Source organism: Enterococcus lactis (assembly GCF_015751045.1).
GTDB classification, from domain to species: Bacteria; Bacillota; Bacilli; order Lactobacillales; family Enterococcaceae; genus Enterococcus_B; species Enterococcus_B lactis.
In genome coordinates this window covers 1-57,671 of record NZ_BNJW01000010.1, presented here as the reverse complement: position 1 = coordinate 57,671, position 57,671 = coordinate 1, and the positions used below count along the sequence as shown (strand labels likewise).

Here is a 57,671-nt window from a genome sequence, read left to right as displayed (position 1 = left end):
CATATCCTTCTTCTTTTAAGGCAAGACAAGCTTGTGTTCCTGCGTAGTCAAATTCTGCGGCTTGACCAATGATGATCGGACCAGATCCAATCACCATAATTTTCTTGATATCTGTACGTTTCGGCATCTGTTTACTGCTCCTTTCCTGCATCCATCATTTCCATAAATTCATCAAATAAATGTAGTGCATCATGCGGACCAGGGGCAGCATCTGGATGAAACTGCACACTGAAAGCGGGATAATCTCTGTGTTTGACTCCTTCTACTGTTCCGTCATTCACTTCTACATGGGTTACGATGAGTTTTTCTGGATCAATCGTGGCTTCATCGACTGCATAGCCATGATTTTGAGAAGTAAAATCAATTCTTCCGGTCGCTACTTCTCGGACTGGATGATTTAATCCTCGATGTCCGAATTTCATTTTATAGGTATCTGCACCGTTAGCTAAAGCAAATAACTGGTGGCCAAGGCAAATACCAAAAATCGGTACTTTTCCTTGGATTTTTTTGATCATTTCGATTGCTTCTGGCACATCTTTTGGATCACCAGGTCCATTCGTCAGCATGACTCCGTCTGGTGATAGCGCTAAAATCGTCTCGGCATCTGTGTTATAGGGAAGTACTGTGAGGTTACAGTTTCTTTTACTCAATTCTCGTAAAATACTATGTTTCAAGCCGAAGTCAATGACGATGACTTTCCGTCCTGTTCCTGGACTTGGATAGGGTTTGTTAGTGGAGACTTGCTGCACTTGATTGGTTGCTAGAACGGTTGCTTTCAGCTGATCAAATGCATGTTCGAAGGAATCTCCAGCATCAACGATACTTGCTTTCATCGTTCCGACTTCACGGATTTTACGAGTAAGGGCGCGCGTATCGATACCTGATATTCCAGGAATCCCTTTTTGTTTCAAAAATGAATCTAGCGTCATTTGGTTTCGCCAGTTTGAAGCTACACGCGCGTGCTCTTTTACTACTACTCCTTTGCATGTTGGAGAAATCGATTCATAATCATCTCTATTTACCCCATAATTGCCCACCATAGGATAGGTAAATGTAATGATTTGACCGTTGAAACTTTGATCGGTGATGGTTTCTTGATAACCAGTCATACTTGTTGTAAAAACGATTTCTCCGAAGACATTTACATCCGCGCCGAAAGCTTTTCCTTCGAAAACTGTTCCATCTTCTAATATAAGCAAACGTTCCATACTTTTATTCTCCCTTCTGCCACACAAGTTTTCCGTTGACAAAAGTCATTTGTGTTTCGCCTTTTACTTTCCAGCCGATAAAAGGTGTATTTTCCCCTTTTGATAAAAAGTCTTCTTTATCGATCGTGCAAGTTTTTGTAATATCAAAAATTGCTACATCAGCGGGTGCGCCGACTGTCAGCGTTCCTGCATTCAAACCAAAAATCTCAGCCGGTTTAACTGCCAACCAATTGATTACTTGTTCCAATGTGAATTGTCCAGTTTCTACAAAATGAGTGTAGATCAGTTGGAATGCTGTTTCGCTTCCTACGATGCCAAATGGTGATTTCATGAAGCTTTGGCTTTTTTCTTCTAATCCATGTGGGGCATGATCTGTAGCGATACAATCGATTGTGCCGTCAAGCAAACCTTCGATCAAGGCCTCCCTGTCCTCCCGTCCTCTTAGCGGTGGATTCATTTTCCAAAAGCCGAAATCTTCGGGAATATCTTCGTCGATTAAAATAAGATGATGGGGCGAAACTTCCGCTGTTACGTGGATTCCTGCTTTTTTTGCGTCTCTGATTATTCGGACACTCTCTTTAGTAGATACGTGGCACACATGGTAATGAACACCAGTTGCTTCAGCTAGCAACAAATCTCTGGCGATTTGAGAAGACTCGGTTACACTTAAGATCCCGGGAAGACCAAGTTCTTCTGCCTTCTTGCCAGCGTGCATAACACCGCCAAATAATAAAGATTCGTCTTCTGTATGGGCTACTAGTGCTTTATTGTTTTTCGCAGCTTCTTTCATAGCCAGATACATCGTTCCAGCCGTTTGGACACCTACACCGTCATTTGTGAAAGCAAAAGCACCTTCTTCAATCAGTGCTTCTTGATCAACTAATTTCTCACTTCGCAGATTTTCTGTGATTGGCGCATACTGTAATACCTTCACAACTGCATCTTTTCTAATGATGTCATATACTTGTTTCAGCTTTTCTGCCGTATCAGGTACAGGATTTAAATTCGGCATCGCGCATACAGTAGTAAAACCACCACGTGCAGCTGAGCGAGTTCCAGCTTCGATCGTCTCCTTGTATGTAAATCCTGGCTCTCTCAAATGGACATGGACGTCCACTAAACCAGGTGTGATCAATTGTCCCTTTGCATCAAACACTTCATCAAATTCGGCTTCTGAGAATCCTGTACCGATTGCTTTGATTCGCCCATCTTCTATCCAAATTTCTGCTGGTGTCGTCATATTTTTTCGTGTATTGATCTGACCGTTTTTAATGAGTGTTTTCATTTTTTCATCCTCCTATAATTACGCTTTTCCATTTAGCACTGCTTCTAAGATTGCCATTCTGACAAAGACACCATTGCTCATTTGTTGAACGATTCGTGACTGTAATCCTTCCACTAATGAATCAGCTAATTCCACATCGCGGTTAACTGGTGCTGGGTGCATAATGATTGCATGTTTTTGCAGCTTCTTCGCACGTTCAACTGTCAAACCATATTCCTGATGGTAGCCTTCTTTTGAGAAGCTTTCTTTTCCATCATGGCGTTCGTGTTGCACTCGAAGCATCATCATGACATCAACTTGATTTAGCAGTTCGTCCAATGGCATATAATGTCCGTATACTTCGAACTCCTCATCGTACCATTCTCTAGGACCTGAGAAGAATACTTGTGCACCTAAGCGTTTTAACATCTGCATATTGGATTTCGCTACCCGAGAGTGAGTGATGTCCCCTACAATGGCAACTTTCAGTCCTTCAAAGTGTCCAAATTCTTCATAAATCGTCATCAAATCAAGCAAGCATTGGGTTGGATGCTGTCCGCTTCCGTCTCCCCCATTAATAATCGAGCACTGGATGGTTTTGCTTTGTATCAGTTCGTCATAATAGTTCTCATCACCATGACGGATGACCGCTACGTCTACACCTAATGCAGACATCGTCAGTACTGTATCGTATAACGTTTCTCCTTTTTGGACAGAGCTTGTACTTGCTTCAAATTCAATCACTTCGAGCCCTAGTTTTTTCTCCGCTACGTCAAAACTTTTATGTGTGCGGGTACTATTTTCGAAAAAGAGGTTTGTAGCAAAGTACTGGCGCTTTTGCGGAGTCCAATTAGCCCCTTGCTTGAATTCTTGCCCTCTGCGAATCAAGCCCATAACTTCTTGGTCAGTAAGTGCCTCAACGGTCAATAAATGCTTTAAACTGATACGTTCTGATTTGATGATCATAATGTTTCCTCCTTAGTTTTCTTCGCTTCGTGAAGTTTCTGGTAAGATAAGATTTAAAATGATGCCAAGTACAGTTGCTAACGCCATTGCCGACAATGTAAATGTGCCTACTTCAAAGACAAGTCCGCCAATTCCTACTACTAGGATAACTGAAGCAATCAACAGATTTTTCTTTTTGTCAAAATCGATTTTGTTCTCGATCAAAATCTTCATTCCGCTTGCTGCAATGACGCCAAACAAGATAAAACTGATTCCTGAGATGACTGGTCCAGGGATACTTAAAATCAAAGCGCTTAATTTTCCTACGAATCCCAAAACGACTGCAAAAACTGCAGCTCCCCCAATCACAAACACGCTGTGGACGCGTGTGATAGCCAGAACACCAATGTTTTCGCCGTAACTTGTTACAGGAGGTCCACCAACGAAGGCTGCTACGATTTGTGCTAAGCCATCACCTGTCAACGTCTTATGAAGACCCGGTTCTTCAAAGAAATTACGTTTAGTTAGTTTATTCAATACCATAAGATGGCCGATATGCTCTGTCATCGTCACAAAAGCGATGGGTGCCATTGTTGTGATTGCTCCAAGATATAGCTTTGGTTCATATTGTACAAATGGAATCTCAAAGTTAGGAACAGCAAACCAGGCAGCGTCTACGATTGGCTTAGTATCCACGATTCCAAACAGCAAGGCTACGATGTACCCGCTAATAATACCTAGTAAAATCGGAATCAATCCGAGAAAACCTCTTAGCCACATGTTGAAGAAGATGGTCAATCCTAATGTGATCAGTGCTACGGCAATATACTTGAAATCATATGTGCCTTGATTATACATAGCATTTGTTGCTGCATTTGCCGCAAGTCCCAACCCGATAACCATGATGACTGGGCCGACGACGATCGGAGGCAAGATTTTATCCAGCCATGCTGAACCGATCTTTTTGATGATCAGCGCAACAATCAAGTAGACTAATCCAGTTGTGACTGCTCCTTGTGCAATCGCTGGATAACCATCTGTTTTCATCAAAAGCTGCATCGCCGCAATGAAAGCGAAGCTGCTTCCTAAGTACGCCGGTATCTTTCCTTTAGTAGTAAATAAGTACACCAATGTCCCTAGTCCTGAACTGACTAGCGCGATACCTGGATCGATCCCTACTAAGATAGGTACTAACACGGTTGCTCCGAACATCGTGAACAAGTGTTGTAAACTTAATCCAACCCAATGTCCTGGGGTTGGGCGATCGTGGATATCTAACACCACGTCATCATTATGAAATCCTTTTTTCTCCGACATGTTTCTCTCTCCTCTAATCTTCCTCTTTCAAAATCATGATGCGATCTTGTCCATCAAGCTCTTGCATCTCTACTAAAATCTCTTCCGCCCGAGATGTTGGAATGTTCTTTCCAACATAATCTGCACGGATTGGCAATTCTCGATGCCCACGATCTACTAGGACTGCTAATGAAATTTTTCTTGGTCTGCCAAAATCCATTACTGCGTCCATTGCCGCTCGAATCGTTCGTCCTGTATACAAAACATCATCAATCAAAATAACTTCTTTTCCTTCTAAGGAAACTGGGATGTCAGAAGAATGAAGTTCCGGTTCTTCTGGATTTTCTTTTTTGTCATCTCGGTATAAAGTGATATCTAGTTCTCCCACAGGAATATCGATATCTTCTAGTTGCTTCAAACGTTCAGCGATTCTTGATGCAATGTAGATCCCTCGTGTTTTGATACCTACCAATACGATATCTTGGATACTATGGTTTCTCTCGATAATCTCATAAGTAATTCGAGTCAATGCTCGCTTCATCGTTACCTGATCTACTACTTCTTTTGCTTGCATTTTCATTCCCCCTACTTTTTTGCATAAAAAAACTCCTGCCCTAAGAGGACAGGAGGAATGTTTAGACTGAGCGTATACTGATACACTGATAGCTATACTATGTCAATGAGCAATTTACTTTATGGCGCACCATACGTATCCTTGCTCCCACCCTTCTTAGCCTCACGGGACTAAACTTAAAGGAATTCTATTAAGTTTTATGCTTTCGTTGTTAATTACTATACCGTTATCCAAATTAAAATGCAATGTTTTTTCTTAATTTTTCTAAAGTTTTTTCAAAAACTTCTGGAAGAGGTGCTTCAAAGACCATCTTTTCGTTTGTAGTCGGGTGTGTAAAACCTAGCATTTGCGCATGGAGAAACTGGCCATTGCCTTTCAAAGTTTTCTTCGGTCCATATACTGGATCTCCAGCTAACGGATAGCCGATATACTTCATATGCACGCGGATCTGATGTGTTCTTCCAGTTTCCAGTTTTAATTCAACCAGAGTAAAACCTTCAAAACGTTCCAACACAGTAAAATGCGTGACAGCTGGCTTCCCGTCTTCTCTTATCGCCTGCATTTTTCGGTTTTCTTTCGAACGGCCGATTGGCGCATTGATCGTGCCTTTTTCGTGAGGAATCTCTCCATGGACTAAAGCAACATATTTACGTAAAGAAGTCTTATCTTTTAGTTGCTTAGCTAATGATTCGTGTGCCTGGTCATTTTTAGCAACCATCAGCAGACCTGAAGTATCTTTGTCGATTCGGTGGACGATACCTGGTCGGATAACCCCGTTGATCGTAGAAAGATCCTTGATATGATACATCAGCGCATTGACCATTGTGCCATGCGTATGACCTGCTGAAGGATGAACGACCATTCCTTGGGGTTTATTGATTACCGCAACATCTTCATCTTCGTAAACGATGGTCAACGGGATGTTCTCTGGGACAACATCTAATGTTTCTGGTTCAGGAATCAAGACAGTGATCTCGTCTCCTTGTTTTACTTTGTAATTTGCTTTGACTGGTTGTCCATTGACAGAAACCGCACGTTCTTTCAGCCACAATTGAATTTGCGAACGGCTGTAATCACTGAATAGATTAGTCAATACTTTATCGATCCTACCAGATTCATGGCGAATCGTTGTTTTAAGTTCGGTCATTTTTTCCTTTGATCCTTTTCATCTAAAATAATATAAATTAATATACAGATCACTCCACATACAAGTGTCACATCTGCTACATTGAAAATTGGAAAGTTCATAAAGTCTGTTTGAAACATATCTACTACATAGCCAAGTCGGAGACGATCAATAAAGTTGCCAATCGCACCAGCTAGAATCAGGCTCAATCCAATCATGAACCAGCGATTGCCTTTTTCCCGATTTTTAATCATCAATGTGAGAATCACAACGACTGCAATGAGTGTCACTATAGTAAAGAACCACATCTTCCCTTCTAGCATACTCCATGCGGCTCCAGTGTTTCGAATATGATTCAGTGACAAAATACCTGGTATAAGACTTTTCGTCTCTCCAAGCGCTAAATTATCAGTGATCCACCATTTGACCAGCTGATCCACTCCCACTAGCAGAGCGCTGAATATCCAATAAATAATTAACAAAAAATCAATCCTTTTCTATTTGTTTATAAATATCGCGAGGTCGTATGATCCCAAGCAGATTACCATCGGGATTCCCATCTTTAGTGATAAGTACGGCTTCCAAAGTTCCTTGCTCGCGAAACATCGCTTCAACCTCGTAAATATGTGTTTTTGCTGGAACAAAATGATAATTTGTGTACTTCCCATTCTGGATAATCAAATCCAATGCTCGTTTATTTGTTAAATCAACAGGACCTTTTTGGCTTTCTTTTGCTAGCCAAAATCCGATATTCCGTAAAGTAATCAATGCTACAAATTTTCCTTTATTATATAACGGAAACTGTGAATACCTTTTTTCTGCTACTATCTTTAACAGTTCAAGTAGCGGAAGATCTTGCTCAAAACCTGTTACACGTTTTGCAAATCGAGGTAGTACGGTTTCTGGGCGTATCAGTTCTTGTTCGATCAACTGGATTCGCTTGACTGTCCAATCATTTGGTTCTGCAATGACAAAATCGACGGCGATTCGGTCATGGACGATTGCATTCCTTAACTGAGCAAGCTGTAAAAGATCATCTTCATATTTTCTGATCATCAATTGTTTTCTTTGAGCTAGGCGTCTGACAAGTTCGGTAAATCCCATGTTTCGTGCATTTCCCATCTCGTCTCTCATCCATTTTTCGATTCGATTGAAACTGATTAAAAAAAGATCAGAGTTTGCCATAATTTTCCTCCTTGATCAAATATGCCCGGTTTTTTATATAGAAAAAGAACGCAAATAACACGATAACTGCAAAAAAACTGAAAAATAGATTTTGTAGGAAAACGGCCCCCAATCCAGTTGCCAGAAATAAGAACGGGTAGATTTGAAGAATCAAACCATTCATTGTGATCACATAAACAGGCTTTGCTTCTTTCACTGTATAAACGGGGCTTTTTAGCCAATAAAAGGTGACCTGCATCGTAAAGGGCACTTCCAGATCAAGCGTTATCTTTTGTTCATGATTGAGAACACTGCGTTTTTCATTATTGATTCTTAATTGAATCGAGCTGCCCATACCGTAAAAACCGGTTTTTCTTATAAATGTCGTTTTCATCGTACCCTCCTATTATGCTTTAGTATAGCTCAAAATACAATAAAGAAAAAGAATGATCCTAGTGCAAACACAATTAATCTCTTGACACCTTCAAAAAAAGAAGCTGTAGTCAAAATACAGCTCCTCTTATGTTTAATGAAAGTCATTTAGTATACGGTAGATTATAATCAAGCTTAAAACAATCCCAATACTTCTCCGTCGTTTGTCACGTCCATATTTAATGCAGCAGGTTTTTTAGGCAAACCAGGCATCGTCATAACATCCCCAGTTAAGGCTACTAAAAATCCTGCCCCTAATTTTGGGATGATCTCTCGGATCGTGATGGTGAAATCTTCAGGTGCGCCTAGCAATGAAGGATCATCAGAGAATGAATATTGGGTTTTCGCCATACAAATCGGCAAATTATTCCATCCATTTTTCGTAAATTCTTCTATTTGTTTTTGCGCCTTTTTACTAAAAACAACACCATTTCCTCCGTAGATTTTCTTGACGATTGTTTCAGTCTTTTCTTGTATCGTTTCTTCTAGGCGATACAATGGCTTGTAATCAGCCTCTTTTCTATCAATCAATCGTACCACAGCTTCTGCTAAATCAACGCCACCTTCTGCTCCATTTGCCCATACACTTGCTCTTTTAGCAAGGATTCCCTGATCTTCGCACAAGTGCTCCAGCAGTGTAAGCTCACTATCTGTATCTGTTACGAATTCATTGATTGCAACGATCACAGGGAGTTGGTATTGTTCCATGTTACGTATATGACGTTTTAAATTTGCAAAACCTATTTTCAAAGCGTCAAGATTCTCATTTTTAAGTTCATCTTTTTTCATTCCACCATGCATTTTCAATGCGCGGATTGTTGCGACGATCACCACTGCATCCGGCGCTTTTTTCAAGTTAGGTACTTTGATATCTAAAAATTTCTCTCCGCCAAGATCTGCACCAAATCCTGCCTCTGTGACAACGTAATCTGCTAATCTCAATGCTGTCTTGGTAGCTAAAATACTATTGCAGCCATGGGCGATATTGGCAAACGGTCCCCCGTGGACAAAAGCTGGTGTTCCGTAAATTGTTTGTACAAGATTCGGCTTGATTGCATCTTTCAGCAGTAATGCCAGAGCGCCTTCTGCTTTCAAGTCTCCAGCAGTCACAGGCTGACGGTCAAATGTATAGCCGACAACGATCCTTGCAAGACGAGCCTTTAAATCTTCAAGGTCTGCCGCAAGACACAAGATAGCCATGATTTCGCTAGCAACTGTGATATCAAACCCATCTTCTCTTGGGACACCTTGGATTGGCCCACCCAAGCCAACGATTACTTTACGCAGTTCACGATCATTGAGATCGACTACCCGTTTCCAAATCACTCGGCGGGCATCGATGTTCAATTCATTTCCTTGATGAATATGATTATCTAAAAGAGCAGATAATGCATTATTAGCTGTTGTGATAGCATGCATGTCACCAGTAAAATGCAAGTTGATATCTTCCATAGGCAATACCTGTGCATATCCTCCGCCTGCAGCACCACCTTTGATTCCCATCACAGGACCAAGTGAGGGTTCTCGCAATGCAATAACAGATTTTTTATTGATTTTATTAAGCGCGTCTCCTAATCCTACAGTGATCGTTGACTTTCCTTCGCCAGCTGGTGTTGGATTGATGGAAGTAACTAAGATCAAATACCCCTCAGCGTTATCCTTTGATCGATTGATTCCAGAAAAATTGATTTTCGCCTTATATTTCCCATACAGTTCCAAATCGTCTTCCTTAAGATCTAATTTACTAGCTACTTCAATAATCGGTTCTAGCTCTGTTTCTTGTGAAATTTGCAGATCACTCTTCATTTGATTACCCCTTTTCACGAACTTTATTCAACAAAACATCTTCTTTGTTAAGATATGCCAATTATACCTTTTTTTATTCAGAAAAAAAACATTAAATTACAGGTTTTTAATTTATTTGACGTACTTATAAATACTCTTTATAATGAAGGCTATGATCAGACTTTAGAAAGGTCGTGAGTGCTTTGACCACAGGAATTGTAAAATGGTTTGACAACAAAAAAGGATACGGCTTTATCAGTTATGATGACACAGAAGAAATTTTTGTACATTTTACTGCGATTGAAGAAGAGGGATTCAAAACTTTGGAAGAAAATCAAGTGGTCGAATTTGAGATCATCGAGGGGAATCGAGGAACACAAGCTGCCCATGTCAAGAAAGGCAGTGTTCAGACTTCCGAATCCAGTATACATTGATTTAGATAATCAAATAGAGTGAGACGCTTAACGGGTTGATCCGTACGTCTCACTCTTTTCTTTTCCTACAAAGACTCATTTCTTCAGGGCCTATTTTTTAAAATTAACTTTTTCTATTTTTCGTATATGGGATATTATTTCTTTTCTGTTGAGAAGATGGTTCTACTTTAGGCCCGTTTTTTTCAAGATGATCAAAAAGAACCACTTGATCTTTTTTTCGCATCATAAAAACAGATGGGGCTTTCTCATTTTGCAATGTCATTTGTACTCCTGTATTAGTCGGTGTCAAAGACCGAATCTGACCGACAGTTATTTCCCGATCTTTCCAAAAAGCAGCATAGCGTATGATGACCGAGTTGGATTTTAAAATAAAAGAACGCCGCCATCCTAGAAATAGAAAAACAAGAAAAACACCTAAAACAACATTGCTTTTCCAATAAGGACCCGTGTTTTCTAAAGAAAGAATCAGACTAAAAAACAGAATGATCAAGGTCAATGACCAATAGATGATCGTATGTGCCAGTTCAGGCTGCCATCGAATATTTTTTTTCATTCTCTAACCTCTCACCGATTCAGTAATGATATAATCTTACCATAACATTAATTTGAACAAAAAGGAGAATCTCTTTTTATGTTAAAAGTATACATTGATGCCTCTACAAAAGGCAACCCTGGACCTAGCGGGGGAGGGATCTTGATTGTCTATCAAGGTAAACAAGAACAGCTATCTATTCCCCTTTCCGTAGGGACAAACCATCAAGCAGAGTTCGAAGTCTTTTTAAAAACTTTAGAATTTCTAAAGAATAAAGATTTACAGAATGAAACGATTTTCTGTTTTTCAGACAGCAAAACACTGGTTTCTACAGTCGATAAAAACACAACGAAAAACGAGCTTTTCCTTCCCTATCTCCAAAAAATCAAAGAACTTCTGCCCGACTTTTCCTTGTTGATCCTACAATGGTTGCCCGAAAACAAAAACAAAGGGGCAGATAACCTCGCACGACAAGCCCTACAAAAACAATTAAAAGAAAGATAGACTCTTTGAAGAAAAAACTTTAAAGAGTCTTTTTAGTATCTTATCTTTAATACAAAAGATAATTGTGATCAAACGTGATTTCCAAATGATAATCTCCGATTTTCTCTTCTATTTGAATACGTAAAATTCTTTCGAGTTCTGTATCATCACATTGGAATTTTTCAGGAACAACTACATCAAACTGCAGCGTTTTCCCTTGATGGATGACTCTAAAATCATGTATATCGAGCCCTCTACCTGTTTCAAGAAGGATTTGCTTTAATTGATGCAAGATATTATAGTATTTTTCGTTATCAACAGGCATTGGGTCCAAGTGACAGACGAGTTCCACATCCAAAGACTTTTTAAAGTCTTTTTCTATCAAGTCAATAATCTTATGTGCTTCATTCAAGTTCATTGATTCATTTACTTCGATGTGGACTGATGCAAAGCGTTTATTGGGCCCATAGTTATGCACCAACAAATCATGATAGCCAAGTATATCGTTGCAAGCATTCAAGTGCTCTTCCATTTCTTCAATCTCTGCTGACGTTGGGCGACTACCTAATAGCTCATATACAAAATTCCGAAGCATCGTCAATCCACTATAAAGGATATATAATGCTAAAGCAAAACCGATATATCCATCGATACGCCATCCAGTTACCCATTCGATTGCTGCTGAAAGCAATACAGCCAGTGTAGTAAAGACATCATTATAACTATCTGTTGCTGTAGCTCTCAATGTTTCAGAATCAATGGATCGTGCAATAACCTGGTACATTTTTCCTTGTGCAAATTTCAAAAAGATGGAAATGATTAGGGCAAAAAAGACGATGGGTGCTAAAGAGACATTTTCTGGATGGATGATTTTTTCAACGGATGACTCTAAAAATTGAAATCCTACATAAGTAATGATGATTGAAACAAATAACCCACTGATATATTCGAAACGTTCATGTCCATAAGGATGTTCCTGATCCGCTGGCTTTGCAGCAATTTTAAATCCAATCAAAGTCAATATGGATGAAGCAGTGTCTGATAGACTATTCACTGCATCAGCCATAATGGAGACACTCCCTGAAAAAAGTCCAATCATTAGCTTAGAGACAAACAAGATCAGATTCGTAACCAATCCTAATATGCCAGCTAATACTCCTTTTTTTGTCCGCTGTTGCGGTATTTGTTTCTTTTTTTCTTCTTGTTTCTTAACCAAGTTTTTTACCCCTTCTAGTTTGCTTGTTGCTCAGGTAAAAAGATGGAGAGGACAATTCCTCTCTTCCTTTTTCTATCTATCATGCGTCCTATTATTCATTCAAAGATGGCCATTATTCTGGTTTTAATGGTGTTGCTGCAAATAACGCTTTTGCTAGTAATGGTGTTATGATTCCCGCTCCTATTGCTTCGGGTATCCCATTGATTGCTGCAACTCCTGCTAAGGTTTTAAATAAAAGAGCAGAATCTACACCATAGGCATCTGCCGTTGCACCTGTATAAAATAATCCCATGAATCCTAACACTAAGACTGTATTGACCAACGAACCTAATACTCCTGCAAAGATCGAGCTGATTGTTATTGATTTATTTTTTTGATAAATCCAGTGGAAAACCAAACCAGCTACTAAGCCAACAAGTACTCTGGGAACTACCGAAATAATCGGGTTCGTGAATACCAATGTATCAAATGGCGTTGTCGGCATGGCGTAGGCACGGACAATTGTAGCAATTCCCCAAAACAGGCCAATTACCATACCATCTTTTGGACCCAATACTACTGCGGCAATAATTACTGTAATATGAATAATCGTTAAACTGATGAACCCTAATGGAATAAAGCCAAGCCAAGGTACCATAGCTTGTACGATGATGATTGCTAATAAGATAGCACGTAAGACTAGTCGAAAGGTTTTATTTCTGCTATTCATTGTTTTCACCCCTTTTTATTTATACTAATCGTAAAAATTTCTGTCACTTTCGTCAACTAAAGACCATCCGAAATCGACCAATTGATTAGACGCGCTCTTCTATCCCATCGAAAAAAGTATGAGGGCAAGACTATTTGTCTTCGCCCCCATGATCGTGTTTCGTTCAATGATTGAACAGTTGTTTTTTTCTATCAAACATAAACGGTCTATTGTTGCGCAAGCCATTCTTTCGCAGCTTTAAGTGCATCTGGAATACCAGCAGGGTTTTTCCCACCAGCTTGTGCCATATCTGGACGTCCACCACCGCCACCGCCTACTTTTGGTGCGATTGCTTTAATCAAGTCGCCAGCTTTTAGTCCAGCTTCATTTGATTCTTTCGTCATTGCCGCTAGCAGACTGACTTTTCCTTCTTGTTCGTTTGCTAAAACAAGAATGTCTGAAATATTTTTTTGTTTCCATTGGTCAGCTAATTGACGCAGCTGATTCATGTCTTTCACTTTTACTTGTGCTGCAATGATTGTTTTTCCACTGATCGTTTCTGGATCCTTGAATACATCACCGGCTTGTTGATTCGCTAACTTGCTAGCTAATTGTTCATTTTCCTTTTGTAGCTCTCTTACTTGCTGTTGCAATTGTTCCGCTTTTGAAACAACTTCCTTCAATTGAGGTGATTTAACAATTGCTGCTACTTGTTTTAGTTGTTTTTCTTCTTCTTCAAGTAGTTCGTACGCTTCTTTGCTTGTTACAGCCTCGATTCGTCGCACGCCTGCACCAATTCCTGATTCAGAAACGATTTTGAAGATTCCGATGTTTTCTGTGTTTGCTACATGTGTGCCTCCGCACAGTTCGATTGACCAACCGCCAATATTTACTACGCGAACGTCATGTCCGTATTTTTCACCAAACAAAGCCATTGCACCCATATTTTTGGCTGTATCGATATCTGTTTCAATTGTTTCAACTGGGATAGCTTCCCAGATTTTTTCGTTGACGATTCTTTCCATTTCAGCTAATTCATCTGAAGTGATTTGACCAAAGTGGGTAAAGTCGAATCGTAAATGTCCAGGAGCAACTAAAGAACCAGCTTGATTTGCATGCTCGCCAAGTACTTCTTTCAATGCTTTGTGCAGTAGATGGGTTGCTGTATGGTTTTTGATGATACGATTGCGCATTGATTGATCGATCAATAGATGATAGGTTTGTCCTTCGCTCATTGGTGCTTTTACTTCTACTGTGTGCATAAATTGACCATTAGGCGCTTTTTGAACATCTGTAACAACTGCAACGATTTCTCCTGCTTCATCCATGATCCAACCTTGGTCTGCTACTTGGCCACCCATTTCTGCATAAAAAGGTGTTTGGTCAAAGATCATTTGAGCTTCACCTTCTGCGATTTCGTTCAGAAGAGATTCGCCTTTTACGATGACCAATAATTGACTATCTGATTCTTGCTCCGTGTATCCGATGAATTTACTTTCTACTTTGATATCTGTCAATAAAGCAGATTGTACACCCATTGATTTTTCTGTACTACGGGCAGAGCGAGCACGTTCACGTTGTGCGTCCATTTCTTTTTCAAAACCAGCATGATCAACTTTCAGTCCTTCATCTTCTGCCACTTCTTCCGTTAATTCTACTGGGAAGCCATATGTGTCGTATAGTTTGAAGATGTCTTTTCCTGCTAGAGTCGTACCGTTTTCGTTTTTCACTTCTTGGATCACTTGATTCAAGATTTCCAAACCTTCATTGATTGTTTCATTGAAACGTTCTTCTTCTGTACGGATAACTTTTTCAATAAATTCTTTTTGTTGAAGTACTTCAGGATAATAACTTACCATGATCTCTCCAACGACAGGGACTAAACGATATAAGAATGCTTGTTCAATACCTAATTTTTTCCCATGCATGACCGCACGACGAAGCAAACGGCGTAAGACATACCCTCTTCCTTCATTCGATGGTAATGCACCATCGCCAATAGCAAATGAAAGGGCGCGAATATGATCTGCGATTACTTTGTAAGAAATATCTGTTACTGGGTTTTCACCATATTTTACTTGTTTGCTTAGCTTTTCTACAGCGTGGATAATAGGCATAAACAAATCTGTCTCAAAGTTCGTTGGCGCATCTTGAACGATTGAGACCATACGTTCCAATCCCATGCCCGTATCAATGTTTTTATGAGGAAGTGGTTCAAATGTATTATCAGGTTTATGGTTGAATTCTGAAAATACCAAGTTCCAGATTTCTAAATAACGTTCATTTTCTCCTCCTGGATAGTTTTCAGGATCATCTTCTGCTAAATCGTTATAAGCTTCTCCTCGATCATAGAAAATTTCCGTATCTGGTCCACATGGGCCTGCTCCGATATCCCAGAAGTTGTCTTCTACATCGATAATGTGATCTAGCGGCAGACCGACTTCTTCATGCCAGATGCGTTTTGCTTCTGTATCTTTTGGATAAACTGTTACATAAAGTTTTTCTGGATCGAATGCCATCCATTTTGGATCAGTCAAAAATTCCCATGCCCAGTGGATGGCTTCATTTTTGAAATAGTCACCAATAGAAAAATTACCCAGCATCTCAAACATCGTATGGTGACGTGCTGTTTTACCGACATTTTCGATATCATTTGTTCGAATAGACTTTTGGGCATTTGTGATTCTTGGGTTTTCTGGTACAACTGAACCATCAAAATATTTTTTCAATGTTGCAACACCAGAGTTGATCCATAATAAGGTTGGATCGTTCACGGGGATCAAAGACGCACTAGGTTCAATTGTATGTCCTTTAGACTGGAAGAAATCAAGAAACATTTGTCGAACTTGTGCACTACTTAATTGTTTCATGTCATTACCTGCTTTCTATAAATTAAATACAAAAAAACACCATTACAGCCAAGGACGAAAACTCGCGGTACCACCTTGATTGCAATGATGTGTAATCATTACCTCTTAAACTCGATAACGCTGAGCTGCGTCGGTATTTCTACCAAAATAGAAAAAGGGAGCAATTTGATTAGTGACTATTCTTTTTTCAGCCAAGAAAGAATTTTCTGTGAGTCTTAAAAAAACAAATCATGTCCTTTTCGTACTTTAATAAGTATACGCATTCTGTCAATCACTGTCAATATCTCAATTGCCTATTTTTATTTCCTTTTGGTCATATCCCATATTTTTTGGTACGATAAGGATAAAGAAATCAATACATCTCAGTTATTCATGATGAGGAGGAATATAATGAAAAAAATAGTTGGCGCAGATGAATGGATCCGCGCAGCTAGCTGCTTTTTGAGATATCAAGTTTTTGTATTAGAACAAGGGATTCCTGCAGAACTAGAATTCGACGGAAAAGATATCCCGCAACAAAACTATTATCTATTTCTTGAACAAAAAAGACCAGTAGCCACATTGCGTTATGAAAAGAAAACACCTACTTGCTTCAAGCCAGAACGCTTTTGCGTAGCAAAAGAATACCGAGGAAAAGGGTTAGGCGGTCAGTTGCTTGAAGCTGCAGAAAAACAGGCGATGTCAGAAGGTTGTCAGACTAGTTATGTAGTAGCTGAAATGACGGCTGTAGATTTTTATGAAAAACAAGGGTATCATACTTGCACAGAACCTTTTATTGAAGATGAAGTACTTTGTATCGGAATGGAAAAAAGTCTAGCTTAAAAACAAGAGATTGTGACACGCCTTTTGTCACAACCTCTTGTTTTTTATTTATGCGAATTTTTCTTATTTTTACGAGCAGTACGACTTTGCTGTCTGCGTTCGATTTTACGTGCTTTTTTATTTTTTTCTGCAATTGCCCAATCGATTTTTTTCTTATAACCAGGCTTGATCTTTTTCTTTTTCTTCTTCACAAGTCCAATCAGTGTTGGGTCTAATACATCCTTTGATTTTTCTCGTTTGGTACGTCTATTACGATCATATGTTTTAACGATTTCACCATTTTTGATTTCTTTCGGTTCAAATGAGACGCCTAATTTCTCGATTGCATCAATGGCTTGTTCATCGTTTGGTGAATACAACGTAATGGCCGTTCCTTTTAATCCATTACGTCCAGTACGTCCGACACGATGGATAAAGAAGTCCAGATCTTCCGGGATTTCTGCATTGATAACATGAGAAACGCCTTCTATATCGATTCCTCTAGCAGCTAAATCAGTCGCTACAACATATTGATACTCCAGATTCTGTACTTGTCGCATCACTCGTTTTCTCTCTCTTGGTGTGATGTCCCCGTGAATCTTTGCTACTTTCAATCCTTGGTTTTTCAAATAATCAGCAATTTCATCCACATGCTGTTTTGTATTGGCAAATACGATTGCTAAATAAGGATGACCAATCGTCAGCAGTTGATAAATCATTTGATTCTCATCTTTACCTTTTGTTGAGATCAGCCAATTTTCGATATCTTCAGAAATAACTGCTTTCGGCTTGATTTCTTCAATGATTGGATTCTCCATATATTTTCGCAAGAATGGACGCAGTTTTTCTGGAATAGTGGCAGAAAAGACTAAGAACTGCAATTTTTCTGGTAACCGACTTGCAATTTGGTCTACTTCATTTAAAAAACCCATATCCAATGTCATATCCGCTTCATCAACAACAAATGCAAATGCTGTGTGAATCTTCAACGCTTGTTCATTCATCATGTCTAATATTCTACCTGGCGTGCCTACTACGACCTGTGGCTGCTGATGGTGCAGACGGTTTAACTGACGCTGTTTGTCTGTCCCCCCGACAAAATTCGAAACACGGATCTCCGGTGTAGAAAATTTAGCGATTTGTGTAGCTGCTTCATAAATTTGTGCAGCCAGTTCTCTACTTGGAGCTGTAATAACAACTTGTACTTCCTCTTTATCTGCATTGATTTTTTCAAACAACGGCAACAAAAACGTATGTGTTTTTCCTGTACCAGTTTGAGATTGCCCAATGATATTTTTTCCTTTTGCAATTAAAGGAATCAAACGTTCCTGGACCTCTGTGGGCTGTTTGAAGCCCTTTGCGGCTAACGCTTCATTGATAAATGGCTTGAAGCGGAATATATCAAAATTATTCATTCGTGCACCTCTTCTCTTTAAATTATCACGACTTTGGCATTATAACATAGACAAAGTATTTTTGCTCAGCTAATTTCGAGAATCATCATCCTTTGTTTGAGCAATCGTGCTAACGGTATATGTGTGACTAGCTTTTTCATAAAACAGAATCCGTTTTTTTCTCAAAAATGATAGCAAGATATTTAAAATAAAAATACCTTGCAGTAACAAGACACCGAGAGAAATGAATACTGCACTCATCTGCAACACCGTATTCGTTGTCGAATTCATGATTTGCTGAAGCAACTGTCCCAACCAGCTTAAACCATAAAAAAGAAAATATAGATACCCGTAGCGGATAATCAATGCTTTCAAAGAAATTCGCTCGCGGTCTTGCTCCACCAAGCGGATGCGTACAATTTTTTTCCCAAGTGTCCATCCATTGGTTATAAACGGTACAATCATAAAGTATAGCCCTACTTCCAATAAAAGCCACCAGATATGAGAAGTAACTGTCCCTGAATCGAACGCAAGTTTAAAGAAAATCGCTGCGATAAAATTGACAATAGATAAAAATGTCCAGTCGATCAAATAAGCGACCAAACGTCGTGTCAACGAGACAGTTTTTCCTTTTTCATAAGAAAGTTCATCCATCCGTCTTCTCGTAGGAAGCATAAATGTAAATAACGGCGTAACGACAAAACCAATGATTCCACCCAATGTATTTGTCACTAAATCATTCACATCAAATAAGCGGTATGGTCTTGGGTAGATAAAATAAAGGCCACTTAGCTGCGTCAGCTCAAAAAATAGTGATAGACAGAAACTAGCAATCATCGTTTTCATAAAAGAAAGCCGGAAATAATATCTTAAATAAATGCCAAATGGTATGAGTAATAAAACATTAAAAGCTGGTTCCAAAAACACACTCTGCTTCATCGCCGGCAGATAGGTACTAGGTTCAGATAATACCAATACCGTGTTGTCTCTGAAATGTTGCCATGAAGCAAATAAATGCAGCTCCATCTTTGGCCCTGTCATTTGGGCAACCGTCTCCTTTGCCGGAAGTGGTAAGATCACCAGAAAGTATGCACACAATAAATAGAAAATAAAGGAATACAAAATAACTGCCCTTGTTACTAGAAATGTTCCATACTTTCGATATTCATAAATAAAAAAAACAGATGAAATCGCTAAGGCTAAAAATGGAAAAACAATCAGCGCAAAACGAATCGGTTCGATATAACTTGCCATGTGACTCCTCCTTGATTCTTTGTATCTCCCTTATCTTAGCAGTCCTTTGCTGTTTCAAGCAAGTAACGAGGCTATTATTTCTCATTTCTTTCAAAGTAAAGTAAGATAAACTCAAAGGGGGTGTCGAGATGCTGAATATGTACTTTGTTTTTGGCGTACCTATTTTTTTACTGTTCCTTTATGCAACAATTGCTTATGTAAGAAAAAGAACTACGATTCATTATTTAGGATTTATTCTCCTGATTATTTCAGGTTTCATGCTTGTCTTCAACCTTCAGACTTGGCAGCAAGCGCTTTTTGAAATGGATAAAATGACTCCACATGCTTTGTCTAAAATGATTGGCTACCCTGTCTATCTGATTTGGCTTCCCATTTTCATTTCTGGTTGCTTAGTTTTATTAAATATTTATCGCGGTGTACGCCGAATATTTCTCTTACGCAAAACAAAATAACAGGCAGAAATCGGTTGAACCCGATTTCTGCCTGTTTTCTCAATTCAAATGCATACCGATCCCTGGTCCTAACGGTAGTTGGAATACATAATAGAGAATAAATAAAATGATCCATGTGATAGTTAGACTTACAGCATGTGGCAGCATTATGGAAATAATCGTTCCGACACCGGTTTTCTTTTGATATTTCGTGGCAAATGTGACGATCAAAGCAAAATACGGCATCAGTGGCGTAATAATATTGACAGGAGAATCAGCTACTCGATAAGCAGCCAAAACAGCTTCTGGAGCTACTCCCAACTGATAGAGTAATGGAACAAATATTGGGGTTAAAATAGCAAATTTTGGTATCGCTCCCACTAAAATAAAATCAAGAATAAGTGCTAGTGCTAAGAAACTAAGTAACAAGGCTAAGCTGCTCAAATTCATATCTTCAATAATCGTGGCTGAATTGACTGCCCAAACAGTACCTAAATTAGTAAAATTGAAATATGAAATGAATTGGCTAATGATTAACAATAAGAAAATCATCCCACCTAAGTTGCTGAATACTTTAATAATCGGATTTACTACATCCAAACTCGATTTGACTTTTCCAACTGCCTTTCCAAAACATATCCCTGGAATCAAAAATGAAATCAAGATCAAAGCGATTAAACTATCCATAAAAGGTGTAGAACCAATCAATTCATCAGTTTCAGGATGGCGAAGTGGGGCACCACTTGGTATCGTAATCAACAGGATAAATGCCAGTACCACTGTAAATCCCCAAAAAGCCCAATGTAAGCCTTTCGTTTCATCGGTAATCTCATCGTTAGCAATCATTCCTTTTTCTTGGAATGTTCCTAAGCGAGGTTCAATGAGTTTTTCGTTAATGATAGTGGAAACAATCACTACTAAGATGGTTGATGCAATCGAAAAATAAAAATTTGCCATTAAATCAACAGAATAGGATGGATTAATGATATGTACTGCATCATTTAATATTTCGGTAAGCATACCATCCACTGGCGTAATAACTAAGTTGACTCCAAATCCTCCTGAAACACCTGCAAAGGCAGCAGATAAACCTGCTAAAGGATGTCGCCCGACTTTATAAAATACTGCTGCACCTAATGGAATCAATACTAGATACCCAGCATCAGAGGCAATACTCGACATTACGCCAAGAAGTACTAGTACCGCTGTCAGACTAGATTTTGGTACTACCTTTACCAGCTTTCGAATCATCGCACCGATTAAGCCAACCTCTTCTGCAAATCCTACGCCTGCCATCGCCACTAAAGTGACTCCAAGAGCCTGAAAGCTCATCAGATTTGAGACGATCGAAGTCAACATAAAACGGATCCCTTCACCACTCAACAAACTTTTTACATGTGTAGTAGTAAGCTCTAGTGCTCCTGTTTCAGCATTAATAGCATCAAACGTAACGTATTGACCCATTAGATAAAAAATATGAGACAGTACTCCTACAATAACGATCAAAATTAAGAATATAATAGCTGGATGGGGCACCTTGTTCCCTAGTTTTTCTACTGTATCTAACACTTTATCTAATCTAGAATGTTTTTCTTTTGGCATCTATTCTCCTCCTTTTTCAAACCAGATGAAAGAAAAACAAGCTTTTTCTATGGAATCTTTTTTCATTCATCTGGTTCATTTTTATTTTTAGAATCTTCTTTACTTCAAGGAAATTGCCGTCTTATTCTCTGCAATCTTTCAAACTTTCATGAATATTCTTTTTTACTGAAGGATACAAGCGTTACGAGTGTGAAAATAGTTACGACTGATTGGGAACGTTTTTTCTATGAATACGTTTATTTAACCAAACGATAGATTGCTTCAGCGTAAATAGCTGTTGCTTTCAAAATATCTTCTACGTACATATATTCATTTGGCTGATGCATTACATTTTCTCTACCAGGAAATAAACTACCGTACGCACATCCTTTTTCAAAGATTCGTCCATACGTACCTCCACCAATTGTTTGTTCGTAACCTTTTTCCCCAGTATGTTTTTCGTAAACAGACAATAATGTTTGGATGAATGGATCATCTCCTGAAACATAATGCGGAGTCTTGATGTCTCCAACTATCGAAATTGATACTGATTCATTTTGAAGGACAGTTAGCAAGGATTCTTGAATTTTTTCTTTTGTGATCCCTTTTGGATGACGAATATTAAGAATGATCTTTTTCTCTCCTTCTTGCTGATAAATGAATACATTAGCACTTGAAGTCACTTTTCCCATCACGTCATCTTCATAATCGACCATTAACCGATGCCCATTAAAGTCTTCATGCAGATAATTGGCAATGACAGAAAGATAAGCAGATCCTGAGCTGTCTAATGGATATTGATGCAAAAAGTCGGCGAGATAAGTTCCCGCATTGATACCAAATTTTGGTTCTTGGGCATGTGCAGCTTTTCCATACAGAACGAAGGATGCTTCTCCTTCCTTATATTCAAAAGTCCCTTTCAATTTTTTGTCATCTAGATATTTTGTATATCCAGCTTCTAAAGAAGATAACTTTTCCAAATCAGGAATTTCCAAGACGGCTATTGCCTCGCTTGGTACCATATTTGCACGCAAACCAGAAGAGAATCTTTTCAGTTGCATTTTGTCTGCCTTTTCTTCCTTCAAAGTAAAACTCAACTCGAAAGATAAGATCCCTTTTTCACCATTAATGATTGGGAAATTGGCATCTGGCGAAAATCCAAATGCTGGCATTTCTTCTTTTTCCATATAACGATGGATACCTATCCACTCACTCTCTTCATCTGTTCCGAAAATGAATCGAATTTTTTTCGATGTTGATAATTGCAGTTCTTTGATAATTTTCATCCCATAATAGGCAGCAATACAAGGACCTTTGTCATCACTTGAACCTCTTGCGAACAATTTCCCTTCTTTGATGATTGGTTCGAACGGATCAGTTGCCCACCCTTCTCCTGGCGGTACGACATCTACATGTCCTAAGATACCAAGTGCTTCTGCTGTTTCTTCCCCATATTCTATATGTCCGGCTAGATTATCAATGTTTTTAACTCTGAAGCCATCTCTTTCCCCAAATGACAGTACTTTTTTCAATGCTAAAGCAGGACCAGCGCCTAGCGGATATTCATCTGTCTGATGTTCGATATCCCTTACACTATTGATGCGTAGCAATTCACTTAAATCCTCTAGCAACATCTCTTTTCTCTTTTGTGCTTCTTGCAACCAGTTTATTTCCATAAGATCCTCCTTGGTAGAAATGACTTAATTTCTTAACGGGTATTTATGGTCAAAAGTTTGTTTCCAATGAATTTCAAATCATTTTTTGCTATCTACGTTTCAAATAAAGGTAAAACGGGATACCAGCAAGTGTCAATGCAATCCCCATCGAAGCTAAAAAAGTTTGAGTGATAAGTGTGCTTGATACAATAAAGGTTCCTCCAATGATTGCTACTAATGGGATAAACGGATACATCGGAACTTTATATGGTCGAATCAGATCAGGTTCTTTTTTACGAAGAAGAATGACACCAACAAAGACCATCGTATAAAAAATCCAAATGACAAAGATCAGCATATCCGTTAGTGTATCAAAACCACCGACCATCATCATGCCAATAGCGATGACTAGCTCTAAGATACCTGCGGCTACAGGAACTTTAGTTTTATCATGAAGTTTAGCAAAAAGCTTGCTAAAAGGCAGGTTGTTTTCTTTTGCCATAACATAAGGAAGACGCATTCCAGTAAGGGTATAGCCATTGATAGTTCCATAAACAGAAATCAAGATACCAACTGTGACCAGTCTTCCACCAAAGCCGCCAAAAATCATTTTTGCAACATCACTTGCCGCATTGCTGTTTCCTACGACTCCGTCGATAGATGCGGTTCTTAAGAACACCGCATTTACTAATAAATAAACGATCATGATTCCGATGATTCCTAAAGAAACGGCTTTTGGCAAATCTTTCGCCGGCTTTTTCAATTCTCCCGAAATATTTCCTACGTGTATCCAACCGTCGTATGCGAACATCGTTGCTAGTAAGCCAGCTCCCAAAGCAGAGAAAAATGAAAGGTTTTCTCCTGCTTGGATCGGAAACAGTTGGAAGTCTACTCCTTCTTGTCGGAATAAACCGAAAATAACGATCACAAACAAAGGAATGAGTTTGCAGACAAGCGTAATCGACTGAAAAGCTCCTCCAGCTTTAGAACCTAAAAAATTGATCAACATGATCGATACAGCAGCTGTAACAGCTACAGGAACAATCATCGACTGGGAAAGATCAAATAAATTGACGAACTGTGTACCGAAAATGATCGACAAGGCTGCTACATTTGCTGGAAAATAAATCACGACTTGAGCCCAGCCAAGTAAAAATGCTGCTGTATTTCCATAAATCCGTTCAATATATTTGATCATCCCGCCTGTTTCAGGAATAGCCGCTGCCAATTCAGCTCCTGTCAGTCCTGCACAAACAGAAATCACACCACCTAGAAACCAGGAAAACATATGCAAACTGACGGTACCTGTTACTTCTGCTACGCTCGCGGCTTTGAAAAACACCCCTGCACCGATCACTGTGCCCATAACAGTCGATAAAGCAGTGAAAAAAACCATCGTACGCTTCAATTCATTTTCCGTTTTTACTTCCTTTACTGGCGTGGCTTGATATTCTTCCATTACTTACCTCCTTCCATACCATAGCCAAAAAGTATAGAAACCTTTTTGGCTATAGTTCTTGTTTTATACCGTCTCTGCTAATTTTTCTCTCAGTTTTTCCAACATATCCTTTGTCATTGCATCTAAATCGTATTTTGGTAAAAAGTCCCATTCCTCTTGCGCACAAGAAACATCTAGTGAGTTTGGCCAAGATTCTGCTATCGATTGACGCACAGGATCGACATCGTAATCCATTTTAAAATCTGGTATGATTTTTTGAATAGATGCTTTGATTTCTTCAGCCTCAAAAGACATTGCCGATATATTAAAGGCATTTCGATGAACTAGTCGATTAGGGTCTGCGTTCATGAGCTTTATAATGGCATCGATCGCATCTGGCATATACATCATATCCATTGATGTACCTTGATCAATGAAACTAGTGTACTTTCCTTCTTTGATTGCTGAATAATAAATATCGACTGCGTAATCTGTCGTACCGCCTCCCGGCAAGGTCGCATAAGAAATCAATCCAGGGAAACGGACACCACGAGTATCTACGCCATATTTCACATAATAATAATCACATAGTAGTTCTCCAGCTACCTTCGTTACCCCATACATGGTTGTAGGGCGCTGAAGAGTATCTTGTGGGGTATGATCTTTTGGAGTATTTGGACCAAACGCGCCGATTGAACTTGGCGTAAAAAATTTCAGCTGGAATTCTCTAGCGACTTCCAATGCATTGACCAGCCCAGTCATGTTCAAATCCCAGGCTAACTGTGGTTTTGCTTCCGCAACAGCTGACAAAAGAGCAGCCAAATGGATCAATGTGTCCACTTGATATTGTTCTGCTATGCTGCGCATTTTTTCGTAATCCATTACATCTAGGATCTCAAAGATATCGTTCTTCCCAATGACTTCAGGCATGCGTATATCTGTCGCAATGACATTTTCACTGCCTAGTTCTTGACGTAGCCGTGTGATCAACTCTGAACCAATTTGTCCTAAACATCCTGTCACCAATACTTTTTTCATGATGATCCTCCCTGATCTTTTTTTACTACTATCTTCAGATGATTAACAATATATGCGTGAACATGTTCTCTAATTTTAAATATGCGAAAAAACTAAATTAGTTAAATAATTTCCATTTCTTTTCCTATTTTTTGATAAACCGCCACTGCTTCATCAAGCATTTCCTTTGTATGTTCCGCAGTCGGCATATTTCTGATTCTGCCTGTCCCCAGAGGAACAGTTGGATAAACGATTGGTTTAGCATAAATCCCATGTTCGATCAGTTTCTTAGAGAAAGTCTGAGTCACTTTTTCATCTCCTAAAATAACTGGAGTGATAGGTGTTTCAGACACACCGATGTTATAGCCGACTTTTTTCAATTCTTCTTTAAAATAATTAGCATTTTCCCAAACTTTTTCGACAAGTTCCGGATGTTCTTGCATCAAAGAGATCGAAGCCAACGCAGATGCAGCTGCTCCAGGAGTTAGCGAGGTAGAAAATAGAAATGGCCGGCTTCTGGCTTTCAACCAGTCAATCAGTGTTTTTGAACCAGCTACATAACCCCCAACAACACCTACAGCTTTCGATAACGTACCCATTTGCATATCAATTTTGTCGCTTAATCCAAAATGTTTGACGGTTCCTGCACCTTTTCCAGTTACACCTGAGCCGTGCGCATCATCTACATAGGTGATCAGTCCATATTTTTCGGCGATCGGGATGATTTCCGGCAATCGCGCAATGTCTCCATCCATGGAGAAAACCCCATCTGTGATATACATGATTTTTTTATATTTCTTACTTTCTACGGCTTCCTTCGCTTTATTCTCAAGGTCTTCCATATCTTGATGTTTGACTCGGATGATTGTTGCTCCGGATAAACGGCAGCCATCAATGATAGATGCATGGTTTAATTCATCCGATAAGATAGCATCTTCTTTTGTCATTACTGCAGAGATAGCGCCCATATTACAGTTGAATCCAGATTGAAAGGCGATTGCAGCTTCTGTCCCTTTGAATTCTGCGATTTTTTCTTCTAATTGTTGATGGATCTTCAGCGAGCCATTGATTGTTCGGACTGCACCTGCTCCTACGCCATAAGTTTCAGTTGCTTCAATACATGCTTTTTTCAATTCTTTGCGATTGGCAAACCCGAGGTAATTGTTGGATGCCAGATTGATCATCTTTTTTCCGTCTACAATGATACAAGCACCATTTTCACTTTCTAGTATATCGATCGTGTTGTACAATCCCTTTTCTTTCAGTTGCTCCAATTCTTTCTCCAAATACATCGTTAACTCTTTGGAAGACATGGCCTCCACCTCCATATTCATCTGTCTTGCAGAACATACCAAACATATATCGTGTCATTCATCTACGAAGCAAGTATGCCACACGATTGGTAACGCTTACATTAATTATGAGAGTTATTTAACCATATTTTTTATTTACTGCATCATTTTACTTTCCAAGAACTTGTATAGTATGAAAAGTTAACTTTTAAATAATAGTGGTATTTTGATTTACCTAGAAAGAAAACACAACAAAACCATTGATGGAAGCTAGCTAGATAAAATCTAGTATATTCTGAATTTTTAAACTATTTCTCGCATAGACCAATAAAAATAAAAAAATAAGCAAAAAGCTTTCATCTTTATTTATCAGCAATTTTTAATCTTATTATCTGATCATTTTTTCACAAAATATTTATATTGAATTTGAAAAAAAGACTGTGATAAATGTCTTATCACAATCCCTTCTTCCGAATAAACGGTGTTCTCCTGCCAACTCCTCGGACACAATCTCCATCATTTTTTGTTATTTTTGATCCAATTATCTGGTGTGAAAGATGGATCGTCAATAGACCACTCTAGAAAAAATTCTTCTAAAAATTCACGCATAAAGCCTTCTCTACGTTTGGCTTCTTTGTATCCGTAATCAGTGTTCATTTTATCAGGCAGCAAAAACAGTTTTTCATAAAAATGATTGATCACTGTCGTGCCTTTTCGGTAATTTTTTTTGTCCTTGAATGTTTGTGGATACAGTTCAGAATCAAAAATCGGGTGTCCATGTCCTCCACCGAAATAAGCAGTTCGCAAAATGCCGATTGCTCCTAACGCTTCGATACGATCAGCATCTTGAACGATCTTTCCTTCCAAAGATAGTTCGACTGCTTCAGAGAGATTTTTAGAAAAGGACATATTTTCGATAATGGCAAAAATCATTGAAATCTGTTCCTCTGTGATTGGCAAAGAGCGAAGAAATACACGAAGTTGTTGCTTTGCTTCGTTCTCATCTTTAACGACTTTATCATCAATCGTATCATGTAGGTAAGCTGCTGCAAGCGTCACAAAACGGTCTGCCTGCGGTTCCGTATCCAAAATTCTTTCTGCTAGCTTGACGACTCTTTTGGTATGGTCGCTTCCATGTCCCGTTTGATCATGTGCTAATTGTTCTATGCTATAATCAGCGATTACTTGTAATTTATCCATCCAGTCCACTTCTTTCTTAAGTAAATAGCTGAAAACATCTAATTGATTAGATGAATTCCAGCTATCTTTATAAATAGGTTTTATCTTACCTGATATACATTGAAATATAGCTCTCTCATGTAATCGATCAGATATTGTGGATTAAGTGGTTCATGCGTTGCATCCATAATCAATTGATTTGGCTTTCTAGATGCACCAAATTGATGGATATGCTCTGACATCCAATTTTTGATTGGAGAGTAATCATCTGACGCTAGAACATTTTCCACATCTATTTCTTGCTGCAAAGAATGAAGTAATTGTGCCGCATACATGTACCCCAATGCATAAGAGGGAAAATAACCAAAGCTTGCACCTGACCAATGAACGTCTTGTAAGATCCCTTCCACATCATTTGTTGGTCGTATTCCCAGATACTCTTCATATTTTTGATTCCATATTTCAGGTAATTCAGCAACATCTACCCCTTCATTGAAAATCATTTTTTCGATTTCATAACGAATGATGATATGGAGAGGGTAAGTCAAACTGTCTGCCTCGATACGAACCAAACTTGATTGTGTATGTTTCAATGAACGATAAAACTTGTCAAAAGGAATATCATCGAATGTTCCTTCTGCACATTCCTGGAAGAAAGGATATTGCTTTTTCCAGAAGCTGCGACTACTTCCCACAATGATCTCATTAAACAACGATTGTGATTCATGAATACCCATTGATGTACCTTGGTAAATTGGTGTATAAGCATATTTATCATCGATGTCTTGTTCATACATTCCATGACCAGCCTCGTGGATCACTCCAAAAACAGCCATTTTGAAATCTGTTTCGTTCCAGCGTGTCGTGATCCGTGCATCATTTGGATTGATTCCAGTCATAAATGGGTGGACAGTGTCATCTAGACGACCACGACTAAAATCATAACCAAGTTGTTCGATCACTTTTACTACAAATCTCTTCTGTTGTTCCTTTGTCATTCTCCGATTTAAGAAGTCTGTTTCAGGTTCCGTCCCTTTTTCTTGGAGCGTACGGCGGATCGTAAGAATTCCTTCTTTGAGTTGATCAAACACCTTATCGAGGATTTCAACAGTCATCCCAGGTTCATATTGGTTCAGCAAAACATCATAATCTGTCTTTTCTTCTTTTTTCCAATAAGGTATCAATTGTTTTGTCAATTCGATATTTTGGTTCAATGCTTCTTGAAAATCAGAAAACTGTTGTGTTTCTCTAGCTTTTTGCCATTGACCATGAGCGGAAGAAACAGCAGCTGTATATTTTCTCATGAGATCTTCCGGTACGCGATGTTCTAAATCATACTCTTCTTTTACTTTGTCAAAAACGGACGTTCCGACTTCCGATAATTCTTCCGGATGTTCAGAAAAATAGCGAATGGCTTCTTTAATTTTTGGACCGATCTTTTTTGAAAAATAAATACTGTAAAGATAGCTATCTACTTCACTCCGGTATGCACTAGCTTTTTCTGGCATACCTGTTTGTGTATCCCAATCGAGGATTCCTAAAGCTTGTTGTAGAAGATTGATTTCTTTTACTTCTTGTAAAAACTCTTTTTCTTTCATTCCCTATTCCTCCAAACATCCAATTAAATGAATCAATTAGTCAGATTATTCGTCTTTCTCTTTTTTTCTAGGCGGACGAGTTCCCCAATACTGGAACAGATCCGTACGCAAAGCACCATTATACAATTTTCTTTTTTTGGTTGCTTTTTGTCCGTAAAATTCCTCAAACGCTAAGTCGCTAGTCAAGATATATTTACTCCATGTTTTTAATGGACGGAATACATCGCCCATTTCTTTATATAATTGTCGAACGGTTTCTTCTTCCCCTAGTCGTTCTCCGTATGGCGGATTAGCAACGATGACCCCATATTCTTTATCTGTCTTGAAGTCCTTCACTGCTTGTTGTTTAAAGACAATCGAAGAGCCTAGTCCGATTTCTTCAGCATTGGCTTTGGCAATTTCAATCATTCGTCCATTGATATCTGAACCAGTAATATCTAATTCAATATCATAATCTGCTTTTTCTTCTGCTGCTGATCGAACCTCTTCCATGATTTCCTGACTGAACCAGTCCCAAGATTCGCAAGCAAACTCGCGATTGAATCCTGGTGCGATATTATGGCCTATTAAGGCTGCTTCAATACAAAGCGTACCTGAACCACATACAGGATCATAAAATGGACGATCTTTCCGCCAATTTGTCAGCATCACAAGTGCTGCTGCCATGTTTTCTTTCAATGGTGCACCGCCTTTTTCTAAGCGATAACCACGTTTGAATAAACTTGGTCCTGTCGTATCCAAAGTTACCATCACATGGTCTTTCAGCAAAGCTACTTCCAATTGGAAATGTGCGCCTGTTTCCGTCAATGGAACAGAAGCTGGACGATGGTAATACGTACGAAGACGTTCAACGATTGCTTTTTTTGTGATCGCCTGACAATCAGGTGTACTATACAGTTTCGACTTAATCGATTTTCCAGCTACAGGGAAAGCTGCATCTAGTGGAAGAAAATCTTCCCAAGGCAATGCTTTTACGTTTTCAAACAATTCATCAAACGTATACGCATCGAATTCCCCAACCACGATTTTTACTCGATCTGCTGTACGTAACCATAAATTAGCTGTAGCGATCGTTTCCATTGTTCCTTCAAATCGTGCACGTCCGTTCTCAACTTGGCATTCGATTCCAAGATCTCTTAATTCTTTACCAACCAGCGCTTCGAGACCGCTTGCCGCAGTTGCGACGAGGTTGAACTTCCTGTTTTTTTCCATACATAATCTCCTTATTTATAAAAAAAGGGGGGTGGGACATCAGTCAGTCCTACCCCACGCTTTTACTCAAACTCCGAATAACCGGTGACACAAAAGCCTATTTTGCAATAAGAACAACATACTTTTGTCACGACCTTATTCCCTGATGTTTGCGGTTTTCTATAAGCCATGTTCTGTACTTTGCTTTTCCAGGGAGAAAAAGCAAAGCGGTAACCATCTATCTGCAGTTGTACTGCCTTTTTGTCTTGTTCTTCTTCCAGACAAAAAGCGCCCCTACCATTGTTTGGGTTGCTCGCTCGAGGGGTTTACCGCGTTCCACCGGATGGGTTTCCCCAGCCGCTTCGTCACTGTGGCACTTTCAAGGATACTTAAGCATAGCCGAAGCCTTAGCTTGTTTTCCTGCCGTTACTCCAAAGAGTACCTTAGCTTATGGTTTCGCTAAGCACGAACACTACAGGCATCACAGCCTGTGCGAGCATGGACTTTCCTCAGCCTGATCAAGTCAGACCGCGATTACCCGAAAACCGCAAATTCATTAGTCAAAAATTAAAATTGACGTGTTTTTTCATTATCATCTAAGCTTGTATCTGCATTTGTGTAGTTATTTGGATTAGGTTGTGCTGGTTTGACTGCACTTGCTTGTTGATCAAGCTTTTTACCGAATACTTCACGTTCAAGGTTTGACAAGCGTTTTAAGATATCGAAATTGGTTACTGCTGCGCTCTTCGGTGCTTCTGTTTGCTGCACACGTGTTTGAGCTGCTCCTTGAGTTTTAGATAATTGAGCTACTTTTGCACTCAATCGATCGTTTTCTTCTTGTAAAGCAAGGAGTTCTTTGCTGTAAGTTTCATAATCTTTGATGATATTGTCTAAGAATTCATCAACTTCAACGGGATCATAGCCGCGCATTTTTGTTTTGAATTCTTGTTGTAAAATGTCTTTAGGACTATAAACCAAATTCGCCATATTTACACCTCTAGTTTTCATTTACGTAATAACATTTCTACCTTTTTCATTGTATAGGAAAAAAGTTGATAAATCAAACACAATATCGATTATTCACTAAAATTTTGAAGATCGTCCATACTGATCAGCCGAATTTCGTAGGGATGATCTGCTTGGTAATTCTGTGCATCTTCAAAAAAATACTTCGTTTTCCCAGGGAATTCTTCATCATAGATCAGCAGACAGCCTACTGTATGTTCAAGTATAAAACGAGTATGATTCTTTAGCTGACTAGGTGATTGGTAGGGTTGATGGCTAACAGCTTCGACATAATCTGCTAATTGTTCTGCTAATTGTTTCTTCTCTTGGTTCCCTTCATTCCAGTTATTACCAAAATCAGCAAAAGGATACAAAATACCAAGGGAAAGTTCCGGATATTCTTCTTTCAATTCCGCTACTGTTTGCACGGTCCATAGTTCAACGCCCAAATTCCCACTGACAAGTATCCATTCCACCCCTTCTTCTGCTAATTGACGGAGTTCCCTTTTTAAAACATTTTTAACAACTTGTATTTTAGGGTCATTTTCTTTAAAAACACCGAGTTCGAAACTTCGATACCCAGACACATAGATTACTTTTGACTTATCCATCTCAGATTCCTTTTCTTTCTATCTGCTTTTTTGCTATAATGTGGCCTAGGAGTGTGATTAAAGATGGTATTGCGCTATCCAAACGGCCAACCTTATTATAAGAATGCCTCTCCCGTCGAAAAAATTCAAGAAAAAAGAAAACAAATCACCGAATTCGGCAATCGGGGGATGCGCTTTGAAGAAGCAATCAATGAAAGTAATGAGTATTATCTTTCCCGCGGGTTGGCAGTTATCCATAAAAAGCCTACCCCTATCCAAATCGTGAAAGTAGACTATCCTAAGAGAAGCGCTGCTGTAATCAAAGAAGCCTACTTTACCCAAGCCTCAACCACAGACTATAATGGCGTCTATCGAGGCTTTTACTTGGACTTTGAAGCAAAAGAAACCAAGAACAAAACATCGTTTCCCTTTAAAAACTTCCATGCCCATCAAATCGAACACATGAAAGCATGCCTCGAACAAAAAGGAGTCTGCTTTGTCTTATTATGGTTTTCGACATTGAAACGCTGTTTTTATTTGAATAGTGTTCATTTGATTGCTTACTGGGATGCCCAAAAGGAAAAAGGACGCAAATCACTGCCTTTATCATTGATCGAAGAACTAGGAATAGAGATCAAAACTGGTATTTCTCCGCGGATTCCTTATTTGGACGCGGTTGATTTCTATTTATCAACATTATCTATTGAAGGAGAAAGCAAGAATGGCAAATGAACAAACTAGAAGCTCTAGACGACAGAAACAGCCTACTCCTAAAAAGAGTGTGAAGAAGAATTCGGGCAAAGGTTCTGGGAAGACTTCTGGACCACATAAAAAAGGATTGTTTATCAAAATCCTTTTAGGCATCCTCTCGTTTTTCTGTATCCTCTTTTTAGCAGGTGTAGGACTGTTCTGGTATTACGCAAAAGATGCGCCCGAATTGACAGATAAAAAATTGGACGCTACCGTATCTTCCAAATTATATACACAAGATGGCGAATTATTCGAAGATCTAGGTGCGGAAAAGCGAGAAAAGATTTCTGCAAATGAATTACCGAAAACATTGGAAGATGCGATCGTGTCAGTAGAGGATCGGCGTTTTTATAAACATATCGGGGTTGACCCTATTCGGATCATCGGTTCTGCCCTTTCTAATTTCACCTCTGGCGGTCTACAAGGCGGAAGTACTTTGACACAACAATTGATCAAACTGTCCTTCTTCTCTACCAGCGCCGAGGATCAGACTCTGAAACGGAAGGCTCAAGAAGCGTGGATGGCTGTAAGATTGGAACAGAAAAAATCGAAACAAGAAATTTTGACCTACTACGTAAATAAAGTGTACATGTCAAATGGTTTGTACGGGATGGAGACAGCTTCTGAGATGTACTTTGGTAAGAAACTATCAGAACTTTCTTTACCACAAACAGCATTGCTTGCTGGAATGCCTCAAGCCCCTTCTGCCTATGATCCTTATGTTTATCCCGATCAGGCGAAAAAAAGGCGAGATACTGTTTTGTATACGATGCTTCAAAACGAAAAAATCTCTCAAACAGAATATGATCAAGCTGTCAATGTACCGGTAATGGATGGTTTGCAAGAGCTGACTCAATCTGATGACAACACTAAGATCGTCGATAATTATGTCAAAGAAGTCATCAATGAAGTACAAGAAAAAACAGATAAGAATGTCTACACAGACGGTTTAGAGATCTATACGAATTTGGATCTGGATGCTCAAAAGAAACTATATGATATCGTCAATACGGATCAGTATGTCTCTTATCCAGACGACGAGATGCAAGTTGCCTCCACGCTTATCGACACAAATACCGGGAAAGTCAAAGCCCAGATTGGCGGGCGTCACATCGCAGAAGACGTGACTTTAGGCAACAACTTAGCAGTGAATACTTCCCGTGATTTTGGTTCTACGATGAAACCTGTCACAGATTACGGACCAGCTTTTGAATATTTGAAATATTCTACTGGAAAAACTATCACTGACGCACCGTATAACTATGAAGGCACTTCTACTCCTGTAGGAAACTGGGATAATCAATATATGGGCACCATTACTTTACGCCAAGCACTTTACTTATCCCGTAATGTTCCAGCAGTCAAATTATTCAATGAAGTCGGTTCAGATAAAGTGGCTTCTTTCTTAAAAAATCTTGGGATCGAATACAGTACGATCCATCAATCGAATGCGATCTCTAGTAATACGGAAGAACAAGATGGGACAAAATACGGAGCTTCTTCCTTAAAAATGGCAGCAGCCTATGCGGCTTTCGCCAATGGAGGAACCTATTACAAACCTCAATATGTTAATAAAATCGTCTTCCAAGACGGTACAGAAGAAACTTATGAACCAGATGGAAAAACAGCCATGTCTCCAGAAACAGCTTATATGATCACGGATATTTTAAAAGATACAATCACTGAAGGTACTGGTACGAATGCGCAAATCGCTGGGTTATATCAAGCCGGTAAGACCGGAACATCAAATTATACAGATGACGAGTATGCGAAACTTGGTATTTCTTCTGGTGTATATCCAGATATCCTATTTGCGGGCTATACACCAAATTATTCGATTTCCGTGTGGACAGGTTACAACAAGAAAATGACACCTGTCACTTCAGAATCGTCACACGTGGCCTCTGATGTTTATCGCGAGCTTATGCAGTATGTTTCAGCTAACGTGACAAATACAGACTGGGAGATGCCAAGTGGCTTGATACGTGTGGGCGGTGAACTGTACTATAAGGATCAATATACAGTGAGATCAAATACAGTTGCGCCATCAACAACTATTCCTTCTTCCAGCTATGTCCAGACTCCTGGAAGTTCAACAACAGAGACGACGACTCAAACTAGCTCTACTAGTCAAAGTGAATCAACCGCTGAGTCCTCAACAGAAAGCACGACAGCAGAGACAAGCGAGCCAGCGTCATCAACAACGGTTCCTTCTTCTTCATCTGAAGAAAGCTCGACGCCGTCTTCATCTGCTCCTCCTGCTTCTTCCAGTGAACCAGCAACTAGCGAAGCGGATGCTGCAAATGACCATACACCATCCAGTAGCACCTCAGCTTCTGGAAACAGATAGATAAAAGAAACCACGTCTACAGGCGTGGTTTCTTTTTTAGCGCCTTTTCTTTTAGGCGCATCCGATTTTTCCCATCTTGACATATTGATAGCAAAGGACACACCTCACACTTAGGATTTTTTGCTGTACAATGATATCTACCGAAAAAAATCAGTGTATGATGTGTCTTTACCCATAATTCTTGCGGCACTTTCCGCATCAGTGTTTCTTCTACTTCCATGACCGAGGCATCTAGTTTGCAGATCCTCAGTCGTTTTGAAACACGCTCAACATGGGTGTCTACTGCGATTGCTGGTATCCCGAATGCATCTCCTAATACGACATTTGCCGTTTTTCTGCCCACGCCAGGAAGAGACATCAATTCTTCTCTTGTCGTTGGTACTTGTCCGTCGAAACGTTCAATCAGCTGCTGTGCACACGCTTTGATATTTTTTGCTTTGTTACGATACAAACCAATCGTTTTTATTTTGAGGATGATTTCATCGATTGGAGCATCTGCTAATGCATCAGGTGTTGGGAAGGAGGCAAACAAATCTGGCGTTGCTTTATTTACTGATACATCTGTCGCTTGGGCACTTAAGATCACTGCAATCAATAACTCAAATGGATTATTGTGTTTCAGTTCTCCGTGTGCTTCTGGGAACATTTCATACATCGTTTCTAGAGCTTCCATTGTCTTTTGTTTGCTTAACATATCCTGCTACTCCTCCAACCAATTTTTCAGCGAAACTTTTGGCAATTCTTCTTGTTGAGTCGGCTGCTCTACTTTTCTTTGAAGAAGTTGCTGTTTCCTTCGTTTTTGGTCTTCTTCTACTTGCTGTTTTGTACGTAGATTTTTTCTTTCCCACGATAGCAAAATGCGGTCAACATAATTAAAACTATAAGCCTGATTCAATACGGCTTCCCGTAGTGCTAGCTTCAAAATTTCCGGCTGATAATGGTCTTCTTCTAGCCATTGACCAATCCGCTGGAACTCGATCGAAGAAAGCGGGCGTCCAAATTCTTGTTCAAATAATTGATACACTGACTGGATTTCTTTTTCTTGTGTTTTTTCTTCGTATTTTTTTTCTTGTGTTTTTAAATACTCACCTAATTGATCATAAATAGGGTAAAGATTATATCGATCTGCTTTTTTACCGTTGACAATCGTCGTTTCTATCTTGATAAATCCATTTGTTACGAGACGATCCAGTATTTGAAAAATCTGATCTTGTTTGATTCCCATATCCATAGCAATCATCTGCAAATCAGGGAAAGTATCTCCTTCAAGCTGTGCCATGTGCAACTGTAGAACAAATAAAAATTCTTCAGATTGCAGACCGATCCTATGATAATTTTTAAGTAAAAGATTAGATATGACTGTTTGTCCAGCGCTTAAGTAATTTTCTAAATTCAACATGATTTCTCCTCCGCTCAATCACAGTATACGTAAAAAAAACATGGGAAGCAAGAACAGGTTTCTTTTCTATTGCTTCACTGATCGGTCAGATTTATAGTGTCGTCTACTTGATTTTTGTTTGTTTATGTTTTTGATGCGCATCTTCACTTTTCGGAATAAATAAATTAAGTAGATTTTGCTATTCCTTATAATGTTGACAAGGAAACAAACTTACTATACACTATTTTTGTTTCCAAGTTAACATTATTTCATAAAGGAGTTTTTTAAATGTTCAGTTTCACAAATAAACATTCTAAAGTTTTTGGATATATTTCTGTCTTATTCACTGGATTAGGATTTACTATCGTCAGTCCTGTACTTCCTTTTTTAGCGCTGCCTTATTCCCACTCCGCACATCAGCAAGCTTTCTATATCACTTTGCTCATGTCTGTTTATGCTCTAGCTGCCTTCTTATCTGCCCCCATTCTCGGTAGCTTAAGTGATCATTTTGGGCGTCGTCCGATCCTTATTATCAGTTTATTAGGATCAAGTATTGGATATTTGATTTTTGGTTTAGGAAATTCGATATGGATGTTGTTCCTTGGTCGTATCATTGAAGGATTGACAGCAGGAGAAATCTCCACCTTATACGCTTACTTTGCCGACATCACGGAACCTAATGAAAGAACCAAAGTTTTTGGATGGATGGGTGCTTTAGTCGGTATAGGAACAACGCTTGGTCCTATTATAGGTGGTCTATTAGCTGAGTTGGGGAATTCTGTTCCTATATTTATTGGAGCACTCTTTACTTTCTTAAATGCCGTTTATGGCTACACATTTATGCAAGAAAGCCTTCCAATGAAAAAACATTCAGTAGATTTAAGTTTTTCCCATGTAAGACCTTTTCACCAATTAAAACAATTATTCAAGATTTCATCCGTTATTCCTTTATTGACAGCCGGTTTTGCTGTTTGGTTAGCGGCTGGCTCTCTTCAATCTATCTTTTCTCAATTTTCGATTGACACCTTTCAGTGGAAAGCGGGGTTGGTTGGTTTAAGCTTCTCTTTGATTGGAATCTTGGATATTGTCTCGCAATTGTTCATTATGCCTCGATTGCTCAAAAAAATTTCAGAACAGCAGATCACAAGAATAGGAATGTACAGTGAAATCCTCGCCTATTTATTCATCACATTATCTGGAATTCTTCTACTGCCGATTTTGTTTTTATTTGGGATTATCTGTTATGGTTTTGGCGATTCTATTTTTACTCCTGTATTCAATGGCCAACTATCCAATTCTGTCTCAGAAAACCAGCAAGGTCTTGTAATGGGCGGTACCCAAAGCATACAATCTCTATCGCGCGTCATCGGCCCGCTAATCGCAGGACAGCTTTATCCCGTAGCACCATTTCTTCCGACGATATTCGGGTTTTTGCTTATGATTTTTGCCTATTATTATTACAATATAAAACATTAGTTTCATTTGCTACTTCGTATAAATTCTCTGTATCGACCGATAAAACGAAATACTGTGTCAAATTCTTCTTTTGACATATTTTCAAATACAGCAGCATCTCGCTGGACCCATTTTTGATGGAGCTGCTCGTGTCTATTCCTTATTTTTTGTCCGATTGGCGTCAATTGAAAATAGATTTCTTTTTTATTCTCTTCGCTTTGATAAGTGTTTATGATCCCTCTGACTATCAGCTTTTTTGTTAACTTACTGATGGCTCCTCTAGTCATATAACTAGCATTCGCTAATTTTGTCACGTTAGGATCAGGGATTTTCCCGATATGTTCAATCACTTCTAGTTCATTTAGCGTAAATCCTGCAAATTCTTTTTCCATTTCTGGTTTATTACGATGAATAATCTCATTAGCTAAATCCAGATATTCTTCTATTAGCAGCTGTCTTTTATCCATTTCTACACCTTCTTTTTCTTTCATTATATTATTTTTTTGTTTCCTAAACAACAAAGTTAAAAGGGTTTTGTAGTAAAAAAGAGAATGAAATCAAGAAAAAAGGGGTTTGACAAAAATGTCATAACCCTTTTTTCCGAATAAACGGTGTTTAAACATCATCTTCTGTTTCTAGTTCATACGGCTGTCCTTCATATGTGTACTCCGTATTCAATGTGCCGTCATTTTCATCTGAGTAGATGCGCCGACTGAAAGGAAAACGATGAGAAGCATTATCTTTCGCATCTTCTGCTGGCATCGTATAATATTCCTCTTGTGTTTCATTCAATTGAGAGAGCACTTGCTCCGCCAACTCATCTATATTGATCGTCGACTCTTTCGCAACATTTTTATAATCTTCTAAAAATGCATCTTGTTGGACAAAATATTCTTTATTCATCTTCTTTCTCACCTTTCTTTTCAAGTTCAAGTAAAACTGCTTGTTCTTTTATGTAACAGCTTTATCTTTGTTGCTTATTGTGACAAAAAATGCGAAGAAAGACAACTAATTGTACTTTTCACAAAAAGACAGAGGGTCGTGACAAAAAACGCGTCACAACCCTTTTTCCAAAATAAACGGTAATCAGTCAAAACTAAACAGCTCTTTCATAACCGCTCCCGTCTGTCTTTCTTTATTGTGCTGTTTCGATTTCGCCTAGCGCTGCTTGTGCAAGTAGGTTCAAGTAATTCCAAGGACGGTCAAAATGTGGTTGGAAGAAGAAGTCTGAAAGAGCAAGATCTTCTACAGTCATTTTATTTTGAACAGCTAAAGACATAGTATTTGCTGATTGCGTAATGTCGTATTTAGACATGAACTGAGCACCAACGATACGATTTGTGCCTTTTTCATAAACTAACTCCATCATTACTTTTTCGGTAGTCGGCATGAACTCTGGACGATAATTATCTTCAAATACCGTTGCTTGGACTTCTAGATCGTTCAATGTTGCGCTTTCTTTAGTTACTCCTGTCGAGCCAATCGTCCAGCCAAATAGATAAAGTCCTGAAGTTCCTTGAGTCCCACGATACGCCATTTTATGCTCTGTCAAGTTATTTCCTACAAGCAAGCCTTGGCGCACGGCATTTGTTGCCAGAGGAATATAGTTTTGTGTACCACTTGGATTGTAGTTGACTACTGCTGAATCTCCAGCGGCAAAAATGTCTGGATCACTTGTTTGCATGTATTCATTTACTTTGATTGCCCCGTTCGGCAGTGTCTCTACTTTTCCTTCGATCAGTTTTGTATTTGGACGGAAGCCCACACATAAAATGACCATATCTGTATCAAATGTATCTGTTGGTGTAGCTACTTGTTTCACTTTTCCTTCTTCATCTGTGATGAATTCAGTGACATTTTCACCTAGTGCAAGAGTGACACCGCGGTCTGTCAATTCTTTTTCTAGGATATCTGTGAATGGTTTATCTAGATATTTATTCAAGATGCGGTCTAACCCATCAATCAATGTTACTTGTTTTCCAGATTCGACAAAAGCTTCGACTAATTCAATACCGATATACCCACCACCAACGATTACTACACGTTTCGCTTCTTTCGCTTGTGCAATGATTTCATTTGCTTGGTTGTAGTTTTTGCAGAGGAGTACATTTTTTGCATCAATTCCACTAATCGGTGGGATGATAGGCCATGAACCAGTTGTCATTACTAATTTATCATAAGAAACCGTTTCTGTTTCTCCTGTTTTCAGATCTTTTGCCGTCACTGTTTTGTTTTCTGTATCGACGTCTGTTACATCGTGTTCCATTTTAACTGTTGCTCCTAATGAAGATAATTCTTCAGGGTTTGAGTAGAACAAGCCTGCTGGGTCTTTTACTACTCCGCCGACATAAAGTGCGATACCGCAAGATAAGAAAGAAATATTGTCATTTCTTTCATATACTGTCACTTCTGCTTCTGGATGATTTTTTAAAATACTTTTTACAGCTGCAGTACCTGCATGAGTACAGCCAATTACTACTACTTTCATTTATGGTCCCTCCGATTAACATTTTGTCCTTCGACAAAATTACTATAACAGAAATAAAACGGATACAACAGTTTAATGCTTGTGAATTCACAAAGGTTTATTTGTAGTTTTACTCATTTACAATCATAGAAATCCATTGTTAGCAAGATTCTTATTGTGATAATATTCACTTTAACATTTGTCCTTGTGAATAAAAGACAAAAAAATAAAAAAAAGCTAGCGTTTTTTTACGCAGCCAGCTTTTTTAGGTGTAACACTTGTAGAAACTGTTTTTACATTTGTGCCTTTTTTGCTGATTCTTTACAGTCTGGACAAAGTCCATACAATTCCAGCCGATGTTCGTTAATCTCAAAATCAGTCAGCCTACTCGCAGCCATTTCTATATCTTCTAACCCTGGGTAATGAAAATCAACGATCTTACCACAGTTTTCGCAAATCACATGATAGTGACGCTTTGAGCTGAAATCAAAACGGCTAGAAGCATCGCCGTACTTCATTTCTTGAACAAATCCAATCGAAGTAAACAGACGAAGATTGTTGTAAACGGTCGCAACACTCATGTTTGGGAAACGATGTTCAAGTGCTTTATAAATCTCATCAGCTGTTGGATGGGAATGATGTTCAATCAAATATTCTAAAACCGCGTACCGTTGAGGTGTGATTCGAATGTTCTCTTTTTTTAACTTTTCGATAACCTCTTCGACTAACTTATTTTCCATGTAAACACCCCACGTTGTTATTCTCGTCTTATCATACTATTTTTACATTTTAAAATCCACTTAACATGAAAAGAAAATTCAATTTTATTGTATTTTAATGAAAAAAAGACGTAAAACAGTCATGTTCACCATTCTACGTCTCTATTCAACTAACTCTTTTCTTATCATAGATTTTTGTATTTTCTTTTCATCTGTAAAAGCCTTCCACATAAACCTATTTATAGAGAAACAAGTTTACTTACATTTCTTGGTAAAGGGCTGTAGATAAATAACGTTCACCATTGTCGGGAACGACTGCTAATACCTTTTTGCCTTTCCCTAGTTCTTTTGCGACTTTTAATGCGGCAGCAATTGCAGCGCCAGATGAGATACCAACTAAAATTCCTTCTTTTCGTCCGACTTCTCTAGCTGTTTCCATCGCTTCGTCTCCAGTCACGGAAAGGACTTTATCATATACAGAGGTATCCAGTGTTTTAGGAACAAAGCCTGTACCGATCCCTTGGATTTTGTGAGGACCTGCTTCTTTTCCTTCTAAAATGGCAGATTCTGCCGGTTCTACCCCTACTAATTCGATCTTTGGATACACACGTTTTAATTCTCGGCCAGCGCCAGTGATTGTCCCGCCTGTCCCGATACCTGCGACAAAAGCGTCCAATCCATTTACTCCAAAGGCTTGATGAATCTCTGGACCAGTCGTTTTTTCATGTACAAGAGGATTTGCTTCATTTTCAAATTGTAATGGTAAAAAGTAGCCATTTTCTTTTGCCAAACGTTCTGCTTCTCTAATGGATCCAGAAATACCATCCACACCAGGCGTCAGAATCAACTCTGCGCCGTATCCTTTCATCAATAAACGTCTTTCGATACTCATCGTCTCAGGCATCACGATAATGACTTTATATCCTTTCGCGACTCCTACCATCGACAATCCGATTCCTGTATTTCCGGAGGTAGGTTCAATGATGGTATCTCCTGGTTTCAGTAATCCATCATGTTCCGCTTTTTCTATCATACTTAGAGCAATCCGGTCCTTTACACTTCCTCCTGGATTAAAAAACTCAAGTTTCACAAATACATCTGCTGAATCTTCTGGTACGATTTTATTTAATTTGACGATTGGTGTTTTACCAATCAATTCGGTGACTGAGTTATAGATAGCTGTCATCTTCAATTCCTCCTTGTCTTTGCTCTTCCCTACTTATCATAATACAATCTGTTCATTTCTGGCGAGTGATTCGTCTTTGACTAGCAAAAAAAAGACAAAGATATACCAGATATGGTAGTTTCTTTGCCTTTTTATCTAAATCACACGTTTAGTTCTTGTCCGACTAATAAAGAATAACTGGACATGGACATGCCGTTTTTCGCCATTAGATCATCAACAGACATGCCAAATTTTTGTGCAATATCCCATAGCGTATCTCCTGATACAACTGTATATGTTTGACTACTATTTGTATCCGCACCTGTTGTCGAAGATGATGATGACGTTGAAGTCGTCGTAGTAGTTGTTGTTGTTGTACTTGTAGTTGTTGTGGTCGCCGAACCAGTTGATGGTGTATCAAAACGGGTTAAATTATAAGTATTAATCAATGAGTTCAATTTGGTTCCATAATCTGGATCGGTAGCGTAACGACCTGTCAAGTACGCTGTTGCATCATAAAAACTTGTTGTATTGCTTTTCCATACACCAGCATAATGATAATCGCCTGTTGAAAAACTGGTTGAACGAAGAACATTTGCATGGTCTTGGAAGGATTCCCAATAAGAAGAATATTTTCGGAATGGTTCATTCATCGTTACCCATTGTCCGTTTACATATTCTTTGGTTGCCATATAAACGACCTGTCCGTTATAGCTTCCTTTTACACCGAACAAATTATAATTGGGCGCACTAGCTAATCCGGAAGTACCATATGCACTTTCCAACAACGCTTGAGCGATCATGACTGAAGCATACAAGTCATTACTTGCAGCAACTTCTGATGCAGACCAGCCGATTTGATCGATAAACGCTTGAGGATCAGCGACTGTTTGAGATCCTTGTTCATCTGCATGAACACTTTGCGGTACCGCTGTAACCATCATCGGCCCAACTAAAAGACTCGTTCCAATTAAAGGAGCAATCGCTTTTTTATTGATCACCATGTTTCTTTTAGGTCTATGGTGTCGGGCACTGCGGGTCTTCAGCTCTTGCATTCAAATTCCTCCTCAAAATAAAAAAACTTAATAAAAAGTTCTCTTCTTAAAACAAACTTAATTAATTAAATTATACTTTTAATTCTCAAGAAACACAAACTAATCCGAAGAATTCTTTGTTTTGTCATTTAAATGTAATATAACAGAAGACGAAAAGTAACATTGATTTATTCTTACCACCACATAAAAAACAGCTGCCTCCAACTTGCAGACAGCTGTCTTTATCATTCAAACAATGATTGGTGTCTATGATAATTGATTGTACGTATTCACAACATTTTCTACTGTAAATCCAAACTCTTCTAAAATTTTAGCGCCAGGAGCAGATGCACCGAAATGATCGATGGTAATCGTTGTTCCTTCTGTACCCACATAGCGTTCCCATCCGAATGATGCAGCAGCTTCGATCGCCACGCGTTTCTTCACTGCTTTAGGAAGTACGCTTTCTTTGTATTCAGAAGATTGTTTTTCAAACAGGTCGAAGCTTGGCATAGAGACAACAGAAACATCTTTCCCGTTTTCTGCCAATTCTTTTTGAGCTTTCACAGCTAAATCAACTTCAGAACCAGTTGCAATCAAAATACCTTCTGGTGTTTCTCCTTTAGCTGGAGAAAGAACGTACGCGCCTTTTTTGACCATTTCATCTGCTACTTCTTTTGTAGAAGGCAATACAGGAAGGTTTTGGCGGCTCAATACAAGGATAGTAGGCGCATCAGTAGTCTCCATCGCCACTTTCCAAGCAGCACGTGTTTCATTTCCGTCTGCTGGACGAATCACTTGGACACCAGGCATGCAACGAACAGAAGCTAATTGTTCAATCGGTTCGTGTGTTGGTCCGTCTTCTCCGACAGCAACGGAGTCATGTGTCAAAACGTAAACAACAGGCGTATGTTGAATCGCTGCTAAACGAACAGCTGGTCTTAGGTAATCGACAAAGACAAAGAATGTTCCGCCATAGATACGAGTTCCGCCATGAAGTTGGATACCATTCATAGCCGAAGCCATCGCAAATTCGCGAACGCCAAACCAGATGTTACGTCCTTCATAATGTTCGGGAGTAAAATCTTTATCAGCAGCTACCATTGTATTATTGGAACCTGATAAATCTGCTGAACCGCCCCAGAAACTTGGTATAGCTTTCGATAATTCTTGGATAACTTCTTTACTTGAAACACGGCTTGCTTGACTGCTTTCTACTTCATAAGTTGGCAATTCTGCATCCCAGTTTTCTGGCAGTTTGCCATCAAAGGCATCTTCAAATTGTTGTGCTAATTCAGGATAAGCTTTTTTATAATTGGCAAACATTTCATTCCACGCATCTTCAGCTTTTTGTCCTTCTTCTATCATTGTTTGATGGAAGCGGGCAGCTACTTCTTCGGGAACAGTGAAGTCTGGATAATTCCATCCGTAAACTTCTTTAGCCATCTTGATACCCTCTTCGCCAAGAGGAGCACCATGAACAGCAGATGTTCCTTCTTTAGGAGCACCGTAGCCGATGACTGTTTTTACTTCGATCAACGTTGGTTTATCTGTTTCAGCTTTTGCTTCTTCAATCGCTTTAGAGATTGCTTCTAAGTCATTTCCGTCTTTCACTAAGATATGTTGCCAGCCATATGCTTCATAACGAGCACCAACATTTTCTGTGAATGCTTTTGAAGTTGGACCATCTAATGAAATATCGTTTGAATCATATAAAACGATTAATTTACCTAACTTCATATGACCTGCCATCGAACTTGCTTCTTGAGAGACTCCTTCCATCAAGTCTCCATCCCCACAGATTGCATACGTATAGTGATCCATTACGTTGAAGTTTTCTTTGTTATAAGTTGCTGCAAGGTGTGCTTCTGCCATCGCCATACCAACAGCCATTGCAATCCCTTGGCCTAATGGGCCTGTAGTAGCTTCTACACCATCTGTATGATGGACTTCAGGATGTCCTGGTGTCTTAGAATCCCATTGACGGAATTGTTTCAAATCATCAATTGTCACTTGATAGCCAGCTAAATGAAGTAAACTATATAACATTGCTGACCCATGTCCTGCTGAAAGAATGAAACGGTCGCGATCAGCCCAATTTTTGGATGTCGTTGGATTTACTTTCAGGTGTTTTGTCCATAACGCATATGCCATAGGTGCTGCGCCCATCGGCAATCCAGGATGTCCAGAGTTTGCTTCTTGGACTGCTTCAATACTTAATGTACGAATTGTGTTAACGCCAAGTTGGTCAATTTTGTCAAACAAAATAACCCCTCCTATTAATTTAGGTTTTTTTTACCTTTATTTCTTACACTCTCATTCTATAAGATGTCACACGAAAAAGCAATCATTTTCAGTATTTTTTACTAAAAGTTGTCATTTCGGTTGTGTAAGCCTTTTTTCTTTTGGATTTCTTTTAATTTTTCCGGGGTCACGTCATTGCCCTCAGGATCGACGATTTTCATTCCTTCGATATGATGACGCATACCGGAACGAAAAGCTTCCAAATACTCTTTGCGCAAGTTGATTTGTTCTTGTTCTTCGGCTTTCGAGAGACCATTTTCCTTCTTTTTACGTGCGAGTTCATTGATCCGCTCTATTTTTTCAGGTGACAGCATGCTCAGCCCTCCTTTTACTCTCCTTCATATTATATAAAAACTGAAAAAAAAACAACTAGATAAACTAAATAAAATGCGAACATTCGTTTGATTTAGCGCTTTTTATATGGTACTATTTATTTATCAAGTGAAAGAAGGTGTACCTTGTGGCCCGACAAACTGAATCAAGACAAATTGAAGTCTTACGTTATATCCATGAACAAGTAACCCAAAAAGGATACCCGCCAACTGTCCGTGAAATCGGGGAAGCTGTTCAGCTTTCTTCTACTTCTACTGTTCACGGTCATCTTGCACGGCTTGAAAAAAAAGGGTTTATCCAAAGAGATCCGACGAAACCTCGTGCAATCGAGTTGACAAAACAAGGTTTAGAAAAGATTGGGATTCGTCCAACAACTATTCCAGTACTTGGCGTAGTAACAGCTGGAGAACCAATTTTAGCAGTAGAGGATGCTTCGGACTTCTTTCCGATCCCTCCTAATCTTTCTTCTGAAGAAGGCAGTCTCTTTATGCTGACGATTCGTGGAGATAGTATGATCAATGCTGGAATTTTGGATGGCGATAACGTGATCGTTCGGAAGCAGGAAACGGCACAAAACGGTGATATCGTCATTGCAATGACTGCAGAGGATGAAGCGACTTGCAAACGATTCTATAAAGAAAAAAACTACTTCCGTCTTCAACCTGAAAACGACTTACTCGAACCAATCATTTTAGATCAAGTATCTATATTAGGACGAGTAGTAGGGCTTTATCGTAGTCATATCTATTAATTAGTACTAAAAAAGAAAATTGTTTAAAACCGAGTTTGAGACCATTGTCTCAAACTCTTTTTTCGCCCAAGTTCTTCTTCTTTCAAATTTTTATCACTTCCCTCTTTACAAACCGAACAAATATTCGTATACTAAATACACGAACAATTGTTCGTATAAATTAACGAGGTGAGAATTCATGAAATCAATGAGACGTCTTGGCTTAGTATTAACTGTTTTGTTTTTAGGTATTATTATTGGTAATTTCGGCATACGTCCAGCTTTACTTGTGTTTGTTCCGTTATTTACTTTGTGGTTCATGTTGTGGGATGAAAAGAAGTACCGTCAATCTGAGCGGCGCAGAATTCATGAAGATCATTTCTATCATGAACCCTACTACAGATCCAGGCAATCATAATGAGGATTGACTGCTAATTGTTCAAAAGACAAAAAGTTAAACTTTTACGAGGGTGTGACAAAAATCGGTCACATCCTTTTTTTCGAACCTTTACTGGACTTTGACTGGTTCCATTTATAAAAAAATAGCGACCCTCAAGCGTCAGAGTGCCTATCTGACTTTTGAGGGTCGCTTTAAAATCGCTTTTTCTGCTTAATATTCCATTAATGTAATAATGTCGTATCCTTTGATTTTGTCGCGTCCATGGAGATCCATCAATTCGATCAAAAATGCGCAGCCTACGACTACACCACCTAATTGTTCGATCAGTTCGATTGTCGCTTTGATCGTTCCACCAGTAGCCAGCAAATCGTCACAAATCAGCACACGCTGACCTGGTTTAATGGCATCCTTATGCAATGTCAATGTATCTGTTCCATATTCTAATCCATAAGTTACTTCGATGGTTTCTCGAGGTAATTTTCCTTTTTTGCGGACTGGTGCAAAACCGACTCCTAACTCATAAGCAACAGGACATCCTACGATGAACCCACGTGCTTCTGGTCCAACTACCATATCAATTCGTTTTTCTTTTGCATAATTTACGATTTGCTTCGTAGCTTCCCGATAAGCGTCACCATCTGCCATCAGCGGGGAAATATCTCGGAACACAATTCCTTTTGACGGATAGTCGGGAATACTGGCAATATAATCTTTTAAATCCACTCTTTGTTTCCTCCTAGGTTGTTAACCATTTCTTTATGGTAGGAATATCGCTCAAAAGCAAAAATTCCTCAACTTTGATTTTATTTAGCCGCCGCTGGTATAATTTGCTCTCAGTCAAAGGATGACTTTCTGGGCTGGCGACTTTTTGTAAAACACCGTTCTCTATTGTAACAAATTTCAATTCAAAAAACACCTGTATCATAAAAATTAATAATTTTTCAGGGATACGCAAATATTGAGCTACTGCTTTTATTTTATGACGTATATCTATTCGTTCTTGAGAATGGATCAATTTAAACAATTTTGCGTACTGTTCTCTTGTGCCTACCCCATTCAAATAAGCCTCATCAGGTGAAATCCCCATCAGATAAACACGATTGAATGAATAAGACCCAAAGACTTCTTTCAGCTTTGCTAAATCATCTGGACAATCCATAATAACCAGAGATTTCGGTTTTCTTTTTTCAATTACTGCGTGTATAGAATCCATTCCTTCGAAAACAATCGCCGTTTCTTGGATGCGCTCCGGCACGAATTTCAATGTCGAAGAATCAAAAGCTAAATAAAGACTGTCTTCATATGTTCGGCTCTGTTCACGGAAACGTTTTGCCCGCCAATCAAATACCTGCAGTCCACCTACTGCAAAATCAGATACCATCAGTTGTGGTTTCTTACGTCCATTCCATTCATTGATCGAAAGCTTTCCTACTACATCTACTAGATTATTCAGCAGTTCTTCTTCTTGAGTTCCAAAACCAAAAGCGACCGCATCAAGCTGACTAGATTCATCGGAAAGGACAAATTTCAGATGCTGTTGGTTTGCTCCGATTCTTTTGACATTCGCTGCTTGGACTTGCCGAAATAAAAATTGAGGTAAAGGATTATCTGTACCAAATGGCGCTAATAATTTTAGTTCATCAATACGCTCTACTGTTACTTCATTCGGAAGTAGCACTTCATCAATTCTTAATTCAGGACCTCTTGTCAAATCGATTTGACGATCGACTATATATTGGTTCATCTTCTCCTGTAGTATTGTGACATTTTCACTTGGCATCGTTAACCCGACTGCTGCATGATGTCCTCCAAAATAAGTAAATAAATCCCGCATCTGGTCAAGCATTTCAAAAAGGTTCAAGGCTTCAACACTACGTCCAGAACCTTTAGCTGATCCGTCTTCTTTTAAAGTAAGAACAAGCGTTGGTTTACCAGTTTCGTTCATTATTTTTCCTGCAACAATACCTAAAACACCTTCATGCCATCCTCGGTTTACCAATAGATGGATATGATTCTCCTTATTGACCATTGCTAATGCTTCTTCTGTTATCTGCTCTACGATTGCTTTTCTTTCTTCATTGATTTCATTCAATTTTTTTGCTTGAATGGATGCCTCTTCTTCGTCAAACGTTGCAAGCAATGAAACGGCAGGTCGTGGGTCACCCATCCGACCAATAGCATTTAGTCTGGGCGCAATCGAAAAGCCGATCGTTGTTTCGTCTGCATCTCTCATTTTTACGCCACTTTCTTCAAACAGCGCCTGAAGTCCTATCCGTTCTGAATGATGGATGGCATCGATTCCTAATGCAACAAGGATTCGATTCTCATCAGTCAATGAAACTAAATCGGCGATCGTTCCTATCGCTACTAAATCCAAAAATTCTGCAGGTGGTTCTTCCAACAATGCAGAAGCTACTTTGAATGCTACTCCGACTCCTGCCAGATCTGGAAATGGATATTGCCCCGCTGGATGACGAGGATGAACAATCGCATAGGCGTCTGGTAATTTCTCAGGTAGCTCGTGATGGTCTGTAATGATCACGTCTACACCAGCTTGCTGAGCATATGCTACCGCATCATTTCCTGCTACCCCGTTATCAACAGTGATGATCAGCTGGATGCCTTCTTGGATCTTTTCTTGGTATACCGATTGGTTTGGTCCATACCCATGCTCAAATCGATTTGGCAAAAATACTTCTACTTCTGCGCCAAGTAATTCCAGTGTTTCTTTCATTACCGTTGCACTGGTGATTCCGTCTGCATCATAATCACCGTAAACGAGGATTTTTTCTCCACTGATTACAGCTTCTTGTATTCGACTGATTGCTTTATCCATATCGTGCATCAGATACGGATCATGTAGTTCTTGTTCTTTTGGATGTAAAAATCGGTTGATATCCTCTTCCTCATGGTAACCTCTTTGCCACAGTAACTTACCGACAAATGGAGATAATTTCAATTCACGGATCATTTGGAGAAAGGATTCAGAAGGCTCTGTCTCGCTTAACTTCCAATCAAAATTTGCTTGTCTCACTTTCTCACTCCTAACTTAGTTATTATAGCAAAGGAAATCAGCAAAAAAAAGCAGAAAGAAAGAATAAAAATAGATCAGATCCGCTAGACTGATGTTCAGCAGGACCCGATCTTTTATACGACCATTTATGAAATATCCCTATTAGTCAAAATAATTGAAGCTTTGTTTTGGCGCTTGCGTTTTTTGTTCTTCCGGTGCTTTCAATTGACTGATTTGTGCTGTTTTCGCTTGTAATTCCGCCTGATAAGCAGCTTCTAACTCTGCGCGTTGGTTTCTAAACTCGCGTTGTTGTTCTTCTTTTGCTTCTTCAATTTTCTTTTGCAGATCTGTTTGGTATTCTGATATTTCCTGAGTCAGCTGCTTGATTTGCTTTTTTTGCTGCCATAGTGTTGCCGAAGCAGTTAAGAATACAATCAGTGCACCAATCAGCGCAGAACCGATAATCACTAAGATCAACGGTGCAGAAAAGGAAGTGAAGCCAAAACTTACAGGGACATTTTTATTGTTCAATACAGCAAAAAGAACAATAATCAAAACTAAGATAAATCCAAGAATTACATTGCTTTGCTTTTTCAATTCCTCCACCTACTTTTTGTTAAAAATTCCGCTGGCTAAATAATCACCAATCGTTGGAAACAGCGTATAAAATTTTGATGCAACTTCTAAAATAAACGGTTGATTGATTTCTCGTTTTGGATGTCTCATATTGCGGACGATCATTTTTGCCAACTTAGTAGGTTCTAAAACGATTTGCCCGACTTTTTCCAAATAGCTTCCGCTTGGATCAGCCTTGTCAAAGAAATCTGTCTCGATTGGACCTGGATTTACTGTCGTAACAGCTACACCAAGTGGTTTCAATTCTAATCGCAAGGCGTTGGAAAAGCCAAGGACTGCAAATTTCGTGGCAGAATAAACCGTTGATTTTGCAGTTGCCATTTTCCCAGCCATTGAGGTGATATTAATAATATGTCCTTGTCTTCTTTCTGCCATATCGATCGCAAATTTTTGTGTCAAAACCATCATTCCTAAGATATTGACTTCAAACATATCGTACGCTTTTCCAAGATCGAATGTAAGGAAGTCCTCGAAAATACCAAATCCAGCATTGTTTACCAGAATATCGACACGTCCAACTTCTTCCATTACTTTTTCATATAGTTCATCCACACTATAAGGATCGCTGACGTCTACTTTGAAAGCATAAGCCTCTTTGCCGCTCAAGCGTCTGCACTCATCTCTGACACCTTCTACAAATGCCATTCTTCGTGCGCAACTTATAACGATTGCTCCTTGCTTTGCTGCTTCATAACAGATTTGCGCGCCTAGACCGCCTGAACTACCTGTTACTAAAACAACTTTATCTTCTAAATTCATGCCTCATCCTCCTCACGAAATGGTATCTCAATGCTATCAAAATCTTTCATGATTGTCGTGTTTTCAAACACTTCTTTTGCTTCTTTTTCAAGCTCTAGAGCTGCTTTTCCTAAATATCTTGCACTGATATGAGTAAGCAACAGCCGTTTTGCCTGCGCTTCTTTTGCAACTTCAGCAGCTTGATGAGTCGTAGAATGGAAATAGTTATGCGCCATTCTTGCTTCATCTTTATTAAATGTGCTTTCATGTACCAAAATATCACTGTTTTCCGCAAGCACAACAGAATTATGTGTTTTTCTCGTGTCGCCTAAAATAGTCACGATCCGCCCTTTTTTATTTGGGCCTACGAAATCTTTTCCATTGATCGTCCGACCATCTTCTAGTTGGATCGTTTCCCCTTGCTTCAGCTTGCCGTACAGGGGTCCAGCCGGAATGCCTAATTCTTTCAGACGATCCACCTGCAATTCTCCTTTATGATCATGTTCAACCACACGATAACCGAAACTGTCGATTCCATGATTTAGTTTTTTTGCATAAACAGAAAATTGCTGATCAGTAAAAATCGGGTCTGTTTCATTTAACTCGATGAATTTCAGCGGATAACTTAACCGTGTTTGCGAAATGCCTAAAGAGACTTTTATGTATTCCTCTATCCCTTTTGGCCCGTAAATCTCTAATGGCGTATCCCCACCTTGAAATGAACGGCTGCTGATGAGTCCAGGAAGCCCAAAAATATGATCGCCGTGTAAATGTGTAATGAAAATTTTACCGATTTTTCTCGGACGGATAGTCGTTCGCAAAATCTGCATTTGCGTGCCTTCACCACAGTCGAATAACCAAACTTCATTACGTTCGTCTAAAAGTTTCAATGCTATACTTGTCACATTTCTATGTTTTGCAGGAACACCTGCGCCTGTTCCTAAAAATTGTAATTCCATAATCTACCTGACTTTCTTTAAGTTCCTCTTTAATTTTAGGGGAAAAAGATAGGATAATCAACCGTAAGTCGAGAAAGGCTTCAAATAAAAACGATGTTCTTATGTGATAACGTTTTCTTTAAACTCCATTGTAAAAACAGCAGCGAACCCTTTTGAGATTCTCTGCTGTTTTTATTAATTTGAAGATTCGGAACTCTCATTGTCATCGGAACATTGCGGATGTTTGTCCTCCCAAGTCTTTTGGGCAGCTTCTTTCGCCTGCTTTTCGGCTTCCTTCGCATCATGCACATCTTTTTCGACATCTTCATAATCCAAACGGGTAATTTCTCCGCCTAATTCCATCATCACTAATTGATTCAATGGACGATTGTCTTCTTCATCCGCAATCAAAATCAGTCCTGTAGCTCCTTCACCGATTTTATTTCCTACAAAGTCGAACACAGTCTGAGCATCTTTTATTTCTTTTGCATCTTGTGTCGCACCGATCATCCCTCCGGCAAACCATCCTAATAAAATCCCCAGCGGCCCACCTAATACACCAACCAACATACCAATCAACCCACCAGTAGAAGATTTGTTATTACCAGTAAAGTCGATAAAATCTTCTATTTTGAATTGATGGTTTCCATTGGGATCATGGCTGACAACGGCCATCTGTTCTCCTTTGATCGAACGAACAGCATGTAGTTTTTTGATTTCCGAAAATGCCTGATATGCTTGGCTTTCTACTTGAAAATTTAAAATGATTACTCGCTTGCTCATTGAAAACGCCCCTTTCATACCTTCTTGTTATTTATTTTACCTTTAATTGTAAAATAAGAAAAGAAAAGCACTCTTTCCTACCCAATAAAAAAGGAGAATGGCCTCAGCCATACTCCCTTTAGATTTGAAACTATATTTTTTGGTATTTATTTTTATTTGTTTGCCTATTCGACAAATTCAAATTCAAATTCACCGATACGGACAAGGTCGCCATCTTTCGCCCCACGTGCCCGAAGTGCCTCATCCACACCCATACCACGTAATTGACGAGCAAAACGCATTACCGTTTCATCATGATCGAAATTCGTCATTTGGAATAATTTTTCGATCTTCTCACCGGATAAGATCCACGTTGCATCTGAATCACGATCGATTTGGAACTCAGGACCTTCTGGATTGAATCCATAGTGTACAGTTTCTTCTTCCAGTTCTTCCTCGTACAATGGGAATTCTGGCGTTACTTCTAACAAGTCTGCTGTAGCATTCAATAACGCATCCAATCCTTGTCGAGTCACTCCAGAAATTGGAAATACTGGGATATCATCAGCGAATTCGTCTTCTTTTTCCTTGTTCAGCTGTTCTTTGAATTTCACTAGGTTTTCCTGTGCATCCGGCATATCCATTTTGTTAGCCACGATGATTTGCGGACGCTCTAACAAGCGTAAGTTGTAAGTAGATAATTCTTTGTTGATGGCAAGATAGTCTTCGTAAGGATCTCGTCCTTCCATCCCACTCATATCGATCACATGTAAAATAACTCGCGTTCTTTCGATATGACGAAGGAATTGTGTACCTAGTCCAACACCTTGCGAAGCTCCTTCAATCAACCCTGGCAAGTCTGCTGCGGCAAAACTTCTGCCATCACTTGTAGTAACCATTCCCAAGTTAGGGACGAGTGTCGTGAAATGATAAGCGCCGATCTTTGGACGAGCAGATGAAATCACAGATAGCAAAGTCGATTTTCCAACAGATGGAAAGCCTACAAGCCCAACGTCTGCCAATACTTTCAATTCCAGTTCGATTTTTCGTTCTTGTCCTGGTTCCCCGTTTTCAGCAATTTCCGGTGCAGGGTTCCGAGGAGAGGCAAACCGGATATTTCCTCGTCCGCCACGTCCCCCTTTCGCCACAACTAGTGTTTGACCATTTTCAATCAAATCTCCTAAAAGAGCACCAGTCTCTGCATCTCGGACAGTGGTTCCTTGCGGTACTTTCACATAGGTATCTTCTGAACCACGGCCGTGCATCCCTTTACTCATTCCATTTTCACCTGGCTGCGCTTTGAAATGGCGATTAAAACGAAAGTCCATCAATGTACGCAAACCTTCATCGACGATCAAGATGACATCACCGCCACGACCACCGTCTCCACCAGCCGGTCCGCCGTCAGGAACGTATTTTTCGCGACGAAATGCAACCATTCCGTCTCCGCCCTTGCCAGCTTTCACATCGATCGTTACTTGATCTAAAAACATGGACATAATTAAGTCCTCCTATTATTCAATTTATTTATTTGACTGCCTGAATTTCCACAATAAACAAAAGTCTTCCTTATTTTATCGGTGAAATCTGTTTTTGTCTATCATTTCAGCAAAAAGATTGATTGCCTTCTTCTTTTTTTATTATTTGGTAAGGTTTCCAACCATTTTTCTGCTATCGAGTATAATTTTTTGACAAAATATGCTTTGCGTAGCAGAATAACAGTGTATTAATTGTATTAATTGAGGATGCCGTTTCATAGCACCCCTAATAAAGGAGGAACTTTTGATATGACAGTAAAAGTAGGTATTAACGGATTTGGGCGTATCGGCCGTCTGGCTTTCCGCCGCATCAAAGAAGTATCAGATGATATTGAAGTAGTAGCAATCAACGACTTAACAAGTCCAACTATGTTAGCACAATTATTGCAATTTGACTCTACTCACGGTACTTATCCTGGCACAGTTACTGCAACAGAAGACTCAATCGTAGTGGATGGCGAAGCAACGCGTGTTTATGCAGAACCCGACGCAAGCAAAATCCCTTGGGTAAAAGAAAACGGTGTAGATATCGTACTAGAATGTACTGGTTTTTATACATCTGAAGAAAAAGCGAAAGCGCATTTAGATGCTGGTGTCAAACGAGTAGTTATCTCTGCCCCAGCTGGTGCAATGAAAACTATCGTCTATAACGTCAATGATGATACATTAGACGAAAACGACCGAATCATCTCAGCAGGTTCATGTACAACAAACTGTTTAGCACCTATGGCTTATTTCTTGAATAATGAATTTGGGATCGAAGTTGGTACAATGACAACAGTCCATGCCTACACTTCAACCCAAATGCTGTTAGATGGACCAGTAAGAGGCGGTAATTTACGTGCTGCTCGTTCAGCTGCTGACAACACTATTCCACATTCTACTGGTGCTGCAAAAGCAATCGGCTTAGTTATCCCTGAGTTACAAGGAAAATTACAAGGACATGCGCAACGTGTTCCAGTCGTTGATGGTTCATTAACTGAATTAGTTTCAGTATTGAAAACCAAAGTAACTGCTGATCAAGTAAATGAAGCAATCAAAAAACACACAGTTGACAATCCTTCATTTGGGTATGATGATCGTCAAATCGTTTCTAGCGATGTCATTGGCACAACTCAAGGTTCAATCTTTGATCCAACCCAAACAGAAGTAACAACTGCTGGCGATTTCCAACTTGTCAAAACTGTTGCATGGTATGACAATGAGTACGGATTCACTTGCCAAATGATTCGCTTACTAGAAAAATTCGCTAACTTGTAATTTAATAAATCAAACAATAAAACAAGCCTTTGACTGGGTCCAGTCAAAGGCTTGTTTCTTTTTATCCTCTTGCATTTAAACTAGTTCAATGAACATATTGGTTTAAAAATTGTTGGACTACTTGCTGATACTTTTCAGGATCTGTCTTGTATGCTTCCGCATGCTCGGCTCCTTTTACAACATACTTTTCTTTTGGCCCCTTCGTTGCACGATAAACCTTATCCAACATTTCAAATGGTACAAATGTGTCTGCGTCTCCATGTATAAATAGCATCGGACGCTGGTTTTTCTTCAATTGATCCACTGCACTTGCCTCACCGAAAAAGTAGCCGGCACGGACTTTTGTCACTAGACTCGTTACTTGCATAAGCGGAAATGCTGGAAGACTAAACATATCGTCTAGCTGATACGCAAGCTCATCATGGACAGAAGAATAACCGCAATCTTCAATAATTGCTTTTACGTTATTTGGTAATTTTTCTCCGCTAGTCATCATGACAGTTGCTGCCCCCATGCTGACACCATATAGAACGATTTCTTGCGAGTTTCCATTTTCTTCTAACACTTTGTTGATCCACTGCACATAGTCTTTGCGCTCTGGCCATCCAAATCCAATATAATCCCCTTCGCTTTTTCCATGCCCTCTTGCATCTGGAACAAGGACATTGTAGCCCATATCATGGAACATCTTTGCATAATTGGTCATCGTTTCAGCATCTCCCATGTAGCCATGAGCAACTAGAGCTGTTTTTTCACTTTTCGTTTCAGCAGGAAGATAAATCGCTGATAATTTCAGACCGTCTTTCGAAGTGATTGTCCAATTACTTCGGTTCTCTTTTGAACTAAACCACTTATGTGCATCCGTTTCTTTGGATGTCTGTGTTGTACCTGGTGTATCTTCATCTAAAAAGTCTTTCTCAGACGGCACGACAGCATAATTATAAAAATAATTCCCTGCAAACAATAGCGCAACGATTAGAACTAGGGCAACACCTAAAAGGATTTTCATCCAAAGTTTCATAAATTATCCATCTCATTTCTCTTTTTTCATCTAACCTTGAATTAGTATAATCAAAGGATCTCTACTATGCAATGTTCATTTTTATAACCCGCGAATTGTAAAATTAAGTTAGAAAAATAAAAAGGCATTTATGGTACACTCAAATTGTATTTCCGACGAAAGAAAACAAAGGAGTGTAACCATAAATGACCTACAAACATCTTACCATAGACGAACTGACAATGATAGAATCATATT

At 39.1% G+C, this 57,671-nt stretch carries 55 protein-coding genes and 1 other RNA gene (1 of these 56 running past the window's edge); 10 read left to right on the top strand and 46 right to left on the bottom strand.

The genetic code is table 11. The features are described from left to right. From carB to KFO35_RS06875, 11 genes are all read right to left on the bottom strand, one after another. Positions 1 to 127 carry the 5' portion of a carbamoyl-phosphate synthase large subunit gene (gene carB, locus KFO35_RS06925; RefSeq protein ID WP_156271852.1) on the bottom strand. Its footprint begins 3,059 nt before the window's first position, so the window shows 127 of its 3,186 coding nt (coding positions 1-127); the start codon lies at positions 125 to 127; the stop codon falls past the left edge of the window. 4 nt (positions 128 to 131) lie between these two features. Next, entirely contained in the window at positions 132 to 1,208 is a 1,077-nt protein-coding gene (locus KFO35_RS06920; RefSeq protein ID WP_002315060.1) for a carbamoyl phosphate synthase small subunit, read from the bottom strand. A 4-nt stretch (positions 1,209 to 1,212) separates the two neighbouring features. After that, the gene (pyrC, locus tag KFO35_RS06915; RefSeq protein WP_002315061.1) at positions 1,213 to 2,493 is read right to left on the bottom strand and encodes a dihydroorotase; all 1,281 of its coding nucleotides are present in this window, start codon (positions 2,491 to 2,493) and stop codon (positions 1,213 to 1,215) included. An 18-nt stretch (positions 2,494 to 2,511) separates the two neighbouring features. Next, complete coding sequence (locus tag KFO35_RS06910; RefSeq protein WP_002315062.1) at positions 2,512 to 3,438, bottom strand: aspartate carbamoyltransferase catalytic subunit; 927 nt, start codon at positions 3,436 to 3,438, stop codon at positions 2,512 to 2,514. Positions 3,439 to 3,450: 12 nt separating this feature from the next. After that, positions 3,451 to 4,734, bottom strand: a complete 1,284-nt coding sequence (locus tag KFO35_RS06905) for a solute carrier family 23 protein (RefSeq protein WP_002315063.1) — start codon at positions 4,732 to 4,734, stop codon at positions 3,451 to 3,453. Between the two features lie 13 nt (positions 4,735 to 4,747). Continuing rightward, the gene (pyrR, locus tag KFO35_RS06900; protein WP_002295862.1) at positions 4,748 to 5,287 is read right to left on the bottom strand and encodes a bifunctional pyr operon transcriptional regulator/uracil phosphoribosyltransferase PyrR; all 540 of its coding nucleotides are present in this window, start codon (positions 5,285 to 5,287) and stop codon (positions 4,748 to 4,750) included. A gap of 235 nt (positions 5,288 to 5,522) precedes the next feature. Then, a complete protein-coding gene (locus KFO35_RS06895; RefSeq protein WP_002315064.1) occupies positions 5,523 to 6,434 on the bottom strand; it encodes an RluA family pseudouridine synthase in 912 nt (303 codons plus the stop codon). After that, positions 6,431 to 6,895: a signal peptidase II gene (lspA, locus tag KFO35_RS06890; protein ID WP_002309326.1), complete on the bottom strand. Its 465-nt coding sequence runs from the start codon at positions 6,893 to 6,895 to the stop codon at positions 6,431 to 6,433. Before lspA ends, KFO35_RS06895 begins: the two co-directional genes overlap by 4 nt. 4 nt (positions 6,896 to 6,899) lie before the next feature. Next, the gene (locus KFO35_RS06885) at positions 6,900 to 7,598 is read right to left on the bottom strand and encodes a CBS domain-containing protein (protein ID WP_002309327.1); all 699 of its coding nucleotides are present in this window, start codon (positions 7,596 to 7,598) and stop codon (positions 6,900 to 6,902) included. Further along, positions 7,585 to 7,971 carry a hypothetical protein gene (locus tag KFO35_RS06880; RefSeq protein ID WP_002315065.1) on the bottom strand — a complete coding sequence of 129 codons (387 nt, stop codon included), beginning with the start codon at positions 7,969 to 7,971 and terminating at the stop codon, positions 7,585 to 7,587. Before KFO35_RS06880 ends, KFO35_RS06885 begins: the two co-directional genes overlap by 14 nt. A gap of 173 nt (positions 7,972 to 8,144) precedes the next feature. Beyond that, entirely contained in the window at positions 8,145 to 9,815 is a 1,671-nt protein-coding gene (locus KFO35_RS06875; RefSeq protein ID WP_156271850.1) for a formate--tetrahydrofolate ligase, read from the bottom strand. 182 nt (positions 9,816 to 9,997) lie between these two features. Between KFO35_RS06875 and KFO35_RS06870 the strand changes: the two genes are divergently transcribed. Further along, the gene (locus tag KFO35_RS06870; protein ID WP_002315067.1) at positions 9,998 to 10,228 is read left to right on the top strand and encodes a cold-shock protein; all 231 of its coding nucleotides are present in this window, start codon (positions 9,998 to 10,000) and stop codon (positions 10,226 to 10,228) included. A 103-nt stretch (positions 10,229 to 10,331) separates the two neighbouring features. Here KFO35_RS06870 and KFO35_RS06865 read toward each other — a convergent pair whose 3' ends face one another. Beyond that, entirely contained in the window at positions 10,332 to 10,781 is a 450-nt protein-coding gene (locus KFO35_RS06865; protein ID WP_002315068.1) for an EbsA family protein, read from the bottom strand. Between the two features lie 78 nt (positions 10,782 to 10,859). Between KFO35_RS06865 and KFO35_RS06860 the strand changes: the two genes are divergently transcribed. Then, positions 10,860 to 11,264 (top strand): ribonuclease HI family protein, encoded by a 405-nt coding sequence (locus tag KFO35_RS06860; protein WP_002315069.1) that lies wholly within the window; start codon positions 10,860 to 10,862, stop codon positions 11,262 to 11,264. A 46-nt stretch (positions 11,265 to 11,310) separates the two neighbouring features. Here the strand turns inward: KFO35_RS06860 and KFO35_RS06855 are convergent, their stop codons facing one another. The 3 genes from KFO35_RS06855 to alaS all read right to left on the bottom strand — a co-directional run bounded on the left by KFO35_RS06855 (position 11,311) and on the right by alaS (position 16,017). Continuing rightward, positions 11,311 to 12,459, bottom strand: coding sequence for a cation diffusion facilitator family transporter (locus tag KFO35_RS06855; RefSeq protein ID WP_024636295.1), 1,149 nt, complete (start codon positions 12,457 to 12,459; stop codon positions 11,311 to 11,313). A 112-nt stretch (positions 12,460 to 12,571) separates the two neighbouring features. After that, positions 12,572 to 13,168, bottom strand: a complete 597-nt coding sequence (locus KFO35_RS06850) for an ECF transporter S component (protein ID WP_002315071.1) — start codon at positions 13,166 to 13,168, stop codon at positions 12,572 to 12,574. 206 nt (positions 13,169 to 13,374) lie between these two features. Next, positions 13,375 to 16,017, bottom strand: a complete 2,643-nt coding sequence (alaS, locus tag KFO35_RS06845; protein WP_002315072.1) for an alanine--tRNA ligase — start codon at positions 16,015 to 16,017, stop codon at positions 13,375 to 13,377. 390 nt (positions 16,018 to 16,407) lie between these two features. Between alaS and KFO35_RS06840 the strand changes: the two genes are divergently transcribed. After that, positions 16,408 to 16,839 carry a GNAT family N-acetyltransferase gene (locus KFO35_RS06840; protein ID WP_002315073.1) on the top strand — a complete coding sequence of 144 codons (432 nt, stop codon included), beginning with the start codon at positions 16,408 to 16,410 and terminating at the stop codon, positions 16,837 to 16,839. Positions 16,840 to 16,883: 44 nt separating this feature from the next. Here KFO35_RS06840 and KFO35_RS06835 read toward each other — a convergent pair whose 3' ends face one another. Beyond that, positions 16,884 to 18,233, bottom strand: coding sequence for a DEAD/DEAH box helicase (locus tag KFO35_RS06835; protein WP_002315074.1), 1,350 nt, complete (start codon positions 18,231 to 18,233; stop codon positions 16,884 to 16,886). Positions 18,234 to 18,302: 69 nt separating this feature from the next. Further along, positions 18,303 to 19,466, bottom strand: a complete 1,164-nt coding sequence (locus tag KFO35_RS06830) for a VanZ family protein (protein WP_002315075.1) — start codon at positions 19,464 to 19,466, stop codon at positions 18,303 to 18,305. A gap of 128 nt (positions 19,467 to 19,594) precedes the next feature. Between KFO35_RS06830 and KFO35_RS06825 the strand changes: the two genes are divergently transcribed. After that, a complete protein-coding gene (locus tag KFO35_RS06825; protein ID WP_002315076.1) occupies positions 19,595 to 19,918 on the top strand; it encodes a hypothetical protein in 324 nt (107 codons plus the stop codon). Positions 19,919 to 19,957: 39 nt separating this feature from the next. On the opposite strand, the gene KFO35_RS06820 is transcribed toward KFO35_RS06825, so the two are convergent. From KFO35_RS06820 to KFO35_RS06770, 11 genes are all read right to left on the bottom strand, one after another. Beyond that, positions 19,958 to 21,499 carry an AbgT family transporter gene (locus KFO35_RS06820; protein WP_002315077.1) on the bottom strand — a complete coding sequence of 514 codons (1,542 nt, stop codon included), beginning with the start codon at positions 21,497 to 21,499 and terminating at the stop codon, positions 19,958 to 19,960. A 236-nt stretch (positions 21,500 to 21,735) separates the two neighbouring features. Continuing rightward, positions 21,736 to 23,154 carry a dipeptidase PepV gene (gene pepV, locus KFO35_RS06815; RefSeq protein WP_002315078.1) on the bottom strand — a complete coding sequence of 473 codons (1,419 nt, stop codon included), beginning with the start codon at positions 23,152 to 23,154 and terminating at the stop codon, positions 21,736 to 21,738. An 88-nt stretch (positions 23,155 to 23,242) separates the two neighbouring features. Continuing rightward, positions 23,243 to 24,592 carry an APC family permease gene (locus tag KFO35_RS06810; RefSeq protein WP_024636294.1) on the bottom strand — a complete coding sequence of 450 codons (1,350 nt, stop codon included), beginning with the start codon at positions 24,590 to 24,592 and terminating at the stop codon, positions 23,243 to 23,245. Positions 24,593 to 24,655: 63 nt separating this feature from the next. Then, complete coding sequence (locus KFO35_RS06805; RefSeq protein ID WP_024636293.1) at positions 24,656 to 25,609, bottom strand: L-threonine 3-dehydrogenase; 954 nt, start codon at positions 25,607 to 25,609, stop codon at positions 24,656 to 24,658. A gap of 101 nt (positions 25,610 to 25,710) precedes the next feature. Continuing rightward, positions 25,711 to 26,901, bottom strand: a complete 1,191-nt coding sequence (locus tag KFO35_RS06800; protein ID WP_002315081.1) for a glycine C-acetyltransferase — start codon at positions 26,899 to 26,901, stop codon at positions 25,711 to 25,713. A 495-nt stretch (positions 26,902 to 27,396) separates the two neighbouring features. Continuing rightward, positions 27,397 to 28,080: an HD domain-containing protein gene (locus KFO35_RS06795; protein WP_024635165.1), complete on the bottom strand. Its 684-nt coding sequence runs from the start codon at positions 28,078 to 28,080 to the stop codon at positions 27,397 to 27,399. An 80-nt stretch (positions 28,081 to 28,160) separates the two neighbouring features. Further along, positions 28,161 to 29,657, bottom strand: coding sequence for a carboxypeptidase M32 (locus KFO35_RS06790; RefSeq protein WP_002315083.1), 1,497 nt, complete (start codon positions 29,655 to 29,657; stop codon positions 28,161 to 28,163). 45 nt (positions 29,658 to 29,702) lie between these two features. Further along, positions 29,703 to 30,869 (bottom strand): THUMP domain-containing class I SAM-dependent RNA methyltransferase, encoded by a 1,167-nt coding sequence (locus KFO35_RS06785; protein WP_002315084.1) that lies wholly within the window; start codon positions 30,867 to 30,869, stop codon positions 29,703 to 29,705. Positions 30,870 to 31,026: 157 nt separating this feature from the next. After that, an RNA gene (rnpB, locus tag KFO35_RS06780) (RNase P RNA component class B) lies at positions 31,027 to 31,394 on the bottom strand. Positions 31,395 to 31,415: 21 nt separating this feature from the next. After that, positions 31,416 to 31,835, bottom strand: coding sequence for a cell division regulator GpsB (gene gpsB / locus KFO35_RS06775; RefSeq protein WP_002295835.1), 420 nt, complete (start codon positions 31,833 to 31,835; stop codon positions 31,416 to 31,418). A gap of 89 nt (positions 31,836 to 31,924) precedes the next feature. Further along, on the bottom strand, positions 31,925 to 32,464 hold the full coding sequence (locus KFO35_RS06770; protein WP_002315085.1) for an SLOG family protein: 540 nt from the start codon (positions 32,462 to 32,464) through the stop codon (positions 31,925 to 31,927). A 63-nt stretch (positions 32,465 to 32,527) separates the two neighbouring features. Between KFO35_RS06770 and recU the strand changes: the two genes are divergently transcribed. Together recU and KFO35_RS06760 are read left to right on the top strand one after the other, a co-directional pair. After that, entirely contained in the window at positions 32,528 to 33,175 is a 648-nt protein-coding gene (recU, locus tag KFO35_RS06765; RefSeq protein WP_002309362.1) for a Holliday junction resolvase RecU, read from the top strand. Continuing rightward, the gene (locus KFO35_RS06760) at positions 33,165 to 35,543 is read left to right on the top strand and encodes a PBP1A family penicillin-binding protein (protein WP_002315086.1); all 2,379 of its coding nucleotides are present in this window, start codon (positions 33,165 to 33,167) and stop codon (positions 35,541 to 35,543) included. The genes recU and KFO35_RS06760 overlap by 11 nt, the downstream gene beginning before the upstream one ends. A gap of 16 nt (positions 35,544 to 35,559) precedes the next feature. Here the strand turns inward: KFO35_RS06760 and nth are convergent, their stop codons facing one another. Then, positions 35,560 to 36,237 (bottom strand): endonuclease III, encoded by a 678-nt coding sequence (nth, locus tag KFO35_RS06755; RefSeq protein WP_002315087.1) that lies wholly within the window; start codon positions 36,235 to 36,237, stop codon positions 35,560 to 35,562. Positions 36,238 to 36,243: 6 nt separating this feature from the next. Continuing rightward, entirely contained in the window at positions 36,244 to 36,942 is a 699-nt protein-coding gene (locus KFO35_RS06750; RefSeq protein WP_024636290.1) for a DnaD domain-containing protein, read from the bottom strand. A 267-nt stretch (positions 36,943 to 37,209) separates the two neighbouring features. Here KFO35_RS06750 and KFO35_RS06745 point away from each other — a divergent pair, with 267 nt between their 5' ends. Next, complete coding sequence (locus KFO35_RS06745) at positions 37,210 to 38,397, top strand: MFS transporter (RefSeq protein WP_070704419.1); 1,188 nt, start codon at positions 37,210 to 37,212, stop codon at positions 38,395 to 38,397. A gap of 2 nt (positions 38,398 to 38,399) precedes the next feature. On the opposite strand, the gene KFO35_RS06740 is transcribed toward KFO35_RS06745, so the two are convergent. From KFO35_RS06740 to KFO35_RS06705, 8 genes are all read right to left on the bottom strand, one after another. Next, positions 38,400 to 38,843 (bottom strand): MarR family winged helix-turn-helix transcriptional regulator, encoded by a 444-nt coding sequence (locus KFO35_RS06740; RefSeq protein ID WP_024636288.1) that lies wholly within the window; start codon positions 38,841 to 38,843, stop codon positions 38,400 to 38,402. 148 nt (positions 38,844 to 38,991) lie between these two features. Then, entirely contained in the window at positions 38,992 to 39,279 is a 288-nt protein-coding gene (locus KFO35_RS06735) for a DUF5960 family protein (protein WP_002309371.1), read from the bottom strand. Positions 39,280 to 39,511: 232 nt separating this feature from the next. Continuing rightward, positions 39,512 to 40,864: an NADH oxidase gene (locus KFO35_RS06730; protein ID WP_002309372.1), complete on the bottom strand. Its 1,353-nt coding sequence runs from the start codon at positions 40,862 to 40,864 to the stop codon at positions 39,512 to 39,514. Positions 40,865 to 41,136: 272 nt separating this feature from the next. Beyond that, the gene (locus KFO35_RS06725) at positions 41,137 to 41,583 is read right to left on the bottom strand and encodes a Fur family transcriptional regulator (protein ID WP_002289542.1); all 447 of its coding nucleotides are present in this window, start codon (positions 41,581 to 41,583) and stop codon (positions 41,137 to 41,139) included. A gap of 238 nt (positions 41,584 to 41,821) precedes the next feature. Continuing rightward, complete coding sequence (cysK, locus tag KFO35_RS06720) at positions 41,822 to 42,748, bottom strand: cysteine synthase A (protein ID WP_002315091.1); 927 nt, start codon at positions 42,746 to 42,748, stop codon at positions 41,822 to 41,824. A gap of 140 nt (positions 42,749 to 42,888) precedes the next feature. Then, positions 42,889 to 43,782 carry a glucosaminidase domain-containing protein gene (locus KFO35_RS06715; RefSeq protein WP_002315092.1) on the bottom strand — a complete coding sequence of 298 codons (894 nt, stop codon included), beginning with the start codon at positions 43,780 to 43,782 and terminating at the stop codon, positions 42,889 to 42,891. Between the two features lie 246 nt (positions 43,783 to 44,028). Next, positions 44,029 to 46,026, bottom strand: a complete 1,998-nt coding sequence (gene tkt / locus KFO35_RS06710) for a transketolase (RefSeq protein ID WP_002315093.1) — start codon at positions 46,024 to 46,026, stop codon at positions 44,029 to 44,031. 101 nt (positions 46,027 to 46,127) lie between these two features. Beyond that, positions 46,128 to 46,379 (bottom strand): DUF896 family protein, encoded by a 252-nt coding sequence (locus tag KFO35_RS06705; RefSeq protein WP_002309377.1) that lies wholly within the window; start codon positions 46,377 to 46,379, stop codon positions 46,128 to 46,130. 146 nt (positions 46,380 to 46,525) lie between these two features. On the opposite strand from KFO35_RS06705, the gene lexA reads away from it, so the two are divergent. Together lexA and KFO35_RS06695 are read left to right on the top strand one after the other, a co-directional pair. Beyond that, positions 46,526 to 47,149: a transcriptional repressor LexA gene (lexA, locus tag KFO35_RS06700; protein ID WP_002309378.1), complete on the top strand. Its 624-nt coding sequence runs from the start codon at positions 46,526 to 46,528 to the stop codon at positions 47,147 to 47,149. 178 nt (positions 47,150 to 47,327) lie between these two features. Continuing rightward, positions 47,328 to 47,546 carry a hypothetical protein gene (locus KFO35_RS06695; RefSeq protein ID WP_002297436.1) on the top strand — a complete coding sequence of 73 codons (219 nt, stop codon included), beginning with the start codon at positions 47,328 to 47,330 and terminating at the stop codon, positions 47,544 to 47,546. A 192-nt stretch (positions 47,547 to 47,738) separates the two neighbouring features. Here KFO35_RS06695 and KFO35_RS06690 read toward each other — a convergent pair whose 3' ends face one another. The 7 genes from KFO35_RS06690 to obgE all read right to left on the bottom strand — a co-directional run bounded on the left by KFO35_RS06690 (position 47,739) and on the right by obgE (position 55,114). Beyond that, the gene (locus KFO35_RS06690; protein ID WP_002295813.1) at positions 47,739 to 48,251 is read right to left on the bottom strand and encodes an adenine phosphoribosyltransferase; all 513 of its coding nucleotides are present in this window, start codon (positions 48,249 to 48,251) and stop codon (positions 47,739 to 47,741) included. 13 nt (positions 48,252 to 48,264) lie between these two features. After that, on the bottom strand, positions 48,265 to 50,562 hold the full coding sequence (recJ, locus tag KFO35_RS06685) for a single-stranded-DNA-specific exonuclease RecJ (protein WP_130624848.1): 2,298 nt from the start codon (positions 50,560 to 50,562) through the stop codon (positions 48,265 to 48,267). A 141-nt stretch (positions 50,563 to 50,703) separates the two neighbouring features. After that, complete coding sequence (locus tag KFO35_RS06680; protein ID WP_002315095.1) at positions 50,704 to 51,147, bottom strand: lipopolysaccharide assembly protein LapA domain-containing protein; 444 nt, start codon at positions 51,145 to 51,147, stop codon at positions 50,704 to 50,706. Beyond that, a complete protein-coding gene (locus KFO35_RS06675; RefSeq protein WP_002315096.1) occupies positions 51,148 to 51,936 on the bottom strand; it encodes an SDR family NAD(P)-dependent oxidoreductase in 789 nt (262 codons plus the stop codon). Then, positions 51,933 to 52,874 carry a ribonuclease Z gene (gene rnz / locus KFO35_RS06670; protein WP_002313806.1) on the bottom strand — a complete coding sequence of 314 codons (942 nt, stop codon included), beginning with the start codon at positions 52,872 to 52,874 and terminating at the stop codon, positions 51,933 to 51,935. Before rnz ends, KFO35_RS06675 begins: the two co-directional genes overlap by 4 nt. 174 nt (positions 52,875 to 53,048) lie before the next feature. Then, positions 53,049 to 53,636 (bottom strand): hypothetical protein, encoded by a 588-nt coding sequence (locus KFO35_RS06665; protein ID WP_002315097.1) that lies wholly within the window; start codon positions 53,634 to 53,636, stop codon positions 53,049 to 53,051. 164 nt (positions 53,637 to 53,800) lie between these two features. After that, on the bottom strand, positions 53,801 to 55,114 hold the full coding sequence (obgE, locus tag KFO35_RS06660) for a GTPase ObgE (protein WP_002295805.1): 1,314 nt from the start codon (positions 55,112 to 55,114) through the stop codon (positions 53,801 to 53,803). Positions 55,115 to 55,402: 288 nt separating this feature from the next. Between obgE and gap the strand changes: the two genes are divergently transcribed. Continuing rightward, a complete protein-coding gene (gene gap, locus KFO35_RS06655) occupies positions 55,403 to 56,413 on the top strand; it encodes a type I glyceraldehyde-3-phosphate dehydrogenase (RefSeq protein ID WP_002309387.1) in 1,011 nt (336 codons plus the stop codon). 85 nt (positions 56,414 to 56,498) lie between these two features. On the opposite strand, the gene KFO35_RS06650 is transcribed toward gap, so the two are convergent. Then, positions 56,499 to 57,434: an alpha/beta hydrolase gene (locus KFO35_RS06650; RefSeq protein WP_024635159.1), complete on the bottom strand. Its 936-nt coding sequence runs from the start codon at positions 57,432 to 57,434 to the stop codon at positions 56,499 to 56,501. Positions 57,435 to 57,671: the final 237 nt, after the last annotated feature.

Coding starts and splice junctions, on each gene's coding strand:
- KFO35_RS06920 (WP_002315060.1), bottom strand. CDS start 1,208: ATGGAACGTTTGCTTATATTAGAAGATGGAACAGTTTTCGAAGGAAAA.
- pyrC (WP_002315061.1), bottom strand. CDS start 2,493: ATGAAAACACTCATTAAAAACGGTCAGATCAATACACGAAAAAATATG.
- KFO35_RS06910 (WP_002315062.1), bottom strand. CDS start 3,438: ATGATCATCAAATCAGAACGTATCAGTTTAAAGCATTTATTGACCGTT.
- KFO35_RS06905 (WP_002315063.1), bottom strand. CDS start 4,734: ATGTCGGAGAAAAAAGGATTTCATAATGATGACGTGGTGTTAGATATC.
- pyrR (WP_002295862.1), bottom strand. CDS start 5,287: ATGCAAGCAAAAGAAGTAGTAGATCAGGTAACGATGAAGCGAGCATTG.
- KFO35_RS06895 (WP_002315064.1), bottom strand. CDS start 6,434: ATGACCGAACTTAAAACAACGATTCGCCATGAATCTGGTAGGATCGAT.
- KFO35_RS06885 (WP_002309327.1), bottom strand. CDS start 7,598: ATGGCAAACTCTGATCTTTTTTTAATCAGTTTCAATCGAATCGAAAAA.
- KFO35_RS06880 (WP_002315065.1), bottom strand. CDS start 7,971: ATGAAAACGACATTTATAAGAAAAACCGGTTTTTACGGTATGGGCAGC.
- KFO35_RS06875 (WP_156271850.1), bottom strand. CDS start 9,815: ATGAAGAGTGATCTGCAAATTTCACAAGAAACAGAGCTAGAACCGATT.
- KFO35_RS06865 (WP_002315068.1), bottom strand. CDS start 10,781: ATGAAAAAAAATATTCGATGGCAGCCTGAACTGGCACATACGATCATC.
- KFO35_RS06860 (WP_002315069.1), top strand. CDS start 10,860: ATGTTAAAAGTATACATTGATGCCTCTACAAAAGGCAACCCTGGACCT.
- KFO35_RS06850 (WP_002315071.1), bottom strand. CDS start 13,168: ATGAATAGCAGAAATAAAACCTTTCGACTAGTCTTACGTGCTATCTTA.
- alaS (WP_002315072.1), bottom strand. CDS start 16,017: ATGAAACAATTAAGTAGTGCACAAGTTCGACAAATGTTTCTTGATTTC.
- KFO35_RS06840 (WP_002315073.1), top strand. CDS start 16,408: ATGAAAAAAATAGTTGGCGCAGATGAATGGATCCGCGCAGCTAGCTGC.
- KFO35_RS06835 (WP_002315074.1), bottom strand. CDS start 18,233: ATGAATAATTTTGATATATTCCGCTTCAAGCCATTTATCAATGAAGCG.
- KFO35_RS06830 (WP_002315075.1), bottom strand. CDS start 19,466: ATGGCAAGTTATATCGAACCGATTCGTTTTGCGCTGATTGTTTTTCCA.
- KFO35_RS06825 (WP_002315076.1), top strand. CDS start 19,595: ATGCTGAATATGTACTTTGTTTTTGGCGTACCTATTTTTTTACTGTTC.
- KFO35_RS06820 (WP_002315077.1), bottom strand. CDS start 21,499: ATGCCAAAAGAAAAACATTCTAGATTAGATAAAGTGTTAGATACAGTA.
- pepV (WP_002315078.1), bottom strand. CDS start 23,154: ATGGAAATAAACTGGTTGCAAGAAGCACAAAAGAGAAAAGAGATGTTG.
- KFO35_RS06810 (WP_024636294.1), bottom strand. CDS start 24,592: ATGGAAGAATATCAAGCCACGCCAGTAAAGGAAGTAAAAACGGAAAAT.
- KFO35_RS06805 (WP_024636293.1), bottom strand. CDS start 25,609: ATGAAAAAAGTATTGGTGACAGGATGTTTAGGACAAATTGGTTCAGAG.
- KFO35_RS06800 (WP_002315081.1), bottom strand. CDS start 26,901: ATGTCTTCCAAAGAGTTAACGATGTATTTGGAGAAAGAATTGGAGCAA.
- KFO35_RS06795 (WP_024635165.1), bottom strand. CDS start 28,080: ATGGATAAATTACAAGTAATCGCTGATTATAGCATAGAACAATTAGCA.
- KFO35_RS06790 (WP_002315083.1), bottom strand. CDS start 29,657: ATGAAAGAAAAAGAGTTTTTACAAGAAGTAAAAGAAATCAATCTTCTA.
- KFO35_RS06785 (WP_002315084.1), bottom strand. CDS start 30,869: ATGGAAAAAAACAGGAAGTTCAACCTCGTCGCAACTGCGGCAAGCGGT.
- gpsB (WP_002295835.1), bottom strand. CDS start 31,835: ATGGCGAATTTGGTTTATAGTCCTAAAGACATTTTACAACAAGAATTC.
- KFO35_RS06770 (WP_002315085.1), bottom strand. CDS start 32,464: ATGGATAAGTCAAAAGTAATCTATGTGTCTGGGTATCGAAGTTTCGAA.
- recU (WP_002309362.1), top strand. CDS start 32,528: ATGGTATTGCGCTATCCAAACGGCCAACCTTATTATAAGAATGCCTCT.
- KFO35_RS06760 (WP_002315086.1), top strand. CDS start 33,165: ATGGCAAATGAACAAACTAGAAGCTCTAGACGACAGAAACAGCCTACT.
- nth (WP_002315087.1), bottom strand. CDS start 36,237: ATGTTAAGCAAACAAAAGACAATGGAAGCTCTAGAAACGATGTATGAA.
- KFO35_RS06750 (WP_024636290.1), bottom strand. CDS start 36,942: ATGTTGAATTTAGAAAATTACTTAAGCGCTGGACAAACAGTCATATCT.
- KFO35_RS06745 (WP_070704419.1), top strand. CDS start 37,210: ATGTTCAGTTTCACAAATAAACATTCTAAAGTTTTTGGATATATTTCT.
- KFO35_RS06740 (WP_024636288.1), bottom strand. CDS start 38,843: ATGGATAAAAGACAGCTGCTAATAGAAGAATATCTGGATTTAGCTAAT.
- KFO35_RS06735 (WP_002309371.1), bottom strand. CDS start 39,279: ATGAATAAAGAATATTTTGTCCAACAAGATGCATTTTTAGAAGATTAT.
- KFO35_RS06730 (WP_002309372.1), bottom strand. CDS start 40,864: ATGAAAGTAGTAGTAATTGGCTGTACTCATGCAGGTACTGCAGCTGTA.
- KFO35_RS06725 (WP_002289542.1), bottom strand. CDS start 41,583: ATGGAAAATAAGTTAGTCGAAGAGGTTATCGAAAAGTTAAAAAAAGAG.
- cysK (WP_002315091.1), bottom strand. CDS start 42,748: ATGACAGCTATCTATAACTCAGTCACCGAATTGATTGGTAAAACACCA.
- KFO35_RS06715 (WP_002315092.1), bottom strand. CDS start 43,782: ATGCAAGAGCTGAAGACCCGCAGTGCCCGACACCATAGACCTAAAAGA.
- KFO35_RS06705 (WP_002309377.1), bottom strand. CDS start 46,379: ATGCTGTCACCTGAAAAAATAGAGCGGATCAATGAACTCGCACGTAAA.
- KFO35_RS06695 (WP_002297436.1), top strand. CDS start 47,328: ATGAAATCAATGAGACGTCTTGGCTTAGTATTAACTGTTTTGTTTTTA.
- KFO35_RS06675 (WP_002315096.1), bottom strand. CDS start 51,936: ATGAATTTAGAAGATAAAGTTGTTTTAGTAACAGGTAGTTCAGGCGGT.
- rnz (WP_002313806.1), bottom strand. CDS start 52,874: ATGGAATTACAATTTTTAGGAACAGGCGCAGGTGTTCCTGCAAAACAT.
- KFO35_RS06665 (WP_002315097.1), bottom strand. CDS start 53,636: ATGAGCAAGCGAGTAATCATTTTAAATTTTCAAGTAGAAAGCCAAGCA.
- obgE (WP_002295805.1), bottom strand. CDS start 55,114: ATGTCCATGTTTTTAGATCAAGTAACGATCGATGTGAAAGCTGGCAAG.
- gap (WP_002309387.1), top strand. CDS start 55,403: ATGACAGTAAAAGTAGGTATTAACGGATTTGGGCGTATCGGCCGTCTG.
- KFO35_RS06650 (WP_024635159.1), bottom strand. CDS start 57,434: ATGAAACTTTGGATGAAAATCCTTTTAGGTGTTGCCCTAGTTCTAATC.